Annotated in this window: 57 protein-coding genes and 1 pseudogene (1 of these 58 cut by a window edge); 37 read left to right on the forward strand and 21 right to left on the reverse strand. The window is 70.4% G+C overall.

Annotated features, from left to right (window positions below; translation table 11 throughout):
* Positions 1 to 168: 168 nt before the first annotated feature.
* Positions 169 to 744, reverse strand: coding sequence for a TetR/AcrR family transcriptional regulator (locus CLV30_RS15140; RefSeq protein ID WP_106538071.1), 576 nt, complete (start codon positions 742 to 744; stop codon positions 169 to 171).
* Between the two features lie 152 nt (positions 745 to 896).
* On the opposite strand from CLV30_RS15140, the gene CLV30_RS15145 reads away from it, so the two are divergent.
* Positions 897 to 2,090 carry an MFS transporter gene (locus CLV30_RS15145; RefSeq protein ID WP_106538072.1) on the forward strand — a complete coding sequence of 398 codons (1,194 nt, stop codon included), beginning with the start codon at positions 897 to 899 and terminating at the stop codon, positions 2,088 to 2,090.
* A 58-nt stretch (positions 2,091 to 2,148) separates the two neighbouring features.
* Here CLV30_RS15145 and CLV30_RS26520 read toward each other — a convergent pair whose 3' ends face one another.
* Positions 2,149 to 2,313 carry a hypothetical protein gene (locus tag CLV30_RS26520; protein WP_165358684.1) on the reverse strand — a complete coding sequence of 55 codons (165 nt, stop codon included), beginning with the start codon at positions 2,311 to 2,313 and terminating at the stop codon, positions 2,149 to 2,151.
* 298 nt (positions 2,314 to 2,611) lie between these two features.
* On the opposite strand from CLV30_RS26520, the gene CLV30_RS15155 reads away from it, so the two are divergent.
* The 4 genes from CLV30_RS15155 to CLV30_RS15165 all read left to right on the forward strand — a co-directional run bounded on the left by CLV30_RS15155 (position 2,612) and on the right by CLV30_RS15165 (position 5,850).
* Positions 2,612 to 3,433, forward strand: coding sequence for a ribosomal RNA small subunit methyltransferase A (locus CLV30_RS15155; RefSeq protein ID WP_106538074.1), 822 nt, complete (start codon positions 2,612 to 2,614; stop codon positions 3,431 to 3,433).
* Positions 3,434 to 3,489: 56 nt separating this feature from the next.
* The gene (locus CLV30_RS26025) at positions 3,490 to 3,693 is read left to right on the forward strand and encodes a hypothetical protein (protein WP_129711056.1); all 204 of its coding nucleotides are present in this window, start codon (positions 3,490 to 3,492) and stop codon (positions 3,691 to 3,693) included.
* Positions 3,694 to 3,796: 103 nt separating this feature from the next.
* A complete protein-coding gene (locus CLV30_RS15160) occupies positions 3,797 to 4,810 on the forward strand; it encodes an NAD-dependent epimerase/dehydratase family protein (protein WP_106538075.1) in 1,014 nt (337 codons plus the stop codon).
* Positions 4,810 to 5,850, forward strand: coding sequence for a dihydrodipicolinate synthase family protein (locus CLV30_RS15165; protein ID WP_106538076.1), 1,041 nt, complete (start codon positions 4,810 to 4,812; stop codon positions 5,848 to 5,850). Before CLV30_RS15160 ends, CLV30_RS15165 begins: the two co-directional genes overlap by 1 nt.
* Positions 5,851 to 5,874: 24 nt before the next feature.
* Here the strand turns inward: CLV30_RS15165 and CLV30_RS15170 are convergent, their stop codons facing one another.
* From CLV30_RS15170 to CLV30_RS15180, 3 genes are all read right to left on the reverse strand, one after another.
* Complete coding sequence (locus CLV30_RS15170; RefSeq protein WP_106538077.1) at positions 5,875 to 7,113, reverse strand: helix-turn-helix domain-containing protein; 1,239 nt, start codon at positions 7,111 to 7,113, stop codon at positions 5,875 to 5,877.
* Positions 7,114 to 7,214: 101 nt separating this feature from the next.
* Positions 7,215 to 8,000: an FAD-dependent thymidylate synthase gene (thyX, locus tag CLV30_RS15175; RefSeq protein ID WP_106538208.1), complete on the reverse strand. Its 786-nt coding sequence runs from the start codon at positions 7,998 to 8,000 to the stop codon at positions 7,215 to 7,217.
* 76 nt (positions 8,001 to 8,076) lie between these two features.
* Positions 8,077 to 8,823: an NAD-dependent epimerase/dehydratase family protein gene (locus CLV30_RS15180; RefSeq protein ID WP_106538078.1), complete on the reverse strand. Its 747-nt coding sequence runs from the start codon at positions 8,821 to 8,823 to the stop codon at positions 8,077 to 8,079.
* A gap of 148 nt (positions 8,824 to 8,971) precedes the next feature.
* Between CLV30_RS15180 and CLV30_RS15185 the strand changes: the two genes are divergently transcribed.
* The 10 genes from CLV30_RS15185 to CLV30_RS15230 all read left to right on the forward strand — a co-directional run bounded on the left by CLV30_RS15185 (position 8,972) and on the right by CLV30_RS15230 (position 19,255).
* Positions 8,972 to 9,931: a dihydrodipicolinate synthase family protein gene (locus tag CLV30_RS15185; protein ID WP_165358685.1), complete on the forward strand. Its 960-nt coding sequence runs from the start codon at positions 8,972 to 8,974 to the stop codon at positions 9,929 to 9,931.
* Between the two features lie 85 nt (positions 9,932 to 10,016).
* On the forward strand, positions 10,017 to 11,393 hold the full coding sequence (locus CLV30_RS15190; RefSeq protein WP_106538080.1) for a replication-associated recombination protein A: 1,377 nt from the start codon (positions 10,017 to 10,019) through the stop codon (positions 11,391 to 11,393).
* A 342-nt stretch (positions 11,394 to 11,735) separates the two neighbouring features.
* On the forward strand, positions 11,736 to 12,122 hold the full coding sequence (locus CLV30_RS15195) for a DUF948 domain-containing protein (RefSeq protein WP_106538081.1): 387 nt from the start codon (positions 11,736 to 11,738) through the stop codon (positions 12,120 to 12,122).
* Complete coding sequence (locus CLV30_RS15200; protein WP_106538082.1) at positions 12,119 to 12,427, forward strand: DUF6167 family protein; 309 nt, start codon at positions 12,119 to 12,121, stop codon at positions 12,425 to 12,427. The genes CLV30_RS15195 and CLV30_RS15200 overlap by 4 nt, the downstream gene beginning before the upstream one ends.
* Before the next feature lie 2 nt (positions 12,428 to 12,429).
* Complete coding sequence (alaS, locus tag CLV30_RS15205) at positions 12,430 to 15,111, forward strand: alanine--tRNA ligase (protein WP_106538083.1); 2,682 nt, start codon at positions 12,430 to 12,432, stop codon at positions 15,109 to 15,111.
* Between the two features lie 2 nt (positions 15,112 to 15,113).
* Entirely contained in the window at positions 15,114 to 15,575 is a 462-nt protein-coding gene (gene ruvX, locus CLV30_RS15210; protein ID WP_106538209.1) for a Holliday junction resolvase RuvX, read from the forward strand.
* Positions 15,576 to 15,646: 71 nt separating this feature from the next.
* Entirely contained in the window at positions 15,647 to 16,822 is a 1,176-nt protein-coding gene (mltG, locus tag CLV30_RS15215) for an endolytic transglycosylase MltG (protein WP_129711058.1), read from the forward strand.
* A gap of 6 nt (positions 16,823 to 16,828) precedes the next feature.
* Positions 16,829 to 17,668 carry a shikimate dehydrogenase gene (locus CLV30_RS15220; RefSeq protein WP_106538085.1) on the forward strand — a complete coding sequence of 280 codons (840 nt, stop codon included), beginning with the start codon at positions 16,829 to 16,831 and terminating at the stop codon, positions 17,666 to 17,668.
* A complete protein-coding gene (locus CLV30_RS26995) occupies positions 17,665 to 18,357 on the forward strand; it encodes a prepilin peptidase (RefSeq protein WP_205740962.1) in 693 nt (230 codons plus the stop codon). The genes CLV30_RS15220 and CLV30_RS26995 overlap by 4 nt, the downstream gene beginning before the upstream one ends.
* Before the next feature lie 58 nt (positions 18,358 to 18,415).
* Complete coding sequence (locus CLV30_RS15230; protein ID WP_106538086.1) at positions 18,416 to 19,255, forward strand: SDR family oxidoreductase; 840 nt, start codon at positions 18,416 to 18,418, stop codon at positions 19,253 to 19,255.
* A gap of 44 nt (positions 19,256 to 19,299) precedes the next feature.
* Here CLV30_RS15230 and CLV30_RS27575 read toward each other — a convergent pair whose 3' ends face one another.
* Entirely contained in the window at positions 19,300 to 20,925 is a 1,626-nt protein-coding gene (locus CLV30_RS27575) for a helix-turn-helix transcriptional regulator (RefSeq protein WP_106538087.1), read from the reverse strand.
* Between the two features lie 52 nt (positions 20,926 to 20,977).
* Entirely contained in the window at positions 20,978 to 22,087 is a 1,110-nt protein-coding gene (locus tag CLV30_RS15240; RefSeq protein ID WP_106538088.1) for a flavin-containing monooxygenase, read from the reverse strand.
* Positions 22,088 to 22,280: 193 nt separating this feature from the next.
* Between CLV30_RS15240 and CLV30_RS15245 the strand changes: the two genes are divergently transcribed.
* The 4 genes from CLV30_RS15245 (at position 22,281) to CLV30_RS15260 (ending at position 24,911) form a co-directional block, all read left to right on the forward strand.
* Positions 22,281 to 22,721, forward strand: coding sequence for a VOC family protein (locus tag CLV30_RS15245; protein WP_106538089.1), 441 nt, complete (start codon positions 22,281 to 22,283; stop codon positions 22,719 to 22,721).
* Between the two features lie 78 nt (positions 22,722 to 22,799).
* Positions 22,800 to 23,297, forward strand: coding sequence for a pyridoxamine 5'-phosphate oxidase family protein (locus tag CLV30_RS15250; RefSeq protein ID WP_106538090.1), 498 nt, complete (start codon positions 22,800 to 22,802; stop codon positions 23,295 to 23,297).
* A 40-nt stretch (positions 23,298 to 23,337) separates the two neighbouring features.
* Complete coding sequence (locus tag CLV30_RS15255) at positions 23,338 to 23,748, forward strand: YciI family protein (protein WP_106538212.1); 411 nt, start codon at positions 23,338 to 23,340, stop codon at positions 23,746 to 23,748.
* A gap of 5 nt (positions 23,749 to 23,753) precedes the next feature.
* Positions 23,754 to 24,911, forward strand: a complete 1,158-nt coding sequence (locus tag CLV30_RS15260; protein WP_106538211.1) for an RNA polymerase sigma factor — start codon at positions 23,754 to 23,756, stop codon at positions 24,909 to 24,911.
* A 35-nt stretch (positions 24,912 to 24,946) separates the two neighbouring features.
* On the opposite strand, the gene CLV30_RS15265 is transcribed toward CLV30_RS15260, so the two are convergent.
* Together CLV30_RS15265 and CLV30_RS15270 are read right to left on the reverse strand one after the other, a co-directional pair.
* Positions 24,947 to 25,426: a phosphatase domain-containing protein gene (locus CLV30_RS15265; RefSeq protein ID WP_106538091.1), complete on the reverse strand. Its 480-nt coding sequence runs from the start codon at positions 25,424 to 25,426 to the stop codon at positions 24,947 to 24,949.
* Positions 25,423 to 26,238: a polysaccharide deacetylase family protein gene (locus tag CLV30_RS15270; RefSeq protein ID WP_106538092.1), complete on the reverse strand. Its 816-nt coding sequence runs from the start codon at positions 26,236 to 26,238 to the stop codon at positions 25,423 to 25,425. Before CLV30_RS15270 ends, CLV30_RS15265 begins: the two co-directional genes overlap by 4 nt.
* Before the next feature lie 283 nt (positions 26,239 to 26,521).
* Between CLV30_RS15270 and CLV30_RS15275 the strand changes: the two genes are divergently transcribed.
* Both CLV30_RS15275 and CLV30_RS15280 read left to right on the forward strand, forming a co-directional pair.
* Positions 26,522 to 27,343, forward strand: a complete 822-nt coding sequence (locus CLV30_RS15275; RefSeq protein WP_106538213.1) for a helix-turn-helix domain-containing protein — start codon at positions 26,522 to 26,524, stop codon at positions 27,341 to 27,343.
* A gap of 72 nt (positions 27,344 to 27,415) precedes the next feature.
* Positions 27,416 to 27,997, forward strand: a complete 582-nt coding sequence (locus CLV30_RS15280; protein ID WP_106538093.1) for a dihydrofolate reductase family protein — start codon at positions 27,416 to 27,418, stop codon at positions 27,995 to 27,997.
* A 124-nt stretch (positions 27,998 to 28,121) separates the two neighbouring features.
* On the opposite strand, the gene CLV30_RS15285 is transcribed toward CLV30_RS15280, so the two are convergent.
* The 4 genes from CLV30_RS15285 to CLV30_RS15300 form a co-directional block, all read right to left on the reverse strand.
* Positions 28,122 to 29,798 (reverse strand): substrate-binding and VWA domain-containing protein, encoded by a 1,677-nt coding sequence (locus CLV30_RS15285; protein ID WP_106538094.1) that lies wholly within the window; start codon positions 29,796 to 29,798, stop codon positions 28,122 to 28,124.
* Between the two features lie 146 nt (positions 29,799 to 29,944).
* On the reverse strand, positions 29,945 to 30,145 hold the full coding sequence (locus tag CLV30_RS15290) for a DUF1918 domain-containing protein (protein ID WP_106538214.1): 201 nt from the start codon (positions 30,143 to 30,145) through the stop codon (positions 29,945 to 29,947).
* Between the two features lie 89 nt (positions 30,146 to 30,234).
* On the reverse strand, positions 30,235 to 31,101 hold the full coding sequence (locus tag CLV30_RS15295) for an ABC transporter permease (RefSeq protein WP_205740966.1): 867 nt from the start codon (positions 31,099 to 31,101) through the stop codon (positions 30,235 to 30,237).
* Positions 31,098 to 32,063, reverse strand: a complete 966-nt coding sequence (locus CLV30_RS15300; RefSeq protein WP_205740967.1) for an ATP-binding cassette domain-containing protein — start codon at positions 32,061 to 32,063, stop codon at positions 31,098 to 31,100. The genes CLV30_RS15295 and CLV30_RS15300 overlap by 4 nt, the downstream gene beginning before the upstream one ends.
* A 102-nt stretch (positions 32,064 to 32,165) precedes the next feature.
* Here CLV30_RS15300 and CLV30_RS15305 point away from each other — a divergent pair, with 102 nt between their 5' ends.
* Both CLV30_RS15305 and gndA read left to right on the forward strand, forming a co-directional pair.
* On the forward strand, positions 32,166 to 32,969 hold the full coding sequence (locus CLV30_RS15305; protein ID WP_165358686.1) for a TetR/AcrR family transcriptional regulator: 804 nt from the start codon (positions 32,166 to 32,168) through the stop codon (positions 32,967 to 32,969).
* Positions 32,970 to 33,118: 149 nt separating this feature from the next.
* The gene (gndA, locus tag CLV30_RS15310; protein ID WP_106538096.1) at positions 33,119 to 34,558 is read left to right on the forward strand and encodes an NADP-dependent phosphogluconate dehydrogenase; all 1,440 of its coding nucleotides are present in this window, start codon (positions 33,119 to 33,121) and stop codon (positions 34,556 to 34,558) included.
* Positions 34,559 to 34,677: 119 nt separating this feature from the next.
* Here gndA and CLV30_RS15315 read toward each other — a convergent pair whose 3' ends face one another.
* Positions 34,678 to 35,634: a helix-turn-helix transcriptional regulator gene (locus CLV30_RS15315; RefSeq protein ID WP_165358687.1), complete on the reverse strand. Its 957-nt coding sequence runs from the start codon at positions 35,632 to 35,634 to the stop codon at positions 34,678 to 34,680.
* A 106-nt stretch (positions 35,635 to 35,740) separates the two neighbouring features.
* Here CLV30_RS15315 and CLV30_RS15320 point away from each other — a divergent pair, with 106 nt between their 5' ends.
* From CLV30_RS15320 to CLV30_RS15340, 5 genes are all read left to right on the forward strand, one after another.
* The gene (locus CLV30_RS15320; protein ID WP_165358688.1) at positions 35,741 to 36,463 is read left to right on the forward strand and encodes an alpha/beta fold hydrolase; all 723 of its coding nucleotides are present in this window, start codon (positions 35,741 to 35,743) and stop codon (positions 36,461 to 36,463) included.
* A 119-nt stretch (positions 36,464 to 36,582) separates the two neighbouring features.
* Complete coding sequence (locus CLV30_RS15325) at positions 36,583 to 37,389, forward strand: TetR/AcrR family transcriptional regulator (RefSeq protein ID WP_106538099.1); 807 nt, start codon at positions 36,583 to 36,585, stop codon at positions 37,387 to 37,389.
* A 181-nt stretch (positions 37,390 to 37,570) separates the two neighbouring features.
* Positions 37,571 to 39,832 (forward strand): MMPL family transporter, encoded by a 2,262-nt coding sequence (locus CLV30_RS15330; RefSeq protein WP_106538100.1) that lies wholly within the window; start codon positions 37,571 to 37,573, stop codon positions 39,830 to 39,832.
* 7 nt (positions 39,833 to 39,839) lie between these two features.
* The gene (locus CLV30_RS15335) at positions 39,840 to 41,105 is read left to right on the forward strand and encodes a sensor histidine kinase (RefSeq protein ID WP_106538101.1); all 1,266 of its coding nucleotides are present in this window, start codon (positions 39,840 to 39,842) and stop codon (positions 41,103 to 41,105) included.
* Positions 41,102 to 41,836 (forward strand): response regulator transcription factor, encoded by a 735-nt coding sequence (locus CLV30_RS15340; protein ID WP_106538102.1) that lies wholly within the window; start codon positions 41,102 to 41,104, stop codon positions 41,834 to 41,836. Before CLV30_RS15335 ends, CLV30_RS15340 begins: the two co-directional genes overlap by 4 nt.
* On the opposite strand, the gene CLV30_RS15345 is transcribed toward CLV30_RS15340, so the two are convergent.
* Positions 41,806 to 42,399, reverse strand: coding sequence for a TetR/AcrR family transcriptional regulator (locus tag CLV30_RS15345; protein WP_106538103.1), 594 nt, complete (start codon positions 42,397 to 42,399; stop codon positions 41,806 to 41,808). The genes CLV30_RS15340 and CLV30_RS15345 overlap by 31 nt on opposite strands.
* A 114-nt stretch (positions 42,400 to 42,513) precedes the next feature.
* Here CLV30_RS15345 and CLV30_RS15350 point away from each other — a divergent pair, with 114 nt between their 5' ends.
* From CLV30_RS15350 to CLV30_RS15360, 3 genes are all read left to right on the forward strand, one after another.
* Positions 42,514 to 43,551: an aldo/keto reductase gene (locus CLV30_RS15350; protein WP_106538104.1), complete on the forward strand. Its 1,038-nt coding sequence runs from the start codon at positions 42,514 to 42,516 to the stop codon at positions 43,549 to 43,551.
* A gap of 153 nt (positions 43,552 to 43,704) precedes the next feature.
* Positions 43,705 to 44,313 (forward strand): TetR family transcriptional regulator, encoded by a 609-nt coding sequence (locus CLV30_RS15355; protein WP_165358689.1) that lies wholly within the window; start codon positions 43,705 to 43,707, stop codon positions 44,311 to 44,313.
* A gap of 91 nt (positions 44,314 to 44,404) precedes the next feature.
* Complete coding sequence (locus CLV30_RS15360) at positions 44,405 to 45,925, forward strand: DHA2 family efflux MFS transporter permease subunit (RefSeq protein WP_106538106.1); 1,521 nt, start codon at positions 44,405 to 44,407, stop codon at positions 45,923 to 45,925.
* Positions 45,926 to 45,964: 39 nt separating this feature from the next.
* On the opposite strand, the gene CLV30_RS15365 is transcribed toward CLV30_RS15360, so the two are convergent.
* Entirely contained in the window at positions 45,965 to 46,639 is a 675-nt protein-coding gene (locus CLV30_RS15365) for a TetR/AcrR family transcriptional regulator (protein ID WP_106538107.1), read from the reverse strand.
* A 90-nt stretch (positions 46,640 to 46,729) separates the two neighbouring features.
* On the opposite strand from CLV30_RS15365, the gene CLV30_RS15370 reads away from it, so the two are divergent.
* On the forward strand, positions 46,730 to 47,524 hold the full coding sequence (locus tag CLV30_RS15370) for an alpha/beta fold hydrolase (protein ID WP_106538108.1): 795 nt from the start codon (positions 46,730 to 46,732) through the stop codon (positions 47,522 to 47,524).
* 1 nt (position 47,525) lies between these two features.
* Here CLV30_RS15370 and CLV30_RS15375 read toward each other — a convergent pair whose 3' ends face one another.
* Entirely contained in the window at positions 47,526 to 48,434 is a 909-nt protein-coding gene (locus CLV30_RS15375; RefSeq protein WP_106538109.1) for an RNA polymerase sigma-70 factor, read from the reverse strand.
* Between the two features lie 161 nt (positions 48,435 to 48,595).
* Here CLV30_RS15375 and qcrB point away from each other — a divergent pair, with 161 nt between their 5' ends.
* Positions 48,596 to 50,284: a cytochrome bc1 complex cytochrome b subunit gene (gene qcrB / locus CLV30_RS15380; RefSeq protein WP_106538110.1), complete on the forward strand. Its 1,689-nt coding sequence runs from the start codon at positions 48,596 to 48,598 to the stop codon at positions 50,282 to 50,284.
* Here qcrB and CLV30_RS27345 read toward each other — a convergent pair.
* The 4 genes and pseudogenes from CLV30_RS27345 to CLV30_RS15390 form a co-directional block, all read right to left on the reverse strand.
* Complete coding sequence (locus CLV30_RS27345) at positions 50,201 to 50,806, reverse strand: J domain-containing protein (protein ID WP_240723338.1); 606 nt, start codon at positions 50,804 to 50,806, stop codon at positions 50,201 to 50,203. The genes qcrB and CLV30_RS27345 overlap by 84 nt on opposite strands.
* Before the next feature lie 104 nt (positions 50,807 to 50,910).
* Positions 50,911 to 51,288: a Rossmann-fold NAD(P)-binding domain-containing protein gene (locus tag CLV30_RS27350; protein WP_129711059.1), complete on the reverse strand. Its 378-nt coding sequence runs from the start codon at positions 51,286 to 51,288 to the stop codon at positions 50,911 to 50,913.
* Between the two features lie 16 nt (positions 51,289 to 51,304).
* Positions 51,305 to 51,520 (reverse strand): annotated as a pseudogene (locus CLV30_RS27890) (NAD(P)H-binding protein); the annotation flags it as partial.
* Between the two features lie 20 nt (positions 51,521 to 51,540).
* The gene (locus CLV30_RS15390; protein ID WP_106538217.1) at positions 51,541 to 51,912 is read right to left on the reverse strand and encodes a VOC family protein; all 372 of its coding nucleotides are present in this window, start codon (positions 51,910 to 51,912) and stop codon (positions 51,541 to 51,543) included.
* Positions 51,913 to 52,071: 159 nt separating this feature from the next.
* Between CLV30_RS15390 and CLV30_RS15395 the strand changes: the two genes are divergently transcribed.
* The 4 genes from CLV30_RS15395 to CLV30_RS15415 all read left to right on the forward strand — a co-directional run.
* Positions 52,072 to 52,899 carry a VOC family protein gene (locus CLV30_RS15395; protein ID WP_106538112.1) on the forward strand — a complete coding sequence of 276 codons (828 nt, stop codon included), beginning with the start codon at positions 52,072 to 52,074 and terminating at the stop codon, positions 52,897 to 52,899.
* Positions 52,900 to 52,931: 32 nt separating this feature from the next.
* The gene (locus tag CLV30_RS15400; RefSeq protein ID WP_106538113.1) at positions 52,932 to 54,275 is read left to right on the forward strand and encodes a S41 family peptidase; all 1,344 of its coding nucleotides are present in this window, start codon (positions 52,932 to 52,934) and stop codon (positions 54,273 to 54,275) included.
* A 126-nt stretch (positions 54,276 to 54,401) separates the two neighbouring features.
* Positions 54,402 to 55,097: a class I SAM-dependent methyltransferase gene (locus tag CLV30_RS15405; protein ID WP_106538114.1), complete on the forward strand. Its 696-nt coding sequence runs from the start codon at positions 54,402 to 54,404 to the stop codon at positions 55,095 to 55,097.
* A 504-nt stretch (positions 55,098 to 55,601) separates the two neighbouring features.
* On the forward strand, positions 55,602 to 55,723 hold the start of the coding sequence (locus CLV30_RS15415; RefSeq protein WP_106538218.1) for a phosphotransferase. It continues 871 nt past the right edge of the window; the window shows 122 of its 993 coding nt (coding positions 1-122); its start codon is at positions 55,602 to 55,604; the stop codon falls past the right edge of the window.

A 55,723-nucleotide genomic window follows, 5' to 3' on the forward strand; every position in this document is an offset into this window, starting at 1 on the left:
AGTTTCTGATCCCTGACAAGACAGAAACCTAGAGCGAGAGCGGCGTGCAGCTCTATCAGACGCGCTCACCCACCCACGGAAACGTCACAAGAGCCGGAATTCCATGCGTCACCACCCCTGCAGGCCTCGTGACGCGTGCACACGCCTGGTGGTGGCCACGCAGCCGCGCTAGGTCGACGGTGACGTCTCGAGGCGCGCTTCCCCGGCCGGGATGTCGTTCGCGGCGATGGCACGTGCCGTTCGGAACGGGGCGGTGTCGCCTTCGTAGCCGGCGGTGACGACGGCGCCGTCGAACAGCATCATCCACCGGGCGGCGACGTCGTCGGGCGCGTCGACGCCCCGGGAACGGAGGAGTTCCGCCAGATAGGACGTGACCGCCCTTTTGTGCCCGGCGACGAGATCACGGACGGGATCGTCTGGGTCGGGCATCTCGGCCAACGTGTTCAGGAACGCGCATCCCCGGAACCTGTTCTGCTCGGCGCGTTCGGCCCCTGCGTCGAACACGGCCAGCGGCTCGTTGCCGAGCTCGGCCACCCGGGTCCGTAGCCAGGAACGGTACTCGTGGTCGTACTCGGCGAGCATCGCCGCCACGAGTTCGTCCTTGCTGGAGAAATGGCGATAGAACGAGGCACGCCCCACGCCGGACTCGTCCAGCAAACGCTCCACGCCGACCCCTCGGATGCCCTCGGCGTAGAACAGTTCGCGCGCCGCGGCGAGTAGTCGTTCCCGGGCCCGTACCGCCATGCCGTCAAGCGTAGCGTGACTTGACGCCAGATGGAACCGGTCAGTACCGTTCCGGACTGATGGTACCGATCGGTTCCATTTTGGTTTGGGGACGAGGGGTGAGGGCGCTGAGTCAAGCGAGCCAGGAGACCGGACGTACACGATCGGAGCGGATGCCCGCCGGCGTCCTCGTGCTCGCGCTGGGGGTGTTCGCCGTCGGGACGGGCGAGTTCGTCCTCGCCGGGCTCATCCCGCTGCTGGCCGACGACTTCGGCCTCACCGAAGGGGTCGCGGGTCAGGTGGTCACGGCGTTCGCCGTGACGTGCGCGATCTCGGCACCGGTCGGTACGGCACTGACAGCACGATGGCCTCGCAGGCGGGTGCTCGTCGTGGCGGGTGCGATCTACCTGATGGGAGCGGCTGCCACCGCCCTCGCGCCGGGCTTCGGGCTGCTCCTGGTGGGTCAGGTGGTCGCGGCTCTCGGCGCCGGCGTGTTCGTCCCCAACGCCTCCGTCACCGCCGCCTCGCTGGTGTCGCCCGCCGCCAGCGGGCGGGCGATCGCCACCGTGGTGAGTGGATTCACGATCGCTGTGGCCTTCGGTGCTCCCGCCGGGACCGCCATCGGTGCGGCGTCCGGATGGCGGTCGACCATGTGGCTCGCCGCTGCCGTCGCCGCACTCGGGGTAGCCGGGATCGCGCGACTGGTCCCGCGCGAGACATCGATCGGCAACCCCGGCGGACTACAAGAGCGGCTCAGGCCCCTGGCCGAGCGGAGGGTCCTCGCTCTGCTGGCCACCACGCTGGTGGCCTTCACCGCGGTCTATATTCCCTACACCTACATCGGCGCCATCTTCGCCCCGGCCACCGGAGACGACGGCGTGCGTCTCGCCGTTCTCATGCTCACCCTCGGCATCACCGGCGCTGCTGGCAACCTCGTCGCCGGGCGGCTGGCCGACCGGCACGAGGGCTCAGCGGTCGTCACGGTCGCGTTGGTGTGGCTGATCTCCAGTTTCGCGGTGATCGCCGCAGCCCACAGCGCCTATGGGTCGGCGCTGGCCGCCATCGGGTTCTACGGTGTGGCCGCCTTCGCCATCACCACGCCGCAGCAGCACCGGCTGATCTCGCATGATCCGGAACGTGCTTCGGTGCTGGTCGCGCTGAACCAGGCCGTGCTGTACCTCGCCATCGGTGTCTCCGGGGTGGTCGGCGCCGTCGGTCTCGACATCGTCGGGCCGGGAGATCTGGTCTGGATCGCCGCCGCACTAGCAGCTGTCGCGATCGCGCTCTCGTCCCTGGGTCGCCCCAAGGCGCCTGCGCCAGACTCCGAAACACGCGCCGGCGAGCCACGAACCGAACGGATCCCATGAAGCTCGCAGGTCGTGCGGCGGGCTCGGCCGCCGCTGACGCAGCACGGCTCAGGCCCGGCTACCCGGCACGCCCGGGGAGCGGGAACGACGCCAGCTCCGTCCCGTACATGCCCCAGGTCGCCTTGCCGTTCGGGAGCACCTGTTCGCCGTCGACGTGCGCCGGCAGCGGCTGCTGTGGACGGTCCGGACTGACGTCCAGTCGTCGCAGCCGCCGAGCGGGCACAGCGGCCCGCGCGTTGCGGCGGGCGGCCGCAGGGGCGGTGTGGCCGGCGTGAAATCCGGTGGCGCCGCCGACGACAGCCCCGTTACGCTGCTCCGCATGGGTTCGATAGGCATTTTCGTGGCGTTCTGGCGGCCCCGCCAGTCCGCCACGGCGTAGCCCTGTCCGCGGCCGGATAGTCCGTCACCGGCCGCCGGGAGCGCCGTGAACCGCGCCTGTCCCTGGTGAGTTCACCCAGGTCGACGGCGCGGTTCGTCATGTCCGGATGACGCCTCCCGTGCCCTGATCGGTCGTGATTCCCATGTCCCGGCGACGCTCTCGCCCTGCCCACTCGTCCAACCACACCGACCCGTCCAACCGGAAGACCCCGGCCGACCGGTCCGGGATCCACCTGCTGAAGGACCCGTCGGTGGCGCGCCGGCTGGCCCGCTCGTCCGGGGTCGGCCCCGGTGATCTCGTCGTCGAGTTCGGCGCCGGAACCGGCGTCCTCACCACGGTCCTCGCGGCCTCCGGCGCCCGGGTCGTCGCGGTTGAGCGGCACCCGCGGTTCGTGGAACGGCTGGAACGGCGTTTCGGCGACGACACCGGAGTCCGGATCGTCTCCGCCGACGCCAGGTCGGTGCCGTTGCCGCGCCGGAGTTTCACCGTGGTCGCGAACATTCCGTACGCGATCTCGACGCCGTTGTTACGGCGGCTGCTCGGCCCGGACCGGACACCGGTCACCGGTGCCGATCTGGTCGTCGAATGGGGATTCGCAAAGCGAATGACGGCGGATGTTCCGCGTGATGCCGAAACCGCGTGGTGGCGGACGCGGTTCGACCTGCACATCGCCGACCGGATCCCGGCCGGCCGGTTCGACCCGGCGCCGTCGGTCGACTCCGCGCATCTGGTCGTCCGCCGGCGCAACGGCATGTCGCCGCGCGCCGCTCGCGCCGCCGGTGAGCTGTTACGTGCCCGCTCGCGTGCGCCGCACAGGCCGGCCAAGGAGGTTCTGGGCGCGCATGTACCCAAGAAGCGCGCACACCGGTTGCTCACGTCGACGGGGATCGATCCGCCGGCTCCGGCCGGATCGGTGCCGATCGCCCTCTGGCTACGGCTGGCTGAGAAAATCGAAAACGAGTAAACGCGACAGAAGCTGACTAATGTCCTTTCTTGTTGTCCTCAATATGAGACATTCGCTTGCGCGATCACTGGGTGTCGGCGACTTTGGTGATCAACGTTGGTCCCGGCGGCAGGGGCATGGCGATGAGCGAGAAACTTGCTAAACGGTCCGTGATCGCCGTAGGGCTCGGCCTGGTGCTGGCCCTCATTTTCGACCACTCTGCGCTCGGCTTCGCCGTGGCGTTCGGGGTCGTGTTCGGTGGTGGCCTGGCCGCGGAGTGACCGCCGCCGACGTCACACACATGAGTGCGCACCGCAACTTGACAGCCTCGTTCGCGCGAATTACGGTCTAGACCGTAAGTAGCGGCGGAGAGGGGCAACGCACGTGCGCACGGTCGAAGAACTCGACGACAGGCTGTCCACGCCACGGCCGGCACTGGTGGACGATCTGCGTGACATCGGCGACATCATGGTGCTGGGAGCCAGCGGCAAGCTCGGGCCCAGCCTGGTGCGCCTGGCCGTCCGCGCGATCGAGCAGGCGGGGACGGGCGCGCGGGTGACCGCCGTGTCCCGCTTCAGCACGCCCGGCTCGGCCGATGCCATGCGCGCCACCGGCGCCGACGTGATCGCCGCCGACATCACCGACGACGATCAGCTGGCGGCGCTCCCGGACGCCCCGAACATCGTCTTTCTCGTCGGCGCGAAGTTCGGTAGCGCCGGCAACGAGGCCGCGACCTGGCAGACCAACGCCTACCTTCCCGGACGGGTCGCACAACGCTTCGCGTCGTCCCGGATCAGCGCGTTGTCCACCGGCAACGTCTACCCCCTCGTCCCGGTGGGAGGCGGCGGCGCCACCGAGGCGACGGCACCCGAACCGGTCGGGGAGTACGCGATGTCGTGCCTCGGCCGCGAGCGCGTCCTCGAGGCGGCCGCACGGACACACGGCACCCCGACGGCGACGATCCGGCTCAACTACGCGGTGGAGATGCGCTACGGGGTGCTCATGGACATCGCACGGACGATCGCCGCGGGCGAGCCGGTGGACCTGACGACCGGATACGCCAACGTCGTGTGGCAGGGCTACGCCAACGAGGTGACGCTGCGTGCGCTCCGGCACGCGGCGGCGCCGCCGTTCGTGCTCAACCTGACCGGCCCGGAGACGGTGTCCGTCCGCCACGTCGCCGAGGAACTCGCCGCCGCCCTGGACAAGCCCGTCACGTTTTCCGGCACCGAGGCGCCGACGGCGCTGCTGTCGAACGCGTCCCGCTGCCACGGGCTGTTCGGCTACCCGGACGTCACGCTCTCCGAGCTGATCGAGGCGACGGCGGCGTGGGTGCGTGCGGGGCTACCCACACACGACAAGCCGACCAAGTTCCAGCAGCGCGACGGGAGGTTCTGATGCCGTCTCCGCAGCTGCAGAGCTTCCGGGCCGGCGGCGTCGTCCCCGCCCATCCGCTCGCACTCGACCGCGACCGCAAACTCGACGAGCGCCGACAACGCGCGCTGACGAGGTACTACGTCGACGCCGGTGCCTCGGGACTGGCCGTCGCGGTGCACACCACCCAGTTCGAGGTGCACGAACCGGCACGCGGCCTGCTCGCTCCGGTGCTCGAGCTCGCCGCGACGACGGCGGCCGAGTCGAGGGCCGAACGTCCAGTCCTGGTCGCAGGGGTCGTCGGACCCACCGAGCAGGCGGTCGCCGAGACCGAGCTGGCCGCCTCCCTCGGCTACGACCTGGTGCTGCTCACGCCGTACGGCACCGGTGACCTCGACGAGGACCAGCTGCTCGAGCGCGCCCGCGCGGTCGGCACCGTGCTGCCGGTCATCGGGTTCTACCTGCAGCCGGCCGTCGGCGGGCGCCCACTGAGCCGCGAGTTCTGGCGTCGCCTGGCCGAGCTGCCGAGCGTCATCGGCATCAAGGTCGCGCCGTTCGACCGTTACGCCACGCTGGACGTGGTGCACGGCGTCGGACGGTCGGGACGGGCCGACGAGATCGCCCTGTACACCGGGAACGACGACAACATCGCCGGTGACCTCGTGACGGCCTACCCGCTCGCCGACGGCGGCAGCGTGCGGATGGTCGGTGGCCTGCTCGGACAGTGGGCCGTCTGGGTCCGCCGCGCGGTTCAGCTCATGGAGCTCGCGGAGCAGGCTCGCGGCGGCGACGACGCCGCGCTGCGCCGGGTGGTCGAGCTCGACCCGGCCATCACCGACGCGAACGGCGCGCTGTTCGACGCCAGCAACGGCTTCCGTGGCAGCGTGCCCGGCATCCACGAGGTGCTGCGCCGGCAGGGCCTGCTGGAGGGCGTCTGGTGCCTCAACGAGAACGAGACGCTGTCGGCGGGCCAGCTCGAGGAGATCGACCGGGTCTGGGACGCGTATCCGCAGCTGCGCGACGACGACTTCGTGCGAGAGAACCTGGACCGCTGGCTGAGCTGACCGCTCAGGGCTCCACCGCAGCGGTCAAATGGTCAGCTGGTACAGCGTGAGGGGCCGCCCGATGGTGCCGGAGTCGGCGTTGCCGGACCGTTCGGCGTAGCCGGCCATCTCGAGGCGCTGCAGGATCCGGCGCGCCGTACGCAGCTGGATGCCGAGGCCGTCGGCGATGTCGCGGGTGGTGAGCGCGCGATCGCCGGCCGCGGTGGTCACCTCGCGCAGCCGGTCCAGCGTGTCGGCCGAGAGCCCGACCCTGCTGGCGACGACGGCACGGCTCTGCTCGGGCGCACCGTCCTGGGACGCGCTGTCGGCGTCCAGCGTGATGTCGACGTCGTTGCGCAGCGACACGACGGCCGCGACGGGTCCGTGGCTGCGTGCACGCGACAGCGCCCGGCGGGCGAGCCGTTCCGCCTCGGCGCCGCTGTGGCCCAGGCCGAAGCCGATCCGGACGGTCTCGTGCGCCCGGCCGAGGCGACGCAGCATCGGCAGCGCGGTGAAACCGTTCGTGGCGTCGTGCAGGGGCCCGCGAGTGGTGACGATCATCGAGGTCGTGGGGGAGTAGTGCGACAGCGACGCCCCCAGCGCTCCCAGTTCGCGCGTCAGGTCCGAGGCGACCGACTCGCTGCGGGCCGTGGGGTCGATCTCCACCAGGCCGAGAGCGACCTGGGCGTCCTCCTGGATCTGGTTCGTCGACGTCAGGAGCAACTGGCGCAGCGCCATGCGTACCGACTGCGGCAGCGGCGCGAGCCGCAGCACCGGGATCGTCCCGCTCAGCTCGTCGTGCACCGACGCCACGCAGGTGATGGCGACGGTGGCGGCGCGCCGGGCGGCGTAGCGGCGGTGGAACGCGGCGAACTCCTCGGACGTGGCTCCCGGGCGGTACGGCATGGCGCGGACGTCGTCGGTGGACACCCCCGCCTCGGCGAGGGTGTCGGTGACCTGGCGTGAGTCGAGCGTGTCGATGGACAGGTGGGCGACGTCACGGCCCTCGCGCAGCAGCCGGACCAGCGCCTGCAGCAGCGTCGCGCCGCTGTAGTCGACGAACGTCGCCGGCCGGGTCAGCGCGTCCTGGGCGATGGTGTAAGGCACGATGCCGGTGAACAGCCACCCGTCCACGCCGGTCGCGTGCGTGGTGACGAGGTCGGTGGCCTGCGACTCGTGGTCGTAGTCGAATCGGTGCACACGCACGCCCGGCTGCTCCTCGCAGACAGCGGCGACGCTGTCGACGAGGTCGTGGGGCCCGACGACCCCGATCGAGGTGTCCATGGTCCGCCCTCCGTACCGAACAAACCTGTGCCGACCACGACCAGTTTACGGCCAGGACCGATTCGCTGCGGGGATACGCGGTCGGCCGGCCGGGTTCACGTCTAGACCTTCCGCCAGCCCGGCACCCACGCGCCGTCCTCGACGGTGTAGTCGCCGAACAGCGCCGGCGCCTCCTTGACCATCAGCTCACCGACCTTGCCCAGTACGAGACGGATCTCCTCCTCGGCGCCGGGAGCGGTGCGGTGCTCGATGACGTGCCGCAGGGTCCGCACGTTCGCCGTCCACACCAGGCCGGTGGCCAGCCCTTCCGGCGCGAACCGGCGCATGAACGAGGTCTTGGCCTTCTTCTCGCCGAACTTCACACCTTCGTCGTCCAGCCCGAAGTGCTCGGCCATCCAGGTCTGGAACGACTCCATCTGTTCCAGCAGCTCCGTCGCCCGCTGCATGAGCTCGGGGTCCTCGCGTGCCCACTCGGGGAACCAGAACGGCAGGTCGTCGAGGCGGACGAAGCGCAGCGACTCCTGCGAGACCGCCACGCCCGCGCGATGGCGCACCAGCTCGTGCGTGGTGACCCGGCTGACGTTGTGCAGCACGAACGAGAAGCTCACGTGCTCGAGGACCGAGCCGTGCGCGCTGGACAGGATGTTCTGCAGGTACTGGCCCTGGTCGGTGCGCACCCTGCTGACGTTCGGGTTGAGGCCGGGCTCCCACGACCGGTAACAGATCCGCCCGGCGAACTCGGCGATGTTCTGGGCGTCGTCCAGGTCGCCGCGGTCGACGCGCTCGAGCCAGCTCTCGCCACCGACCTCGGCGAGATACCGGGCGACCTCGTCGTAGTCGAAGTCGGGACGGGCGACGAGGTGGACCTCGGGTTCGACGGTGCGCAACTTGACCTCCGGAGCAGACGTGTTCGCGGCCCAGTCTGCCACCGGTCACCGCCGCCGGCTCACCGCCGTCACCGGCTCACAGGGTCCGCGACGGCCGCCAGCCGAGCACCTCGGAGGTGTCGTCCGGCAGCACCGACACGCCGGCGACGTCGGCGGTCACGGTGAACGGCCGGTACGGCCCGCGATAGGTGGCCGCGGCCTCGAACGCGGCCGCCAGGTCGGCGGCGGCCAGGGCCGGGATCGCGCTGCCGCGTCCGTCGCGCATCGCCATCTCCGCCGGCGGGCGCCCGTCCGGCGGCCGCCACGCCGGCCAGTCCTCGTCCGGGGTCGGGAAGACCAGCCGCAGCGAGCACGCCGACAGGTCGAAACCGGGCGTCAGCGCCGCACACACCTGCTCGCCGAGCCGCTTGGTGAGCCCGTACCCGCTCGCCGAGTCCGGCGCCTCGGTGGTGTCCACCACCCGCGTGAAGTAGTCGGCGAACACCGACATGGTGCTGACGTGCACGAACGAGCTGACGCCCGCCGCGGCGGCGAGCGTCAGCGCGAGATGGACCGAGCCGACGTTGACGTCGAACGCGGCCCGGACGGTCTCGGGCTCGTGCACGTCTCCGCGCGGCACGACCGCGGCCATGTGCACCACCGTGTCCGCCCCCGCCACGGCCGCGGCCACGTCGTCGGCGGACCGGGCGTCGCCGACGACGGACTTCACCCCGGGAATCTCCGACGGCCGGGTGTCGAGCACGCGCACCCGATGCCGTCCGGTGAGGTGTGCGGTGCTGTGCGAGCCGACCAGCCCCGCGCCGCCGATGACCACGATGTCCATGCGATCTCCCGTCCCGTACGTGCGGCCCCGTGCGCGGTGCCCGGAACCGCGTGCCAGTATGACCGACCGACTGCCAGGGCCCGAATGCGCGGCACCCCGAACGGCCGCTTTGCGATGCCGTCGGCCCACGGCTCGATACGCTGCCCGTGTGGCGAACTCGCGGGACCTGACTCACGTGACCGAACGGCTCCGGTGGTCGCTCGTGGCCGCGCCCGCGACGCCGATGCACGCGGACGGCAGTGTCGACGTCGACGTCTACGGCGCCTACGTCGACCACCTCGTCCGCACCGGAGCGGGCGGGCTCGCCGTCGCGGCACACACGGGGCGCGGGGAACGGCTGCCGACCGAGCTGAAGGCCGGGCTCGTGCGCCGGGCCGCCGCGACCGGCGTCCCGGTGATCGCGGGCGTCGGTAGCACCGGCCCGGATGCCGACGCCGCCGAGCAGGCCGAATGGGCCGCCGCCGCTGCCGCCGCGGGCGCCGAGGCGCTGATGGTGTTCCCGCCGGCCGACGTCGCCGACGTCGCGTCGGTGCTGGCCCAGCACGACCGGCTCGCCGAAGCCGGCGGACTGCCATTGCTGTGCTTCGACCTCTACACCCGCCCGTACCCCTACGACGTCCTGACCCGGCTGCTGGACCACCCGGGCGTGGTGGCGTTCAAGCCGGCCCGGCTGTACGACGCGATCGCGTGCCAGGCCGGCATCGCCGCGGCGCGCGCCCGTGGGCGGCTGGTGCTGACCGGTGAGGACCGGATGCTGGGCCCGTCGCTCATGTGGGGCGCCGAGGGTGCGCTGCTCGGTATCGCCGCGGCCGCGGTCCCGGTGACCGCCGCCGCCGTCGAGACGTTCGCCGCCGCCGTGCACACGTCCGCCCGCGACGCCGCCGCACGCTTCCTCGAGGTCTCCGCCGTGGTCGACGAGCTCGCCCGGGTGTCCTTCCGGCCTCCGTACGACGGGTACGTGCAGCGGATGCTGTGGGTCGCCGCCGACGAGGGCGCCATCCCGGACGAGTTCGCTGTCGACGCGTACCGGCCGCCGGACGTCGACGACGGCGAGCGCGCGGAGGTGCTGCGCGTGGTGCGCCAGTGTCTCGAGCAGGTACGGCGGTGACGGCATGCGCCGGCAGGAGACGTAGGGTCGACGTCATGGCCCGTCACACCACCGAGTGCGCCCGAAAGCGAGCGTGACCGCGCCGATGGAGCAGGAGGGCCTGTTCGGCGACGCACCCAGCCCCGCGGCTCCCGCCGTTCCCGCGGGGGCGCTGGCCGGCGCCGGTGACGAGTACGCCGGGCAGCCGCTTGCGGTACGGATGCGCCCGCGCACCCTGGACGAGATCATCGGCCAGCAGCACCTGCTCGACGGCGGCGCGCCACTGCGCCGGCTGGTCGAGGAGGACCAGCCGATGGCCCTGGTGCTGTGGGGACCTCCCGGCACCGGCAAGACCACGCTGGCCTACGTCGTCAGCCGTGCCACGCAGCGCCGGTTCGTCGAGCTGTCCGCGGTGACCGCCGGGGTCAAGGACGTGCGCAACGTGGTCGACGGCGCCCGTCGCGAGCTCGTCCGCTCCGGGGTCGGGACGGTCCTGTTCGTCGACGAGGTGCACCGTTTCTCCAAGACCCAGCAGGACGCGCTGTTGCCCGGCGTCGAGAACCGGTGGGTCTCTCTCGTCGCGGCGACCACCGAGAACCCGTACTTCTCGCTGATCAGCCCGCTGCTGTCGCGGTCGCTGCTGCTCACGCTCGAGCCGTTGACCGAGGAGTCCGTCAGCGACGTCATCCACCGCGCCCTCACCGAGGAACGCGGCCTCGGCGGCGCCGTCACGATCACCGACGACGCGCACGAGCACCTCGTCCGGCTGGCCGGTGGCGACGCGCGGCGCGCGCTGACCTACCTGGAGGCCGCCGCCGGCGCCGTTGCGGGCCAGGACGACGCGGCCATCACCGTCGACGTCGCCGAGAAGGCCGTCGACCGGGCGGCGGTGCGCTACGACCGCGACGGTGACCAGCACTACGACGTCACCAGCGCCATGATCAAGTCGATCCGCGGCAGCGACGTCGACGCCGGCCTGCACTACCTCGCCCGGATGGCCGAGGCGGGGGAGGACCCGAAGTTCCTGGCCCGGCGGCTGGTCATCCTCGCCAGCGAGGACATCGGGATGGCCGACCCCACGGCATTGCAGACGGCGGTGGCCGCCGCCCAGGCGGTGCAGCTGATCGGATGGCCCGAGGCGCAGATCACGCTGGCGCAGGCCGTCATCGCGCTGGCTCTCGCGCCGAAGTCGAACAGCGTCGTCAAGGCCATCGGCGCCGCCGTCGGCGACGTCCGCGACGGCAGGGCCGGCGCCGTCCCGCCGCACCTGCGCGACTCGCACTACGCGGGCTCGAAGTCACTCGGGCACGGCACCACGTACGCCTACGCCCACGACGACCCCCGCGGCGTGGTGCGCCAGCAGTACGCGCCCGACACGGTCGCCGATGCGCGCTACTACGAGCCCGGCACCCGGGGCGCCGAACGCGACTATGCCGAACGCTACGAACGCCTCCGCGCCATCATCCGCGGCGACGCGGACTGACGACGCGAGGCGCTGGACAACCGCAGCCGAGCGCTGGGCAGTGCGATCCATAGACAACTGAGCGCTGGATAGACAACTCAGCGACGGATACGGACCCGAAACCGCTCACATTCGGCGCTCAATTGTCTATGCGGCGCTGAGATGTACCTCGAGCACGCTGACGACGGCCCCGGGCAGGTGGAGTGGATCGGTGCCGGCCTTCGCCCACGGCTCGTACCTCGCCGCCGCCGGACCGAACCCCTGGCCGGCACGATCCACTCCACCACACCACCGGGGACCGTCGCGGCGCGGTAGGGTCGGACGCTTGAGACGACCGTCCACCGTAGAGAGGCTTTCGCACCCATGTCCGTAGGCGAGATCGCCGGGCTGCTGGCCGCCGTAGCCCTCGTGGCGCTCGTCGGCATCATCGCTGTGCCGATCATCAAGCTGGGCCGGACCGTCGACGAGTTCACGCGCGTCGTCCGCGACCTGCGCAACGAACACGTCGCGAAGACGGCCACCACGGTCGACGAGACCAACGAGCTGCTCGCCTCCACCAACGCCCAGCTGCAGCGTGTCGACGCCATCACGTCGAACGCGCAGACCGTGACCACCAACGCGGCCGCACTGTCGTCGCTGTTCTCCGCGACGCTCGGCGGGCCGCTGGTGCGTACGGCGGCGTTCACCTACGGCGTGCGGCGGGCCATCACCGGCCGGCGCGACGGCGGCCGGCGGGGGAGCAGGCGATGAAGCGGGTATTCTGGATCGCACTGGGAGCGACGGCAGGCGTCCTGGTGGTCCGCCGGGTGACCCGTGCGGCCGAGAGCCTCACCCCGGAGGGCGCCGCGGACAGGGTCTCCGCCGGGCTGGGCCAGCTCGCCGAGTCCGTCCGCGAATTCACCGAAGAGGTCCGGGCCGGCATGACCGAACGGGACGCCGAGCTGCGCCAGGCTCTGGGCATCACCGGCGACGGCAGCGGCGCCGGCCCGCGCGGTGAGGCCGACCTGCAGGCCGTCGACGACATCGTCCGCACCACACCGAGAGGCACCCACTGATCATGGAGACCGCCGAGATCCGGCGCCGCTTCCTCGACCACTTCGAAGCCAACGGTCACACCGTCGTCCCCAGCGCACCGCTGATCTCGCCGGACCCGTCGTTGCTGTTCACGGTGGCCGGAATGGTCCCGTTCATCCCGTACCTGACCGGCCAGCAGCCCGCGCCGTGGCCACGGGCCACCAGCGTGCAGAAGTGCATCCGCACCCAGGACATCGAAGAGGTCGGCAAGACCACCCGGCACGGCACGTTCTTCCAGATGAACGGGAACTTCTCGTTCGGCGACTACTTCAAGGAAGGCGCCATCGCGCACGCCTGGGAGCTGGTCACCGGGTCGCAGGACGATGGCGGGTACGGCTTCGACCCGGGGGCGATCTGGGTCACGGTGTACCAGGAGGACGACGAGGCCGCCGACCTGTGGCGCAAGATCGCCGGGCTGCCCGACGAGCGCATCCAGCGGCGCGGGCGCAAGGACAACTACTGGCACACCGGCCAGGCCGGCCCCGGTGGCCCGTGCAGCGAGATCTACGTCGACAGAGGCCCGCAGTACGGACCCGACGGGGGCCCCGTCGTCGACGAGGACCGCTTCCTCGAGATCTGGAACCTCGTCTTCATGGAGTACGAGCTCACCGACGTGAAGAGCAAGGAGGACTTCACGATCGTCGGCGAGCTGCCGTCGAAGAACATCGACACCGGCATGGGCATGGAGCGGGTCTCGTACCTGCTGCAGGACGTCGACAACATGTACGAGATCGACCAGGTCTACCCGGTCATCGCGCACGCCTCGGAGCTGTCGGACAAGCGCTACGGCGCCGACCACGGCGACGACGTACGGATGCGTGTCGTCGCCGACCACGTGCGCAGCTCGCTCATGCTCATCGGCGACGGCGTCACGCCGTCCAACGAGGGCCGCGGTTACGTGCTGCGGCGGTTGCTGCGCCGCAGCGTGCGGGCGATGCGGCTGCTGGGCGTCCAGGACCGGGTCCTGCCGGAGCTGCTGCCGGTCAGCCGCGGCTGCATGCAGGCCGCCTACCCGGAGCTGGAGTCCGACTTCGACCGCATCTCGTCGGTGGCCTACGCCGAGGAGGACGCGTTCCGCAAGACGCTGCAGACCGGGACGCAGATCTTCGACCTGGCGGTCGGCGAGACCAGGGCGACCCAGCGCAGCGTGCTGCCCGGCGAGACGGCGTTCAAGCTGCACGACACCTACGGCTTCCCGATCGATCTCACCCTCGAGATGGCGTCGGAGCAGGGGCTCACGGTCGACGAGGGCGAGTTCCGGCGGCTGATGGAGGAGCAGCGCGAGCGCGCCAAGGCCGACGCCCGTGCGAAGAAGGCCGGCAGCTCGGCCACCGCCGCCTACCGCGAACTGCGCGAGACCGGGCCCACCCCGTTCACCGGCTACACCGAACTCGAGACCGAGAGCCGGGTGCGCGGGCTGATCCGGGACGGCGAGTCGGTGCCCGGCGCCGGTGAGGGCGAGATCGTCGAGGTCGTCCTGGACCGGACTCCCTTCTACGCCGAGTCCGGCGGGCAGGACAGCGACGCCGGCCGCATCCGCGGCGACGGGTTCGAGCTCGAGGTGCTCGACGTGCAGCGCCCGATGAAGGGCCTGATCGTGCACCGGGTCCGGGTCCGCGACGGCGAGGTGGCCTCCGGCCGCACCGTCCACGCCGCGGTCGACCAGGAATGGCGTATCGGCGCGTGCCAGGCGCACTCGGGCACGCACGTCGTGCACGCGGCGCTGCGTGAGGTCCTCGGCCCGCAGGCGCTGCAGAGCGGCTCCTACAACAAGCCCGGCTACCTGCGGCTGGACTTCTCCTGGGGGCAGGCGCTCGGTGCGGCCACCCGCAGCGAGGTCGAGGAGGTCGCGAACCTCGCCATCCGCCGCGACTACCCGGTGTCTGCGGCCTACATGCCGCTGGAGAAGGCCCGCGAGATCGGCGCGCTGGCGCTGTTCGGCGAGACCTACGACGAGGAGGTCCGTGTCGTCGAGATGAACGGCGAGTGGTCGCGCGAGCTGTGCGGCGGCACCCACGTGCAGCACTCGTCGCAGGTCGGGCTGGTCACGCTGACCGGCGAGAGCTCCGTCGGCGCGGGCTCGCGCCGGGTCGAGGCGTTCGTCGGCATCGAGGGTTTCCGGCATCTCGCCACCGAGCGTGCGCTGGTCACCCAGCTGGCCGACCTGCTCAAGGTTCAGCCCGAGCAGCTGCCGGACCGGGTCGAGCGGCTGGTGACGCAGGTCCGCGACGCCGAGCGAGAGCTGGCGAAGACGCGCGCGGCGGCCCTGGGCTCGCGAGCCGGCGAGCTGGCCGGCTCGGCGCGTGACGTCGCCGGTATCGGCTTCGTCGGCTTCGCCGCCCCGGTCGGGTCCGCGGCGGACGACCTGCGCACGCTGGCACTGGACGTGCGTGGGCGCTTCGGCGCCGACCGTCCTGCGGTCGTGGCCGTGGCCGGCACCTCCGACGCGGGCCGCCCGAGCGTCGTCGTCGCGGTGAACGAGGCCGGCCGCGACCGCGGGCTGAAGGCCGGTGACCTGGTGAAGGTCGCCGCTCAGACCCTCGGCGGCGGAGGCGGCGGCAAGGACGACGTCGCCCAGGGTGGCGGGTCCGACCCGGAGGCCGTCGACGCGGCGCTGGCGAAGGTGGAGCAGGCCGTCGGCGAGACCGCGACACGCGGTTCGTGACGGTGCGCAACGGCAGCCGGCTGGGCGTCGACATCGGAAGCGTCCGCATCGGCGTCGCATCGTGCGACCCCGGCGGCGTCATCGCGACACCGGTCGAGACCGTCAAGCGAGGGAAGGGTGACCTGCGACGGCTCGCGGATCTGGCCCGCGACCGTGAGGTCATCGAAATCGTGGTCGGATTGCCGCGTACGCTCGAAGGAGGGGAAGGGATCGCCGCCGGCGAGGCACGCGTGTTCGCTGCCGATTTGGCGCGACATGTGGCACCATGCCCGGTGCGTCTGGTTGACGAGAGGCTGACCACGGCGGTAGCAACCCGGAGCATGCGAGCCAGCGGAGTCTCGTCCCGGGCCGGCCGCCCCACGGTCGACCAGGCAGCGGCGATGGTGATCCTGCAGGACGCACTGGACACCGAACGAACGGCCGGGCAGCCGCCCGGAGAGGTGCTGGCGGTGACGCATGAGTGAGGCCGGCGGGCACGACGACGAGCCGACGGACGATCACGGTGGCCCGGCGTGGCCGGCGAGGTCTCCGCGGAGTGAGTGAGCGGACGAGCGTGACCAGGATCAGCGACACCGACACCGACGAGGTCGTGCGGCCGCGTCGGCATCGTCGTCGGCGGCGGCGCAAGAGCCGGTTCGGCTCGTTCGTCGCCGTGTTCGCTTCGCTCGCCGTCATCGGCGGGGTGCTCGGCGGGATCTACTACGGCGGCAACGCCGTCATCGACAGCATGTCCGGCCTGTTCGGCGAGGCCGAGGACTACCCGGGACCCGGAACCGGCGAGGTCGAAGTGACCATCGAGCCCGGTGCGTCGCTGCGATCCATGGGCGCGACGTTGCACGACGCCGGCGTGGTCGCCAGCCAGGATGCGTTCGTCACCGCGGCCGACGCCAACCCGGACGCCACCAGCATCCAGCCCGGGACGTACGTGCTGCGCAACGAGATGCGTGCAGCCGACGCCGTCGCCGCCCTGGTCGAGGGCGAGAACGTACAGAACCGCCTGACCATCCCGGAGGGATACCGCGTCCGCCAGGTGCTGGCCACCGCCGCCGAGGAGACCGGCATCCCGATCAAGCAGTTCCGCCGGGCCGCCGAGTCCGCGCAACTGCCCGAGTACGCCAACGGCGACCCGGAAGGCCTCCTGTTCCCGGCGACGTACGATCTCGCCACCGACGCGAGCGCCGAGTCGCTGGTGAACTCGATGATCACACGATTCCAGCAGGCGGCGGAGTCCGTCGGCCTCCTGAACGGCGCGCAGGCGCTGGGCCGCACCCCACGTGAGGTGTTGACCGTCGCGAGCATCGTGCAGCGTGAGGTCAGCGTCGCCGAGGACATGCCGCAGGTGGCCGAGGTGATCTACAACCGGCTGTCCGGCGCGTGTGCGTCCAACGGGGTTCCGGAACGCCGCCTGCAGATGGACTCCACCGTCCACTACGCCGTCGACGACTACTCCAGCGTCTACACGAGCTCGGAGATGCGCGAGAGCGACTCCCCGTACAACACCTACCGGGTCTCGGGCCTGCCGCCGGGTCCGATCGCCTCACCCGGCGAGGCCGCCATGACGGCCGCGCTGAACCCGACGTCGAACGGCAGCTGCTACTTCGTCACCGTCAACCTCGAGACGGGGGAGACCAGGTTCGCGACCACGGCGGCCGAGCACGCCCGGAACGAGGACCTCCTCGAGAAGTACTGCCAGCAGAGTGACCGATGCTGAGGACCCGTGAGCACGCCTGACCCCGAACGCCGGTGCGCCGTGCTCGGTTCACCGATCGCGCACTCGCTGTCGCCGGCCATCCACCGCGCCGCGTACCGGCACCTCTGTCTCGCCTGGCGCTACACCGCGCACGAGGTCGACGAGACCGCTCTCGCGGGTTTCCTGGCCGGCCTCGGCCCGGACTGGCTCGGGCTCTCGCTGACGATGCCGCTCAAACGGGTCGCACTGGAGCTGTCCGACGACGCCTCCGACGTCGCGCGCGCGGTGGGTGCGGCGAACACGCTGATCCGCGACGACGACGGCCGGTGGACGGCGGCCAACACCGACGTGCCCGGGATCGTCGACACCGTGACCGAGGCGGGCGGCGACGTCGCCGCTCCGGTGTGCGTGTGGGGCGGTGGAGCCACCGCCGCCAGCGTGCTGGCCGCGCTCGCGCTCATGGACGCCGGACCGGCTCACGTGCACGCCCGTTCGGCCGAACGGGCCGGCCCGGCATTGGCGGTGGCCGCGGCGCTGGGGCACCCGGCCGAGCCGGTCTCGTGGACCGTCGGACCGTCCTGCCGCGACGCCGCCGTGACGATCAGCACCGCGCCGGCCGGGGCCGTCGACGATCTCGCGGACACGCTCGCCGAAGGCGCGTCCGGCAGGCTGCTGTTCGACGTCGTCTACGACCCGTGGCCGACGACCGCGGCGGCGGCCTGGATGGCGGCCGGGGGAACGGTGGCCAGTGGTCTCGATCTGCTCGTCCACCAGGCCGTCGGTCAGCTACGCCTGATGACCGGCGCCGACGTGCCGGTCGCCGTACTGCGCTCCGCTGCGCACGCGGCGATCGGCGCCCGGACGTGACCGCGGCCCTGGCCGCGGCCGGGCTGCTGGCCGGCGCCCTGCTGCCATGGGTGATCGCCCGCATCCCGGACCGTGCCCCCGCCGACGGCGACCCCGCGCCGACCCCTTACGCCGAGCTCGCCACCGCACCGCGTCTGGCGCTGCTGCTCGGAGTCGCGGGCGCGGTCGTGTGGGGCCTGATCGGTCTCACCGGCCTGGACCCGGTCGAACTGCCGGCGTACCTGCTGGTCGCGACCCTGGGCGTGGCCATGGCCTACATCGACCTGCGCGAGCACCGGCTGCCCGACTGGCTGACGCTGCCGTCGCTGGCCGGCGCCGCGGTGCTGCTGGCGATGGCCGCCGCGACCGGGCCGGAGTGGACCGGGTACGGACGCGCCTGGGCCGCGGCGGGCGTGTGCTTCGCCTTCTTCCTCGTGCTGGCCATTCTCCGGCCTGCTGATCTCGGCCTCGGCGACGTCAAGCTCGCGGCGGTACTGGGCCTGCTGCTCGGCTGGGTGAACTGGTCGACGGTGCTGCTCGGCATGTTCTGCGGATTCCTGGTCGGCGGCATCGGCGGTGTCGCGCTGCTGGTCACCGGCCGTGCGACCCGGCGCAGCAGCATCCCGTTCGGGCCGGCCATGCTGGTCGGAGCCCTGGTCGCGCTGCTCTGGGTCGAGGTGACGACGGCCGGGGCCGCGCCGCTCGGCTGAGGCCGAAGGTCATAGCTCCACACCGCTGTGCCGCCGGCCGGCTGTAGCGTGGTCGCCCATGACGGTCCTGATCGTGGGCGGTAGCGGGTTTCTCGGCGGCGAAATCGTGCGGCAGTCGCTGACCTCGGGCCGTCGGGTGGCGGCCACGTACCTGACCCGCCCCGGCGACGCGGACGCGGTGTCGTGGTCGGCTGTGGATGTCCGGAACCGCGAGCAGATCGACGACCTGGTGGGCACGGTGCGGCCCGACGTCGTCATCAACGCCGCATACCGGCAGGACGACTGGGCCAGCACCGCCGACGGTGCCGCGCACGTGGCCGTCGCAGCCGCGGCGGCCGGCGCGCGGCTCGTTCATGTTTCCAGCGACGTGGTGTTCTCCGGATCGGCGGTCCGTTACGACGAGACGTCGATCCCGGACCCGATCACGCCCTACGGCGCCGCGAAAGCCGCGGCCGAGACCGTGATCAAGTCTGTCAGTCCGACCGCGGTGATCGCCCGCACCTCGTTGATCATCGGCGACGGCGGCTCTCCGCAAGAACGCCGCGTGCATGCCCTGGTGACAGGCGAGACCACCGGAGTGCTGTTCACCGACGACGTGCGCTGCCCCGTCCACGTCGCCGACCTTGCGGCCGCGCTGCTGGAGCTCGCCGCGTCCGGCCGTGCCGGCGTTCACCACGTCGCCGGAGCCGACGCGGTCAGCCGCTACGAACTGGGGACGCTGATCGCCGGACGGGACGGCCTCGACGTAGCCGCGTTGCCCTCGGGCCGCCGAGTCGACACCGACCTGTCCGGGCCGCTCGACGTACGCATGGACTGCACCATCACCCAGCAGCGGCTAGGCACCAGACTGCGCGGCGCCCGCGAGTTTCTGAAGGCCCCAGAACCAGAGGTCAGGTAAGCGCGCGCTGCCGGAAGGACGGCGTTCACTACAGTGCTCGGCCGTCAGACCAGGCGGTGCTGGTAGGCGAAGGCCGCCGCGGCTGTCCTGGAGCCGACGTCGAGTTTGGCGAAGATGTTGGACACGTGCCGGGCCACGGTCTTCTCGGACAGAATCAGCTCGGCTGCGATCTCGGGGTTGCTTCGGCCCGCTGCCACCAGTCGCAGTACCTCCACCTCGCGAGGACTGAGTCCGCCTGGCGCCGCCTGGCCGAGGAGCTCGGCCACCTCCCGCTCGGCCGGCGCGGCGCCGAGGTCTACGAACGTTCGTCGCGCCGCGGCGAGATCGCCCACCGCGGACGCCTCGTCACCCATAAGTCGCAGAGCCGTCCCGAGCAGCGCCCGGCAGCGGGCCGCCTCGTACGGCGCCTCCAGCCGGGTCCACCCGTCGAGCCCGGCCCGCGCCGGGGCAAGCGCTGCGGCGCCGTCACCCTGGGCGAGCGCTACCCGGGCCGAAGCGCCGCCAGCGGCGGCGAGCAACGCTGAGCACCCGAACGAACGCGCCAGCTCGGCCAGCTCCTGCACGGCCGCCGCGCCCGCCTCGACGTCACCGGCCGCCACAAACACCTCGACCACCGCAGGCTGCAGACCGGACCGGTGGACCGGGTCCGCGACCTCCGCGAGCAGCCTGTGGGAGGTCACCGCCGCCTGCTCGACCCGGCCCTGACCCAGCCAGAGCAGGGCCCGGCCGGGCTGCGCCGGGTGGCCATGCGCGGCTGCCTTTTCGTACGCCGCGTCGGCCGCGTCGTACTCGCCGCGGAGCCGGTGGGTCTCCCCGCGCTCGTAGCAGGCCAGCGCAACCGCCGGGTGGCCGCCGGCGGCGGCGTATCTGGCGGCCGCCCGGTCGAGCTCGGCCAGTGCCTCGGTGTACGCGCCGTGCAGCCGCATCAGCTGACCGCGGTGCACGGCGCACTGACCGGTAAATGCCACCAAGCCGGGCTGGGACTCACACCAGGTGCTGAGAGCGTGCGTCCACTCACCGGCCCGACCGAGATCCGAGACCTCCTGGCAGGCCTCGATTGCCGAGCAGTACACCAGGCCGGAATACACGGGCGAGACCTCGCCGCCGAGCACTCCCACCATTGCCTCATCGAGCAACCGCAGCCCGTAGGCCACCCGCCCGGAGTAGATCGCGAGCCGTCCCTCGAAGGCCAACCCCACGGCAAGCAGGTCCGGGTCGTGGAACCGTCGCCCGTAGTCGGTGACCTGCGGTGCGCGGTCCACGGCCTTCGTGAGCTCGCCCTTGACGATCAGTTCGAGCTGCTGCAATTGGAGCAGGTAGCCGCGCTCGACCACATCACCCTCGACCGCATCCAGCAGCCGTTGCGCCCGAGCCACCCATCCGCCCCCGATGGCAACCTCGCCGCCCTCGAAGAGCACCGTGGCGAGCCAGAGCGCGGAGCGAACCGCAGCGAACACCTTTCCCTGGTCAACGTTGGCCTGGTAGGCCCTCTCCGTCGCCTGGATGCAGTCGTTGCGCCGCCCGAGAAGGTACGCCGTGGTGGCCAGCGCGGTGAAGTCGCCAGCGGCAAGCCCGGACTCGTCCAGGTCCGACAGCGTCCGGTACGCCGAGACCCACTCGCGCCGCTCATAGGCATCCCGGGCCCGGCGCAGCTCGTCGACCATGCCCATCGCGCATCATCCCCACTGCTGACGATAGTGGCTGCGGATCGCGGGGATGGGTTCAGGCCGCGGCCCGGTACCGGTTGCGGTTGCGGTCCGCGATCCTGCCGGCAACGTAAGCCGCGTCCCGGCCGATCCCGGGCAGCACCATCGAGCTGAACGAGTATTGGAATACCAGCCCGCAGAAGAAGAGCCCGGGTGCCTCCTGGACGGCTCCGCGGTACTCGTGTGGCCAGCCCTGCTCGTCGAAGACCGGCAAGTCGATCCACTCGAAGTGATGCTCGAAGCCCGTGCACCAGATGACTGTCGTGACGTCCGCGACGGTGCCGTCGGCCAGCACGGGCTTCCCGTCCTCCGACACCCCGGTCACGCGCTGCTCCAGCCACCGCACGCCGCGCTCGGCCAGGTGAGGTCGCTTGATCCGCGCCATCGGGGCTCCATGGTGCGGACCGCGCACATAACGCATCACCTTGCGTCCCAGCGGGGTGCGGCGCGTCAGCGCATGCCTCGCGGCCAGCACCAGCAGCGGCATGAAGATCCGATCCGCCCCCGATCCGGGCGTGAACGGCTCCTTCCCGGTGTAGCGGCCGCACAGCGTCACCGGCCGATCCTCGGCAAGCTCGTAGGCGATCTCACAGCCACTGTGCGACGCTCCGACCACGAGCGTTGGTCCATTGTTGAGCTGGGACGGGCGCCGGTACTCGGTGGAGTGCAGCTGCCGGATGGACGGTGCCAGGTCCCGCGCGAATCCGGGCACGTGCGGCGTGCGGCCCCGGGTGCCGGTGGCCACCACCACGTTGTCGCTCGTCATCGACCCGGCACCCAGCTGCGCCGTGAAGCCGCCTTCCCGCCGCGCCTCGATCCGGTCGACCCGGGTCTGCAGTCGCACCGGCAGGTCCATCTCGAGGGCATAGGCCTCTAGATAGTCGGCCACGTCATCCTTGCCGGGCAACGACCACCGATCACCAGGGAACGGCATGCCCGGCAGCCCGTCGTACTTGGCCGGCGTGAACAACTGGAGCGAGTCCCAATGGCAGCGCCAGTTGTCGCCGACCCGCCGGTTGCCGTCCAGGATGAGGAACGGCCGGTCGAGCCGCGCGAGGTGGTGGCCGGTGGCGAGGCCGGCCTGTCCGGCCCCGATGATGAGGGTTTCGATGTGCTGGATGGTCATGGCACACCTCCTTCAGGTAATCAAGACGCTAGGAACGCGCCGCCCAGGGCGCATCGGGCTGGATACCCACTGCGTGCCAACCCGGATGGGTAGACCGAACCACCGAGCTCCGGATGTCGAGAATGTGGTGCCGGCGCCGTCCCAGGGACACCAGCGGCCACGACGGGCCGCGCGACGAAGGAGGAGAGCCCTCGTGACGATTCAACGGATGGACAACGTCGGCATTGTCGTCGACGACCTCGAGGCTGCTGCTGCGTTCTTCGTAGAACTCGGCATGGAGCTGGAGGGCAAGGCGCAGATCGAAGGCCCTTGGGCGGACCGGACCGTCGGACTCGATGGCGTCCGCTGCGACATCACGATGATGCGGACCCCGGACGGCCACGGCCGGCTCGAGCTGGCGAAATACCTCACGCCAGCGGCGATCGGCGCCGGAGAGCGCAACCCGCCGCACAACACGCTGGGCATGCATCGCGTCATGTTCGCCGTCGACGACATTGAGGACGTCGTTGCCCGCCTGCGCACTCACGGCGCGCAACTCGTCGGTGAGGTGGCGCAGTACGAGGACAGCTACCGGCTCTGCTACGTCCGCGGCCCCGAGGGAATCATCGTCGCCCTGGCCGAGCAGCTGAGCTGACGGCCCGTCGCGGCCGACCTGCGACCAACCAGAACGATCCGCTTGGATGGACCGTTGACGACAACGGAAGGAACTGCCGTGCAACCGAACGAGATCACCGAGGTTCTGAACCGACCGATCAGCCGAGAACTGTTGGCGCGGGACCTGACCCGCTTGGCCTACGTCGCCGGGGACGGCACACCGCGCAATGTCCCGATCGGGTTCGTCTGGAACGGATCGCAGATCGTCATGTGCACCACGACGAACGCGCCCAAGCTCCCGGCCCTGCGCCAGAACCCGGCGGTTGCCCTGACAATCGACACCGAGGTGCACCCACCCCAGATCCTGCTCATCCGTGGACGCGCCGAGCTGGACGTGGTCGACGGCATCCCGGACGAGTACTTCGAGGCCAGCGGCACCTACCGGATGACACCTGAGCAGCGGGTCGCGTGGGAGGCCGAGGTGCGTTCGCTATACGACGGCATGGTCCGGATCGTCGTGACCCCGACCTGGGCGAAACTGATCGACTTCGAGACGACTCTGCCGAGCGCGGTCGAGGAACTGGTCCGGCAGCGGGACGAGCGTCAGCGCGCCTGAAACCACGGCCACGATGGGCCGTACCGCAACGAAGGAGAACATGATGGCCAAGTATCTGCTGCTCAAGCACTACCGGGGCGCGCCCGCACCGGTCAACGACGTGCCGATGGACCAGTGGACGCCGGAGGAGATCTCGGCCCACGTGCAGTACATGCAGGACTTCGCCGCCCGGCTCGAAGGCACTGGCGAGTTCGTCGACAGTCAGGCACTCTCTCCGGAAGGCACGTTCGTCCGCTACGACGGCGAGGGGAAGCCGCCGGTCACGGACGGCCCGTTCGCGGAGACCAAGGATCTGATCGCCGGCTGGATGGTGATCGACGTCGAGACCTACGAGCGGGCGCTCGAGCTCGCCGGTGAGCTGTCCGCGGCGCCGGGCGCGGGCGGGAAGGCGATCCACGAGTGGCTCGAGGTGCGCCCGTTCATGGGCGAACCCGAGACCATCACCGAGTGACGCACGTGGACGAGGCACTGCTGCGGTCCCTCACGCCCGCTGTGATCGGCACCCTCGTCCGTCGCGGAGCCGACTTCGCGGCGGCCGAGGACGCCGTTCAGGAGGCCCTGGTCGAGGCGGTGCGGGTGTGGCCGGACGAGCCACCGCGCGACACCAAGGGGTGGCTGACCACGGTGGCCTGGCGCAAGTTCCTCGACGCCGTCCGTGCCGACACGTCCCGGCGGCAGCGCGAGGAACGCGTCGATGCCGAGCCCGCGCCCGGCCAGGGCGAGGCGGTGGACGACACGCTCCAGATGTACTTCCTGTGCGCGCACCCGTCGCTGACACCGGCCTCGGCCGTCGCGCTCACGCTGCGGGCGGTCGGCGGCCTGACGACGCGCCAGATCGCGCAGGCCCACCTCGTGCCGGAGGCGACCATGGCCCAGCGCATCAGCAGGGCCAAGCGGACCGTCTCGTCGGTTCGATTCGACCAGCCCGGTGACGTCGCCACCGTGTTGCGGGTGCTCTACCTGATCTTCAACGAGGGGTACTCCGGCGACGTCGACCTCGCCGCCGAGGCGGTCCGGCTCACCCGTCAGCTGGCAGGCAGGATCGACCACGAGGAGGTCGCGGGCCTGCTCGCGTTGATGCTGCTGCACCACGCGCGGCGCCCGGCACGCACCGCACCCGACGGCCGGCTCGTCCCTCTCGCCGAGCAGGACCGCAGCCTGTGGAACACCCGCCTGATCGCCGAGGGTGTCGACGTGCTCCAGGCCGCCCTCGGCCGCGACCGGCTGGGCGAGTTCCAGGCCCAGGCCGCCGTCGCCGCGCTGCACGCCGACGCCCCGACAGCCGACGAGACCGACTGGGTGCAGATCGTCGGGTGGTACGACGAGCTGGTGCGCCTCACCGACAGCCCGGTGGTGCGCCTGAACCGCGCCGTCGCGGTCGGTGAGGCCGACGGCCCACGGGCCGGCCTGACCGCCCTGGGGGAGCTCGACCCCGCCCTGCCGCGTCATGCCGCCGTCGCGGCGTACCTGCACGAGCGTGACGGCGACGCGGTCACCGCGGCGCGTCTGTACGCCGAAGCCGCCCGGTCGGCGCCGAACCTGCCCGAACGCGACCACCTGACGCGGCGGGCGGCACGGCTCAACGCGCAGCTACGCGAGACCGACGATTCGTAGTCCGGATTCCTTCGTCGCCCGGATTCGGGTGTGCGTCAGGTGCGGCCGTGGCGTTCCTGCGCGGCGTACAGGACCGGCGTCCGGCTTCCCCAGTCCACCTGCCGGACCTCGAAACCGGCTTCCCGCGCCGCCGTGCACACAGCGGGGTCGTCGTCGACGAGCAGCGCCACGGAGCGCTGCGCGGCGAGGCGCTTCAACACACCGATCTTGAACAGCCGTGCCGGCCGGCGGTCGTCGTCGGGACGCAGCATCACTCGGCCGGTCGGCGCCTTGTGCGTGGCCAGCCAGGACTGCGTCACCGCGCGGGTGCGCTCCGGGCGGCCGCTCAGGTAGACGATGGTGTGATCCGCGGCGAGCTGCGCGGCCATGTCCAGGCCCTCGGTGTACGGCGGGTCCGAACCCATGCTGGCGAAGAACCCGGCCCAGTTCTTCGGCCGCCCACGCAGGTGGTGGATGCGGTGCTCGACGTCGGCCAACACGCCGTCGATGTCGATGACGGCCAGCGGTGGCGTCATGCGCCCTCACCCGGGAGCTCGTAGCGGTAACCGGCCGTGTCGAGACCGTCGAGAATCCGCTCGAGCGCCGCCACCGTCTGGGAACGATCACCGCCTCCGTCATGCAACAAGACGATCGCTCCCGGCCGAACCTCACTCAGCACGTCCTGAACAATAGACGCCGTACCCGGTTGCGACCAGTCCCGGGGGTCGACGGTCCAGTCGAGCGGCCGGTGTCCGGTGCTGTCGAGCACGGAAACGATCCGCGGTTGCACGTACGTGTTGGGCTGGCGGAAGTACGGGACCTCGACGTCACGGCCGACGGCCGCCGTGATCGCGGCGTTGGTCTCGCTGATCTCGGACTCGACCGCAGCCTGATCGCGCCGGCCGAGTTCGTCGTCGTGGCTGAACGTGTGGTTGCACAGCGCGTGTCCCTCGGCGACCGTGCGCCGGACCAGCTCGGGGTGCGCCCGCACCCGTTCGCCCACGACGCAGAACACCGCAGTCGCGTCGTGCTCGGCCAGTATGTCCAGGATCTGCGGGGTGTAGGTCGGATGCGGGCCGTCGTCGAACGTGAGGGTCAACGCGTAGTCGCTGTTCGGGTTGCCCGTCGTGCCCGAGCCGCCGTCCTCCGGCGCGCCGTCGCCGGAACCACCGGCATCACCCGCACCGGCGCCGTCGGCGCGCGCCGGGGGAGTCGCCTCGCCGGCCCCGGCTTCCGGCCCGGCGGCGGTGCCCTGCTCGCGCTGGTCGACGGTGCGGTCGGCCGCGGCGAAGCCCATGCCGAGCAGGACACCGATGAGAATGCATGCAGGCCAGGACAGGTTGTTCATCGCCGCGTCCCGGCCGTCTCGTCGCGCGCACTCACCGAATCATGATCATATGGTCAGTTGACAGGCCGTGGAAGGCGCGCCGCGACACGAGAACCGAAGAAGCTGACGTTCCGGAACCCGCCGGATGTCGCCCACCGGCCCGTCTCCCACGCACATGTCCGCGGCCGGGCGCTCGTCCGGGATCGCCGCCGGCACGATGCCGGCGGCAGCGTTGCTGGACCATCCCGGCGCGCGGTGCCGGCGGGGCGTCGGTGATGCTGTGGGCATGGAGTACGTGTCCAGAGTGCCGCGACCGCCGCTGGACGGGCTGATCGACGACCTTTACTACTTGGAGGGTGCGGCGCCGTACGCCCGGCTGATGCTGCCGCCGATGCCGGCGGCGTTGCTCATCGTCAACCTCGGGGCGCCGTTCCGCATCCGCGCCGGCACCGACATCGAGACGGCCGAGTACGCCGACGGCTGCGTCGTCACCATGCCCACCCGCGCGTTGGAGTTCGGCTACCCACTCCGGACCCGGTCCGTCGGCGTGCACTTCAAGCCGTGGGGCCTGGCGCCGTTCCTGCCGATGCCCGCGGCCGAGCTGCGTGATCGGCCGGTGACGGTAGAGCAGGTTTGGGGCCGGCCCGCCATTGCTGAACTGCGAGACCGGCTGACCACGGCGGACGGACCGCACGAGATGCTGACGCTGCTCGAGGAGGAGCTGATGCGACGGCTGTGCGAGACCGCCGGCCTGGGGCTGGTCCGCCATACGAGCAGCGTCGTCGCGGCGAGCAGAGGGGCGGTGGCGATCGGCGACCTGAGGGTGGCAGCCGGTGTCAGCAGCACTCATCTGGCGCAGCGGTTCAAGGAGCTCATCGGCGTCACGCCGAAGCGGCTGGCTCGCACCCACCGCTTCTTCGCCACCGTGTTCGCGATCAACTTCGCCGGACCGATCGACTGGGGCGACCTCGCCGGTGGCGGAGGCTACTTCGACCAGGCCCACTTCGGCCACGAGTTCCGGGAGTTCACCGGGCTCACGCCGACCCGGTACGTCGAAGTCCGGCGGCGGTTCCTGCGCGAACATCCCGGCCACGCCCTGGACAGCTGGCCGCTGCCGGCCGATTGATTTCTTACAAGAGCAACAGCTCACGACACGCTAATTTGAGGGCACCCCAAAGCAAAGGAAGAGGAGAGCCCCGTGGGCAAGGTGGTCATGTACAACGTGGTGTCGGTGGACGGCTTCGTCGCGGACGAGCACGACCGGCCCGGACCGCTGTTCGACTGGTACCTCAACGGTGAGGTCCCGTTGGACGAGAGTGGCGAGCTGAAGGTGTCGCAGACGTCCTACGACTACATCCGGCCGTACTGGGACCAGATCGGGGCGTCACTCTTCGGCCGCCACGTGTTCGACATGACGGGCGGCTGGGGCGGGAAGCCTCCGGGCGAGGTCGATCACGCGGTCATCGTGACGCACCGGCCGGCACCCGAGGGCTGGGACCCCGAGGCGCCGTTTCACTTCGTCGACGGCGTCGAGGCAGCCATGGCCAAGGCGCAGGAGCTTGCGGGTGACCGAGTGGTCAACGTCGCCGCCGGCGACGTCGGTGGTCAGGTGCTTGCCGCGGGCCTGGTCGACGAGGTGCGCATGGACGTCGTACCCGTGGTGTTCGGGTCCGGCAAACGCTACTTCGGGTCGGTCCACGCGCAGCACCTGTTGGACGATCCTGACGTGGTGATTCAGGGCAACCGGGTGCTTCACCTGCGCTATCAGGTGCGCCGTTGACCGATCTGAGCGACGGGTGAGCGGAATGCGCTGGTGGTAGTCGATGATCGCCGGGTTCGCCTTCAGTGCGGTCGCCTCTGCCGGGACGTCCTCCAGCTCGCCGAGCGGGCGCGCTGACGGCCGGTCAGCAGTTCGGACGGCACTGCCGCTCGATCATCGCCTGCGCGAACACCTGCTGGATCTCCCGCGGATCCCTGGCCTGGTAAGCGGTGGTCCCGGTGGCCTCAGAGATCTGGCGCAGCGCGTCCATGTCGGCCTCCGGCCCCATGCCGATGGTGATGACCGGCACCGGCTCCGCCGGGTCGAACTGTGCCGTCAGCGTCGTCAGCAGGGTCGCGAGGTCGATGCCGTCGGGGTCGTCCTCGTTCCGGCCGTCGGTGAGCAGCACCACCGAGTTCACCTTGCCCGGCTGGTAGCTCGACCGGACCTCCTGGAACGCGGCGAGCACGGTGTCGTACAGGCCGGTGCCGCCCTCGGCCCGGTCGGGCAGCGACTCCAGCGCGCCCACGAGGGTGTCGTAGCGGGTGGTCCCGTCGCCGACCTGCTCGTCGAGAGGGCCGACGTCGACGAGCTCGACATGGTCGCGCGGCGGGTCCTGCAGGATCGAGAACGCCCACAGGCCGACCGACGACGACTTGGGGAACAGCCGCACGGCTTCGAGAGCGGCGTCGCGCGTCAGTTCGATGCGGGTGCTGCCGTCGCCGACCTGTTCGAGCATGGACCCGGAGACGTCGATCACCGCCAGCATCCGCATGTCGAGTGTCAGCGCCGCCCACTGCCGGTCGAGCTCGGCGACGGCCGCCGGTTCCGGGTCCGGCAGCAACGTCGGCATGCCGGCCTGGATGCCCTCGACGATGCCCGACACCTCGGCGGCAGCGCCGTCCGGAGCGCGAAACCCGGCGTCCTTGATCGTCTCGAGGGCCCGGGAGCCTCCGAGGAACACCACGAAGTCCGACACGGCCGAACGCACGGTCTCGTCGGTCCCGCTCGCCTGCCCGCCCGGCGCCAGCGCGGGATAGTCGAAGGCGAGGGTGCCCTCGCTCGGGTAGAGCGCCACCACCGGACTCTGTGGCGCGTCCCGGTTGTGTGCGACGACGTCACGTTCGAGGGCCGTGAACGCGCCGATCGGGCCGCCGTCGGCCACCGTTTCGAAGGCGGTGTCGACGCTGGGAAGCACCGACTGCGAAGCCGCACTCATCATCTGCACCATCTCGGCGCGTTCCACCTGGTCACCGAGCGCGGTTCGGATCGCGACGAGGCTCGCCAGCCCTTCGGGCGTCGCCGCCGGATCGGCCAGCGCGCCTGATCCGCCGTCGAGCACGTCGCGCCACGACAGCTGCACTTCAGGCCATCCGAGCTCGGACGCCGCGGCTCGCGGCATCGCGACCACCAGCGGGGACAGCGCGACACTCGCGAGGCGTTCGACGTTGGCGGCGCCGCTGGAACGCGCGATCAACTCGCTGCCGGGCACCCACAGGTCGGGCGCATCGTCGGTGCCGAGCGTCGGCAGCACATCCGACGGTGCGGCGGCCGTCACGTCGATCTCGACACAGCGGTCGCCCGCCGCCGGCTGCGCCTCGGTGTAACCGTCGGCGAGCTCGGACAGGACGGGCTCGATACCCGGGTCGGCCGCCACCGTCACCGGCAGGGTCGAGTCACAGCCTCCGCTACCGGGCTCGACCACCGACACCACGCCCAACCCGGCCGCGCCGAGGGTCGCCACGGCGACCACCGCCAGGCCGAGGCGCTTCGGCCACGGCGAGGACGGCGACGCCCTGGCCGAGGCGTGTCGTCCTGGCATCGTCGGCGGCTCCGGGTATGTCGGGAATGTGCAGAATAACCGGGCCCGAACCGTTTCCGGTACCCCGGAAGCCGCTGATCATCCACGAAAAGGCGTTCTTCACCCGCGGCACGGCCCCGTTCCGGCCGTGCCGCCCCGCCCGGCAGTCACCGTCCGGAGGACGCTCCTGCCGGCTCGACGTGGGCGTCGGGGCCCGGGTACACGAGGCATTCGGCTCCGTCGGACCAGCGGACGAGGAACGGCGGCTCGCCGTGCGAACCGTGCGTCTCGATGACCTCGCCCTCGCGCCGGGGAGAGCCGACCTTCGCCCCTTCGACCACCAGATGGTCTCCGTCGTGTGCGCGCACGTCAGCCTCCTTCGTCACAGCGGTCGTCGTGGCGGACAAGTCGCACTCCCAGCGTCTCTCGATGCGGGCCCGACGGCAACAGCCTCTGCTCATCGGCTCAGCCGCTGATACCTCCGGACGGCCAGCGGCACGAAGACGGACAGCAGGAGCAGCGGCCACGCCACCGCCAGCAGGATCGCGTTGTCGGCCGCCCAGGAGTCGCCACCGAGGCCCGGGTTGCCGAACAGCTCGCGCGCGGCCGCCACCGTGGACGACAGCGGGTTCCACTGCGCGACCGCGCTCAGCCACCCGGGCATCAGTTCCGGCGCGACGAACACGTTGGAGAGCGCCGTGAGCGGGAACGCCGCCGGGAAGACGATGACGCTGACCGTGTCCGGGTTGGGCACGAGCATGCCGAGGAAGATTCCCGCCCAGGTGATCGCGGCCCGCAGCAGCAGGATCAGCGCGACCGCCAGGATCGCGTTGCCCACGCCGTCGTGCCACTGCCAGCCCACCAGCAGCCCGCAGACCAGCAGCGTCGCCATCTCGAGCAGCGCGCGGAACAGGTCGGCGAGGCTCCGGCCGGTCACCAGAGCCGACCGTGCCACCGGCATGGACCGGAACCGGTCGACCACGCCGCGCCCCACGTCCATGGCGATGCCGGTGGCCGTGGCGCCCAGGCCGTAGAGCATGGTCATGACGAACACGCCCGGCAGCAGGAACTCGCGGTAGGCGTCGCCCCCGTCTCCGCCGGGCACGGACATGCCGCTGCCGAACACGTAGCCGAACACCAGCACGAACATGATCGGCAGCGTGAAGTAGATGATCACTTCCTCGGGCGCGCGGACGACGTGCGCCATGTTCCGCTTGGTCATCACCCAGCCGTCCGCGACGGCCCAGCGCAGCCGAGCCGACGGGGTAGCGGCCGGTGCGGGGTGAGCGCGATGCCCGGGACGTACGGGCGCTTCGGTGGTCATGCGGGTACCTCCTGGTCGGTTCGGTGCCCGGTCAGGTACAGGAACGCCTCGTCCAGCGTGGGCCGGCGCACCCCGATGTCCTCGACGACGACACCGGCTTCGCGCAGCCGCTGGACCACCTCGCCGAGTGCGGTGACGCGCTCGCGCACGGACGCGCTGACGCGTCGCGTGTCCGGGTCGACATCGGCGGCGCTGGCGGCGACCGAGCCGACGACCTCCGCGGCCGCGGCAAGGTCGGCACCGTCGCGCACGACGACTTCGACCCGGTCGCCGCCGATCCTGGACTTCAGCTCGTCCGACGTGCCCTCGGCAACCACGCGCCCGGTGTCGATGACGGAGATCCGTTCGGCGAGATGGTCGGCCTCTTCGAGGTACTGGGTGGTGAGCAGCACGGTCGTCCCGTCGGCGACCAGCGCGCGCACGGCGTCCCACACACCGTTGCGGCTGCGCGGATCCAGGCCGGTCGTCGGCTCGTCGAGGAACAGCACGTCCGGCTGGAGAATCAGGCTGGCCGCGAGATCGAGCCGGCGGCGCATCCCGCCGGAGTACTGCGCGGCGGACTTTCCCGCGGCGTCGGTGAGATCGAACTGTTCCAGCAGCTCGTCCGCCCGCCGGCGCGCGTCGCGGATGCCGAGGTGGAACAGCTGCCCGAACATGACGAGGTTCTGCCGCCCGGACAGCACTTCGTCGACGGCCGCGTACTGGCCGGTCAGGCCGATGCGCGCGCGCACCTCGTCCGGCTGTTCCACCACGTCGAACCCGGCGACGTGTGCGCGGCCGGCGTCGAAGCGCAGCAGCGTCGCGAGCGCGCGCACCGTTGTGGTTTTACCTGCTCCATTGGGCCCGAGCAGCCCGTGCACCGTTCCCGCCGGCACGGACAGGTCGACTCCGGCCAACGCCTCGGCCGCGCCGTAGCGCTTGCGCAGGCCCTCGGCCAGCACGGCGATTCCGTCCGGTATCACTCAACACCTCCAAAACTGTGTACGCTATATACTCTGTATATGTTGTACACAGTTCTACGATGGGTGTCAACGAGCCAGACCACACCGTCAACAGGGGAGTGCATGGCAGCACGCGACGAGCGCCGCGATCCGCACCGCACGGTCGACCTGCTCTGGGGCGACGCGTCGGCGCCCGCCCGGGGGCCGAGACCGGCGCTGAGCCTGGACCAGATCATCTGGGCGGGGGTCGAGGTCGCCGACGCCGAAGGGCTGACCGCGGTCTCGATGCGGCGGGTGGCCGAGAAGCTCGGCTTCACCACGATGTCGCTCTACCGGTACGTCCCGAGCAAGGGCGACCTGCTGGACCTGATGGCCGACGCCGTGGTCGGCCCACCTCCGGCCGACGTCGTGGCTTGCGACGACTGGCGCCACGCGCTGGTGCACTGGGCGCGCAACACCATGCTGATGTACCGCGAACGGCCATGGGTGCTGGAGGTCCCGCTCAACGGGCCACCCATGGGACCCAACCACCTGCGGTGGATGGAGGCCGGCCTGTCGGCCATGACGGACAGCGGCATGGACCCCGGCGACATGATCGGCGCGCTCATGTTGCTCAGCGGCTACGTCCGCGGGCACGCGCAGCTGACGTCCTCGCTGTCGCAGGTCGAGTCGCGTACCGGCGTGTCCGTGGGCCAGTGGGACGCCGCCTACGCGCGGACCCTGGAACGCGCGGTCACCGACGGTCAGCACCCTGCCCTGGCGAAGGTCGTGCAGGCTGGGGTGTTCGACGAGCCCGACGCGCCGGAGTGGCTGGGTTACGACTTCGAGTTCGGACTCGCCCGCATCATCGACGGCATCGAGGTGCACGTCCGCGGGCGCGCGCCGGTCGCCGGGCAGTCGGACGAGTTGAGCGCAACGCTCGAGTGACGCCCGCGTGACACCCGGCAGGTGTGCACGGCCGCACCCCGACCGGGGATACTGGTGCTCGGCCGACCGGCGCCTCGACGCGGGCGCCCGTCGGCCGGTGACCGTGCCCCGACAAGTCCCGACCACCGCACACAGGAGATGAGCAGCAGATGGCTGGAACGGCACAGATCGGCGTCAGCGGACTGGCGGTCATGGGCCGCAACCTCGCCCGGAACTTCGCCCGGCACGGCTACACGGTCGCGCTGCACAACCGCTCCGCCGAGCGCACGCACGAACTGGTCGACCAGTTCGGCGACGAGGGGACGTTCGTGCCGGCGGAGTCCGCCGAGCAGTTCGTCGCCGCCCTCGAACGTCCGCGCCGCCTGGTCGTCATGGTCAAGGCCGGCGGGCCGACCGATGCCGTCATCGACCAGTTCGCCCCGCTGCTCGAGTCCGGCGACATGATCATCGATGGCGGCAACGCGCACTTCGCCGACACCCGCAGGCGTGAGGCCGCGCTGCGCGAGAAGGGCATCCATTTCGTCGGCACCGGCATCTCCGGGGGAGAGGAGGGCGCGCTCAACGGCCCCAGCATCATGCCCGGCGGCTCGCCCGAGTCCTACCAGGCGCTCGGTCCGCTGCTCGAGGACATCTCGGCCAAGGCCGCCGACGGATCTCCGTGCTGTGCCCACGTGGGCGCGGACGGCGCCGGGCACTTCGTGAAGATGGTGCACAACGGCATCGAGTACGCCGACATGCAGCTCATCGCCGAGGCCTACGACCTGCTGCGCCATGCCGCCGGGCTCGAGCCCGCCGCCATCGCCGACACGTTCCGCCGCTGGAACACCGGCCGCCTGGACTCCTACCTGGTCGAGATCACCGCCGAGGTGCTGGCGCACACCGACGCCGCCACCGGACGGCCGTTCGTCGACGTCGTCGCCGACGAAGCGGAGCAGAAGGGGACCGGGCGCTGGACGGTGCAGATCGCGCTGGAGCTGGGTGTGCCGGTCAGCGGGATCGCCGAGGCGGTGTTCGCCCGCTCCGTCTCCGGGCACACCGACCTGCGTGCCGTCGGAGGCCGGCTGTCGGGCCCGGGACGAGCAGCGCTCGGCGCCGACGAGGCCGCGGCCTTCGTCGACAAGATCGAACACGCACTCTACGCCTCCAAGGTCGTCTCGTACACGCAGGGTTTCCACCAGGTCCAGGCCGCCGGGGCCGAGTACGGCTGGACCCTCGACCTCGGCGCCGTCGCCGGCATCTGGCGCGGCGGCTGCATCATCCGTGCCGCGTTCCTCGACCGCATCACCGCCGCGTACGCCAAGGACCCGCAACTGCCGAGCCTGCTGGCCGACGACGGGTTCGCTGCCGAGATCGCCGAGGCCCAGGACGCGTGGCGCGACGTCGTCGCCACCGCCGTGCGGCTCGGCGTCCCGGTGCCGGGCTTCTCGACGGCGCTGGCCTACTACGACGCGCTGCGCGCCGAGCGCCTGCCCGCCGCACTGACCCAGGGGCAGCGCGACTTCTTCGGCGCGCACACCTACCGGCGCGTCGACCGCGACGGCGTCTTCCACACCCTCTGGTCCGAGGACCGCACCGAAGAACAGCAGTAAATGACCACGTTCACCATGGAATTCCCTGCGTCACCACCCCTGCAAGCCTGGTGACGCGTGCACACGCCTGGTGGTGGACGGGCTACCCCGCGCCGAGCCGAGAGCTGACGCGACGGGGTTCACCCGTCCACCGAGGCGCGCAAGGACGCCACGTGCGCCCGTACGGCCTCGACCAGAGCCTCCGGCCCCCGCACCGCGAAGCGCCACGGCAGTGACGCCAGCGCTCGGGCCATCCCGGACAGGTCCTCGACGCCGCTGACCACCACCACGCCGCCGTCCGGGCAGGCATGCAGCTCACCGAAGGTCGACGGCAGTTGATGCCGCGCCTCGTCGACCGTGGTGTCCAGCCAGACCTCGGTGCGGTGTGTCCACGCACCGAGGGTGAGCCCCTGCCGCACGTGCTCCACCGGATCGAAGCCGGCCGGAACGACGAAGCGATGCGGCAGCTCGGCGGCGCGACCGATCCGGTCGGCACGGAACATCCGCACGTCGGTTCGCAGATGGTCGTGCCCGACCAGGTACCAGCGCCGAGCGTGCACGACCAGGCCGTACGGGTCGACGTCGCGTGTCGTGGCGCTACCGTCCGCCCGGACATGCTCGATACGCACGCGCCGCCGCTGCCTGACGGCCGTGCCGAGTGTCAGCGTCACCTCCGGGTCCGGTGTCACCGAAGCGCGCCCGTCCGGCAGCACGTCGGTGACCTCGAGCATCGCGTTCACTCGCTGCCGCAACCGCATCGGCAGCACGCGGTTCAGCTTGACCAGCGCCTGATCGGTCGGTGACGGCACATCCGCAGCGGCCGCGCGGCTGGCGGCCGCCAGCGCCACGGCAGCCGACACCGCCTCGTCGTCGCTGAGCATCAACGGTGGCAGCCGGTAGCCGTGGGCGAGCCGGTACCCGCCGTAGCGGCCACGGGTGGAAGTCACGGGGATGCCGAGCTCACGCAACGCGGCAACGTACCGGCGCACCGACCGTGGATCGACGTCGAGCCGTTCGGCGAGCTCGTCGGCGGGCACCTGGCCGCGATCCTGCAGCAGTTCGAGCAAGGTCAGAACGCGAGTCGCGGGCCGGGACATGATTCGTACTTTAAACCGGACGGAAACCGTCCACATAGGACTCTACGGTGACGGCGTCGGCCGCCCGGACGAGACCGGCGGCACCCGTCGAAAGGAGCAACTCGGCATGTCCACGATCGTTCTGGTCGGTGGCTCGTTCCTCGGGGCGTGGGCGTGGGAGCGTGTCACGCCCGCCCTCGTCGAGGCGGGCCACGACGTCGTCCCGCTCACCCTCACCGGGTTCGGCGACCGCGCGCACCTGGCCACTCCCGAGACGGCGCTGTCGACGCACGTGACCGACATCACCGCCGCCATCGAGACGGCCGACCTGCGCGACGTCGTGCTGGTGCTGCACTCGTACGCGGGCGTGCCCGGAACCGTCGCCGCCACCCGTGTCGACGCCCGCATCGCCCGGATCGTCTATGTCGCAGCCGCCCTGCCGACGCCGGGGAAGTCCGTGTTCGACACCTCACCGCCACAGATGGAACAGATGATGCGGCAGCTCGCCGACGCCCAAGGTGACGGCTGGCGGGTCCCGGTGATGAGTGACGAGATCCTCGACACGTTCTACGGCGAACACGGCCTCGGAGCCGAGGATCGCGCGTGGCTACGGGCACGCGCCGTCGGGCACCCGATCGCCACGCTCCGCGAGCCGGTGCCGTCGGACCTGAGCCTGCTCGAGCGGATCGACCGCACGTACGTCGTGTGCACGGGCGACCCGGGGGAGCCGCCGGTGGCCGACGACACCCCCGGGTTCGACGTCGTCGCCCTGGAGAGCGGGCACTGGCCGATGATCACGGCGCCGGTGTCGCTGGCCGGCCTGATCGACCGGATGGCCAGCCGCCGATGACGCCGTCACCAGCGGAATCAGCATTCTCGTATCCGATACGGAAATGTTCTCGTACGGCATACGAGAATGTACGATCATGGTGCGGCCGGAGCAGTACGGCCGCGACGGGAGACTCGACGATGACCACCGACGGCCACGCGGCCGGCACCGACCGGCTCATGGCCGTGCTCTGGGGTCGCGAGCGTCCGCCGCGCGCGACCACCGGACCGCGGCTGGGCCGCCGGCCGGCACTGACGATCGACGACGTCGTCGTGGCCGGTGTCGACCTGGCCGACGCGGAGGGCCTCGACTCGCTGTCGATGAGCCGGCTCGCACGCAGGCTCCGCGTCGGCACCATGACGCTGTACACGTACGTCGGGTCGAAGGCGGAGCTGGTCGCACTGATGGTCGACGAGGTCCTCGCCGAGCGCGCCCTGCCCGGCGCCGACGAGCCGCGTCCCGCGGGCTGGCGCACCCGGCTCGAGCTCTACGCCGAGCGCACCCGGGGGATGTTCGGCGCGCACCGGTGGCTGCACTCCGGCGCGTCCGTGCAGCCACCGCTCGGCCCGGGCCTGACCGACGGCAAGGAGTACCTGCTGTCCGCCCTGGACGGCACCGGGCTCACCGCGCGCCGGCGCAACGCCGTCGCCGGAGCCGTCGCGTTCTTCGTCGACGCCGCGGCGGCGTCGGAGTCATCGTCGCCGGATGCCACCGCGTCGCCGAGCGACGACGGGGGAGACGGGGACGGATGGTGGCAGGACGCGTTCGACCCGGCCCGGTACCCGGCGACGGTCGACGTGTGGCGCCACGGCGGGTTCGACGTGCCCGCCGACAACCTGGCGGAGTTCTCGTTCGCGTTCGGCTTCGCCCGGCTCCTCGACGGCATCGAGGCGACCATGATGACCCGGCGGCCCGGAACCGCCGAGCCGGCGCCGGTCGCGGGCTGAGACACGGGGTAGCGCTCCTCCCTGAAGAGGAGGCGCGGCCACGGCTGTGAGCCCGGCTACTGCGGACGCATCAGGCACAACTTGATGCACCGCGGCGACGCGCAGAAGGGCCGTCACCAGGGATTCTTCATTGAGCGGGCGCGGCCCGCCCGTTCTTGCAGATTTCCCGATCGGAGTAGTGATGGCCACCCTTCTTTATCGAATCGGACGATGGACCTTCCGGCGACGCCGGCTGGTCGGCTCGCTGTGGCTGGCCGCCCTGATACTCGTCGGCGCGGCCGCCATGACGGCGGAGTCGGGTCCTGAAGCCGAGCTGTCCATGCCGGGCACCGAGTCGCAGGAGGCGTTCGACCTGCTCAACGAGCGCTTCCCGGAGGCGGACGCGGAAGGAGCCGAGGCCCGCATCGTCTTCCGCGCCCCCGAAGGGCAGCAGGTCACGGCACCGGAGCACCAGGAGACGATCCAGGACACGATCACCGAGCTGGCCGAGAACGACCAGGTCGCGTCGAGCACCGACCCGTTCGCCACGGACGCGGTCAGCCAGGACGGCACCACGGCCTACGCCACCGTCACCTACACCGAGCAGACCGCGGGCCTGGACGAGGCGACGATCGCCGCGTTGGAGGAAGTGGCGGCAGTGAACGCGGACTCCGAACTGACCGTCGAGGTCGGCGGCTCGGCGCTGGAGGCCGAGGAGAGCATGGGCGGCACCTCGGAGCTGATCGGCCTGGCCGTGGCGGCCGTGGTGCTGATCATCACCTTCGGGTCGCTGATCGCGGCGGGCCTGCCGCTGCTGACCGCACTGATCGGGGTCGGCGCAGGGCTGCTGTCGATCTCGGCGCTCGCCGCCCCGCTCGGCCTGTCCTCGACCTCCTTCATCCTCGCGATGATGCTGGGCCTTGCCGTCGGCATCGACTACGCGCTGTTCATCGCCACCCGCTATCGATCCGAACGCGCCGAAGGACGGGCGCCGGAAGAGGCCGCCGGACGCGCGGTCGGCACGGCGGGTTCGGCCGTCGTCTTCGCCGGCCTGACCGTGATCATCGCGCTGGCCGGGCTCGCGGTCATCGGCATCCCCATCCTGACCAAGATGGGTATGGCCGCGGCGGGCACCGTCGCCCTGGCCGTGCTCGTCGCCCTGACCCTGGTTCCCCCGTTCCTCGGCTTCTTCGGGCGCCGGATGCTGCCCCGCTCCATGCGCAAGTCCGGCGCCACCACCGCCACGACCGCCACCGCTGACGCCGCGACCGGCACGACCGGTGCCCCGAGCGGCCGCGGCCGGCAGGGTCTTGGTGTGCGTTGGGCACGCCTCGTGCTCCGCCGTCCCGTGGCCGTGCTGGTGACGGCCGTGTTCGGCCTTGGGGCCGTGGCACTGCCCGCGACGAGCCTCGAACTCGGGCTTTCCGGCGACGAGTCGCTGTCCACCGAGACCACCCAGCGCCGCGCCTACGACCTGCTCTCCGAGGGATTCGGTCCTGGCTTCAACGGCCCGCTGACCGTGGTGGTCGACACGCAGGACGCCGCCGACCCGCAACTCGCCGGCGACCGGACGGCCGAGACGATCTCCGGCATGGACGGCGTCGTCTCGGTGACCGAACCGGCCTTCGACGAGGCCGGGGACACCGCCACCCTGACGGTCGTTCCCGAGACCGCGCCCAGCGACTCCGAGACGAGCGACCTGGTCCACACGATCCGCGACGAGGTCGACCGCATCGAGGCGGACACGGGCGCCGAGGTCCTGGTGACCGGCACCACCGCGATGAGCATCGACGTCTCCCAGGCACTGAGCGACGCGCTGATCCCCTACCTGGCGGTCGTGGTCGGCCTGGCGTTCCTCCTGCTGACGGTCGTGTTCCGCTCGCTCCTGGTCCCGCTCAAGGCCACCCTGGGCTTCCTGCTGTCGGTCGGCGCCGCGCTGGGCGTGGTGGTCGCGGTCTTCCAGTGGGGCTGGGCGGCGGACCTGTTCGGCGTCGGTCAGACGGGCCCGGTCGTGTCGCTGATGCCGATCTTCATGATCGGCGTGGTCTTCGGCCTGGCCATGGACTACGAGGTCTTCATGGTCAGCCGGATGCGTGAGGCGTACGTCCACGGCGAGAGCCCGAACCAGTCGATCGTCAGTGGTTTCCGCCACAGCGGGCGAGTGGTGGCCGCGGCGGCGATCATCATGATCAGCATCTTCGCCGGCTTCATCGGCTTGTCCGATCCGATCATCAAGACCCTGGGCGTGGGCCTGGCCGCCGCGGTCGCCTTCGACGCGTTCGTCGTCCGCATGGCCATCGCGCCCGCCGTCCTGCGACTCCTCGGCCATCGCGCCTGGTGGCTACCGCGTAGTCTGGATCGCATGCTGCCGAACGTCGACGTCGAGGGCGAGGCCCTGGACCGCGCACAGCACGCGGCGACGCCGGCCGACGAGACACAGCAGCCCGCGCCCACCGGGAGCTGAACCCGGCATGTGGACAGTGCAGGACATCCGCGGCGCGTGGGCACACCACCCGAGGTGGCGAGAGGCGACGATCACGGCGGTGGCAGCCGCGCTGTACCTACTCGGCGCCAGCCTCGACCCCGATGCCGAGACACTCGTGGCCCCTCCGGCCTCGGCCTACCTCGTCGCCGCGCTGTCCTGCGCTGTCCTGCCCATCCGACACCGGAGCCCCCGAACGACCATCGCCGTGGCCACCGGCGGCGCTTGCCTGGGCCCGGCGCTGGACTTCCAGGTCAGTCCGCTACTGCTGGCGCCGGTCATGATCGCCGTCTTCTCGCTCGCAACGCGCTCGGAACGACGCGAAACGGTCATCCCCGTCGCCCTGGCCATGGGCCTCCCGGCCGCCTCCGCCATGCTGTTCGCGGCGCAGCCCTGGCAGGAAGCGGGCACCGCCGTCACCCTCGCCTTCTTCCCGGTGTTGGCCGCCGTGCTCGGCACCTCCGTGCGCAACCGGCGCGCCGTCATCGAGGAACGGGCTCGGCGGGCCGAGATGACCCGGGAGAACGAGGCACACCGGCGCGTGGTCGAAGAGCGGATGCGCATCGCGCGCGACCTGCACGACGTGGTCGCCCACCACATCACTCTGGTGCACGCGCAGGCCTCGGTCGCGTCCCTGTTCTTCGACTCCAGCCCCGACAAGGCCCGCGAGTCGCTCGACCAGCTCACCGAGAACACCAGCGACGCGCTCAACGAACTACGCGCCACTGTCGGCCTGCTGCGCCGCTCCGAAGACCCCGACACACCCCTCGATCCGGCTCCGGGTCTGGCGGACCTGCCCGCGCTCGTCGAGTCGTTCCAGCGGGCGGGCCTGACGGTGTCGGTACACCGCAACGGCCCGACGAAGCCGCTGTCACCCGGCGTCGACCTCACCGCCTACCGCATCGTGCAGGAGGCACTGACCAATGTCACCAAGCACGCCGGCACCGCCACGGCACGGGTGGACCTCACCTACGCACACGACGGCCTGACCCTCACGGTCACCGACGACGGAGGGCACACGACCCCGGCCGGCTCCGACGATTCCACCGGACACGGCCTGACCGGCATGCGCGAGCGGGCCACGGCCGTCGGCGGCCGACTGTCCGCGGGGCGCCGCCCGGAAGGCGGCTACCGCGTCACCGCGGAGCTGCCGATGCCGGCGTCCCGGAACGCCGCCACGACCGGCAGCGCGAGCGAAGACCACAGACCGGAACCGGACGGCGAGGACGTCGCCGGAGGGAGGACGCCCTCGTGACGATCACGGTGCTGCTCGCCGAGGACCAAGCCCTCCTGCGCGAGTCCTTCCGAATGATCATCGACTCCGCCGACGACATGACCGTCGTCGGCGAGGCGGGCGACGGCCGGGAAGCGCTGCGGTTGACCCGCGCGCTGCGGCCGGACGTCGTCATCATGGACATCCGCATGCCGGAGATGGACGGCCTTGCCGCCACGAACGAGATCTCCGCCGACCCGGACCTGAGCGGCAGCCACATCCTCATCCTGACGACGTTCGAGATCGACGAGTACGTGGCCCGAGCGCTGCGCGCCGGAGCCGGTGGCTTCATCGGAAAGGGCATCGCCGTCGGCGACCTGCTGTCCGCCATCCGCACCGTCGCCAGCGGCGACGCCCTGTTGTCTCCCACCGCCACCCGTGCTCTGGTGAGCCGCTTTCTGGCCGCGCCGGACGGCACCCAGGCGAGCGATGCCGTGAACGAGCCTCCGGAGCTGGACGTGCTCACCGGACGCGAACGCGAGATGGTGGCGCTGGTCGCCACCGGTCTGTCCAACGACGACATCGCCGCCCGGTTGGTCCTCAGCCCGTACACGGTCCGCACCCACGTGCACCGCGCCATGATGAAGCTGGACGCCCGCGACCGGGCGCAGCTCGTCGTCATCGCCTACCAGTCGGGCCTGGTCCGTTCGCGGGCCGAGGGAGACAGGGGAGCGCCGAGCCGTCAGTCGGACGCAGCCGAGGGCCCGCCGTAGCGCAGTCCGTCGACGAGCAGGCTGATCGTGCGGCGGGTATAGGCGTCGTCGTCCGCAGCGGCGATGCCGCTGACGGCCCGCAGCAGGTCGTACGGGACGACGTCGGCACGGATGTCGCCGGTCGCGGCGGCGGATTCCAGAAGGTGCGTCACGGCGGGGACGAACCGCTCCATGAAGTACGCGGGCAGGCTTTCGAAGGCGGGATCGCCGGAATGCATGGCGGTCTTGAGTCCGCGCTTGTCGGCGACGAACCGCGCCAGCCGCTGCAACCACCGCTCCAGGGCCTCGACCGGCTCGTGCTGCTCCGCCAGGGCGGAAGCGGCCTCGGCGCACGCGTCGACCTCGTGCCGGAACACCGCGGTGATGAGGTCCGAGCGCTGCGGGAAGTGACGGTAGAGCGTGCCCGCCCCCACACCGGCCTTGGCGGTGATCCGTCGCACCGGCGCGTCCACCCCGTCCGTGGCGAAGACCTCGGATGCGGCGGCCAGCAGGGCATCCAGACTGCGCTGGACGTCGGGCCGCACGCGGCGGGCAGTGGACGCTTCGGTGGTGCTGTCGGACATCCGGCGTGTGCTCCCTTGACGCGACGGAACAGTGTTCCATATTCTCGGTGCTGAACGGTGTTCCGCTTTTAGTCTAGCGGGCACGCGACCACCAGTCCACGCATGAGGAGAACCATGCAGTACCGCACTCTCGGCCGCACCGGCATCAAGGTCAGCCCGTACGGGCTCGGCGCCCTGATGCTCGGCGCGTCCATCGGCAACCCCGACCACGACGACTCGATCAAGATCATCCACAAAGCGCTGGACGCGGGGATCAACCTCATCGACACCGCCGACGCGTACTCCCAGGGCGCGTCCGAAGAGGTCGTGGGCAAGGCGCTCAAGGGGCGCCGGGACGACGTCGTCCTGGCGACCAAGTTCGGCCTCCCGGCGGGGGACGATCCCAACCGGCGGGGCACCTCACGGCGCTGGATCATGACCGCGGTCGAGAACTCACTGCGCCGCCTGCAGACCGACCACATCGACCTGTACCAGATCCAGCGCCCGGACCCCGACACCGACATCGATGAAACGCTGTCGGCGCTGTCCGACCTGATCCGCAGCGGGAAGGTCCGTGCCATCGGGTCGTCCACGATGCCGGCCTCGGACCTCGTCCAGGCACAGTGGGTGGCCGAGCGGCGCGGCCTGGAACGGTTCCACACCGAGCAGCCTCCCTACTCGATGCTCAACCGCGGCATCGAGAGCGAGGTGCTGCCGGTCGCGCAGCGCTACGGGATCGGCACGCTGGTGTGGGGGCCGCTCGGACAGGGAATGCTCACCGGCCGCGCCCGCAAGGGTCAGCACAGCGACCTCGTCCGCGCCCAGATCCCGTTCATGACGGCCATCCGGAACGAGAGCCGGCTCGACGTGGTCGAGCAGCTCATCCGGCTCGCCGACGAGGCGGGCCTGCGGATGACCCACCTCGCGATGGCGTTCGCCATCTCTCACCCCGGCGTGTCCAGCGCGCTCCTCGGCGCGCGCACGATGGAGCACCTCGACGACCTCCTGGCCGGGCTCGACGTCACCGTGACCGACGAGATCCTGGACCGGATCGACGAGATCGTCCCGCCCGGCACCGACGTCGGCGGCAGGCTCGACCAGGCGTACGTACCACCGGCCCTGCAGCGCTCGGACCTGCGTCGCCGCCCCGACGGCGAGCGCCTCGCCGCCTGAGCACTCCGCGGGGGAGCGGAGCACGTACACCGCGCTGGAGACCTGCCGTCGTGCGTGCGGGCAGGTCTCCAGCGGCGTGCACCGAAGATCCGGCACACCCGCGACCCGGGAACTGAGTTGCAGTGCGTGCAAACAATGCGTAATCTGCACGGCATGGTTCCCGACACCGGCCGTACGCCGCACGCGGGTACCGACCTGCGCGAGCGACGCCGGTTGTCCACCCGCCGCGAGATCACCCGCCAGGCCGTGGACCTCGTCCTGGAGCACGGGCTCGCCGAAGTGACCGTCGAGGACATCGCCGGCGCCGCCGGCATCTCGCCGCGGACGTTCTTCAACTATTTCCCGTCCAAGAAGGCGGCTCTGGTGTGCGGCCCGGAGCCGTTGTCCGACGACATCGTCGAGCAGTTCGTCGCCGACCGCGAGACGCCGCTGCTCGACGCGTTGCAGGCACTCTTCGTCGAGAACGGCGCATTGAGCCCGGACATCCGCGACGGGGTCCGGTCTGTGCAGCGGCTGCTCGCCCGGTATCCGGAGCTGATGCCGGCGCTGCACGAGAGCATCGCCGAGTTCGAGTCCACGGTCGCCGGCGCCGTCGCGCGCCGCCTCGGCGTGGACGAACACGACGACCGTCCCGTCGTCGCGGCGGCCGTCTCGTCCGCGCTGCTGCGCGTGGCGGTGACCAAGCACAGCGGCGAGACGGAGTCGCCGCTCGAACAGGACATCGCCGACTCCTTCACCGCGTTGCGTGCCGTGATGGCCTGAACCGCCACCGGCCCGCAGCCGTCCCGACGATCCACTCGACGTCCACGACCCGGCGCACCCCTGCGCCTCGACCCCAACCTGGAGTGCCTGGATGACCACTGTGCCCGATCCGCCGGAGGCCCAACGCGGTCTCGACGCCGGCGTCATCAAGATCGCCGGCGTCGTCGTGCTCGGCGCGATCATGTCGATCCTCGACATCACCGTCGTCAGCGTCGCGCTGCCGACGTTCCAGACCGAGTTCGGCGCCAACTACGCCACCGTCGCGTGGACGATGACCGGCTACACCCTCGCTCTGGCCACTGTGATCCCGCTGACCGGGTGGGCCGCTGATCGGTTCGGCACGAAGCGGCTGTACATACTGGCACTCGTCCTGTTCGTCGCCGGATCGGTGCTGTGCAGCTCGGCCTGGGACATCTCGTCCCTGATCGCCTTCCGTGTCCTGCAGGGACTCGGCGGCGGCATGCTGATGCCGCTGGGCATGACCATCCTCACCCGTGCCGCCGGACCGGACCGCATCGGTCGCATCATGGCCCTGCTGGGCATCCCGATGCTGCTCGGCCCGATCGGCGGACCGATCCTGGGCGGATGGATGATCGAGAGCCTCAGCTGGCACTGGATCTTTCTGATCAACCTGCCCATCGGTCTCATCGGGATGGCGGCCGCGGCGAAGATCCTGCCCAAGGACGCGCCGACACCCAGTGAGTCGTTCGACTGGACCGGCATGCTGCTGATGTCGCCCGGGCTCGCTCTGTTCCTGTTCGGCGTCTCGTCGATCCCGGAGGAGGGGACCGCCGCGTCCACCCGTGTGCTGGTGCCGATGGCCATCGGCGCCGTGCTGATCGCCGCGTTCGTCCGGCACGCGTTCCGCCCCGAACACCCGTTGATCGACCTCCGGTTGTTCAAGAACCGCCAGTTGACCACCGCCGTCATCACGCTCACCCTGTTCGCCATCGCGGTCATGGGCGCGATGCTGCTGATCCCCAGCTACTTCCTGCAGGTCCGTGGCGAGTCGACGTTGCAGGCCGGCATCCTCGTCGCGCCTCAGGGCCTGGGAGCGATGCTGACGATGCCACTGGCCGGCCGGCTGGTCGACCGGACCGGGCCCGGCCGCATCGTGCTCAGCGGCCTCGTCTTCGTGGCCGTTGGTCTCGGAGTGCTGACCCAGGTGGGCGCCGACACGTCCTACGTCGTCGTGCTGGGTGCGCTGTTCCTCATGGGTATGGGCATGGGCGCCACGATGATGCCGACCATGACCGCGGCGCTGCAGACACTGACCGATCACATGATCGCCCGCGGCTCGACCATGATGAACATCGTCCAGCAGGTCGCGACGTCCATCGGCACCGCGGTCATGTCCGTCGTGCTGAGCAGCCGGCTCAACGACTCGGAACTGGCCCGGCCGGCCATCGCGTCGCAGTCGAATCCCGCGATCGCCGAGCAGATGCCGCCCGGGGCGATCGACCAGGGTCTCTCCGACGCCGCGTCCGGCTTCGGCACCACGTTCACGGTCGCCGTCGTCCTGGTGGTGCTCACGTTGGTGCCGGCGGCGTTCTTCCCGCGCCGCAAGACCGCCGCGCAGGGGGAGGGGACCAGCGCGATGCCGGTGCACTGACCGGCCGACCCACGTGCCGTGCGGGTGCGGTCAGCGCGCTCAGGTGCGGCCGTAAGCAGCCAGGAAGACCCGCACGCCCTCGTCGGCGTAGTGCCGCATTTCCGCGGCGGTGAACCCGGTGTCACCGCCGCGGAACATCGCCGCATTCAACGGGATCGAGAGGATCAGCCAGTTGAAGTGCTGAGCGGCGAGCGTCGAGTCGTCGACACGCAGCAGTCCGCGGTCCGTCAGCGCGCGGAACTGTTCGGCGAGGACGGCATGAGCACGTTCGGGCCCGCTGGCGTACCACGTCCGGGCCAGCTCCGGGAAGCGCTCGGCCTCGGCGATGATGATGCGCCGCATCCGGATCAGGTGTGGCTGCGTGACTTCGACGATGTGCCGACGCGCGAACTGCCGTAGATCGGTCTCGACGTCGCCGCTGCAGCCGAGGGCGGCCACCTGTTCGTGGGTGAGCCGCTCGGCAGCGCTGATGTCGGCGGTGACGATCGCCGTGAACAGCCGCTGCTTGTCGTCGAAGTGCTTGTACACGGTCTGTTTGGACACCGCTGCGAGCGCCGCCACGTCGTCCATGCTGGCGCCGGCGTAGCCGTCCCGGAGGAACACCGTCCGAGCCGCCTGCATGATGGCCTGACGTTTCAGTGCCGACCGCCCTTCCGGCGGGGTGCCGGTTCCGGCCTCGGGATCCGCGTCCGTCACGCGGTTCTCTGCGCTCATGACACCTCCTCCGTCTCGCCTTGAGCGTACTAGACGGTTCAGTACTAATCGAGTACTGTACCGTCTAGTACCAACCGGAGGGAGAGCATCATGCCGAGCACGGAGTACGTGACGTCGGCCGACGGGACGCCGATCGCCTTCGACCGCCACGGCGCGGGGGAGCCGGTCATTCTGATCGGCGGCATCCTCTGTGACCGTCAGACGACCTTGCCGTTGGCGCAGCAGCTCGCAACGCGCGTCGGAGTGGTCAACTACGACCGCCGGGGCAGGGGAGACAGCAAAGACACCGCTCCGTACACGGTCGAGCGAGAGATCGACGACCTCGCCGCGCTGATCGACGCGGCCGGAGGCGTGGCCGCGGTGTACGGGCATTCCTCCGGCGCCGGCCTCGCGCTGCGCGCCGCCGCTGCCGGACTCGCGATCTCGAGACTCGTGCTGCACGAACCGCCGTACGGCGCCGCCGACGAGCAGAGCAAGCGCGACGCCCGTGAGCTCGCCGGGAACGTCCGCGACGCCGTCGAGGAGGGGCGCCACGGTGACGCCATCGCGCGGTTCCTCACCGAAGCGGGAATGCCGCCGGAGATGGTCGAGCAGGCGAGTACCAACCCCTCGATGCAGGCCATCGCGGTGACGATGCCGTACGACTTCGACGTCATGGGGGACTTCGACCGCGGTGGCGCGGTCCCGGAGGAGCTCGTGCGCGCCGTGCGTATCCCGACCCTCGTGATCTCGGGCGGGGCGAGCCCGGACTTCTTCCGCGACGCGGCCGCGCACATCACCGAACTACTCCCGAACGGGATTTCCGCCGTCCTCGAGGGGCACGATCACGGCGCCCCTGCGGACGTCGTCGCGCCGGTGGTGGCGGACTTCCTCGACGCCCCGTGACTCAGCGGCTCAGCGTGGTCTCGTGCCGCATTCGTGACAGCTTTTCGGGGTTGCGGACGGCGTAGAGCCCGGTGACGAGGCCGTCGTCGATCCGCACCGCCACGACGCTGTCGAGTTCGCCGTCGAGTCGCATGATCAGCGCCGGGTAGCCATTCACCTGCACCGGTTCGAACGACATCTGAGATCCCAACCTGTCCAAGCCGGCGGCCAGCAGCCGGCCCACCTTGTCGGCCCCCACGACGGGCCGCGGTACGGCCTGCTTGACGCCACCGCCGTCGCCCACGAGGACGACGTCCGGCGCGAGAATGTCGAGCAATGGCTGCAGGTCGCCGGTTTCGGCGGCCCGTTTGAAGGCGTCGAGCGCGGCTCGGGACTCGGCCGGGGAGACGACGTCGCGCGGTCGACGCGCGGCCACGTGTTCCCGCGCCCGGTGGGCGGTCTGGCGCACGGCGGCGGGGGTCTTGCCGACGGCGTCGGCGATCTCGTCGTAGCCGAGGTCGAACACCTCACGCAGCACGAACACCGCCCGTTCCATCGGCTTGAGCGTCTCCAGCACGAGCAGCATCGCCATCGAGACGCTCTCGGCCAGCTCGACATCCTCGGCAACGTCGGGCGCGGTCAGTAACGGCTCGGGCAACCAGGAACCGACGTAGGACTCCTTGCGGCGTCCAAGGGTGCGTAGCCGGGTCAGCGCCTGACGGGTGGCGATCCGGACCAGGTACGCACGCGGGTCACGCACCGTGTCCAGATCGACGCCGGCCCAGCGCAGCCACGTCTCCTGCAGCACGTCCTCGGCATCGGCAGCCGACGCCAGCATCTCGTAGACCACCGTGAACAACAGCTTGCGGTGCGCCACGAACACCTCGGTTGCCGGGTCGACGCGGGCGTCCTCGTTCGTGCCGCTGACCATGGGCGGCTCCTGTCTCTTCGCTCTCGACCGTGTCACCCATAGGACGCCTGGCAACACCGTTTTGTGACATCCCCGTGGCGTCCGTCATCCGGCAGCACTGTCACAAGGATCGTTTCGCCGGTGTCTCATGTACGACCGGCCGACTGCGGGGAGCGCAGAGCATGAGTATCACGACCAAGAAACCGGATCTCCAGAACGGACGCGTGCGCAGCCTGGCCACCCGCCTGGTGCGTCTGGTGGACGGGGACTCCCCGTCGTCCACCGGGTCGGCGCACGGTCTTCGACGCACGTTCCCAAATCGCTGGTCACTGCTGTTCGGCCATATCGCGTCGTTCAGCTTCCTGCTGATCATCGTGTCCGGCGTCTTCCTGACGTTGTGGTTCGAGCCCTCGATGGCCACGGTCACCTACAGGGGCGACTATCTTCCGCTGCGCGGTGTCGAGATGTCCGAGGCGTACGCCTCCACCTTGGAACTGTCCTTCGAGGTCCGCGGGGGCCTGCTGATGCGCCAGATCCACAACTGGGCGACGCTCGTGTTCGTCGCCGCGCTGTCCGCCCACATGCTGCGCATCTTCTTCACCGGCGCGTTCCGCCGGCCGTGGCGGCTCGCCTGGCTGATCGTGCTGGGCCTGCTGGTGCTGGGCATGGTGGCGGCGTACACCGGCAACGCGTTGCCCGACGATCAGTTGACCGGGACCGGCTTGCGCGTGACCGAGGGCGTCATCCTCGCGGTCCCGGTCATCGGCACGTATCTGTCCTCGTTCCTGTTCGGTGGCGAGTTCCCAGGCGACGACATCATCGCCCGGTTGACCTTCGTCCATGCCCTGGTGCTGCCCGTACTGATGGTCGCACTGTTCGCCGTGGGGGTGGCACACGCCCGGCGTCGGCAGCCGGCACTGCGGACCGCAGGAGGAGACATCGGCAAGGCCGCCCACGAGCCGAACGTCGCGGTCGCGTCCGGTCTGGACCGAACGGTCAGAGCTGGCGGCCTCATGCTCATCGTTTTCGGTGTCATCGTCCTGATGGCCGCCACCATCCAGATCAATCCGGTCTGGCTCTGGGGACCGTTCGACGCGGCGCAGGCCACTGCCGGCAGCCAGCCGCCCTGGTACTTCGGTTTTCTCGACGGGGGACTGCGGCTGATGCCTCCGTGGGACGTCGACCTGTTCGGACACGAACTGACGTTGAGCGTGCTCGTCCCAGCCATGGTGATGCCGGGTCTGATGCTGACCGCGCTGGCCGTGTACCCGTGGATCGAACAGCGGGCAACCGGCGTCCGGCCCGACGACCACACGCTGGATCGGCCGCGGAACATGCCGGTACGCACCGGCCTCGGGGTCGCGTTCATCGTCTTCTACCTCGTGCTGTGGATCGCCGGCGGCAACGACATACTCGCCACGGTCCTCCAGGTTCCGCTGAACTGGATCACCCGATTCCTGCAGGTCAGCCTCATCGTCATGCCTCCGTTGGCGTTCTGGATCACGAAACGGATCTGTTTGGGGCTGCAACTGCGTGACCGCGACATGGTGCTGCACGGACGGGAGTCCGGCGTCATCGTGGCGAGTTCGAACGGTGCGTTCTCCGAGTTGCGCACACAGCTCTCAGCACTCGATGCCGAGCTTCTGACGTCGCATCCGCAACGGATGCCGTTCGACCCGGGACCACCCGCCGACGCCAACGGGGTACCGAATCCGAACTATCGGGCGGATCGACGTCGCGCGCGGATCTCGCGGTTCTACTTCGCCGACGTCGTACAGACGTACGCCTCAGGCCAGGATCACCACCGTGAGGGTCACCACGCTCGGCAGCACGAAGACCGACAGCGCGAAGAAGAGCGTCAGCGCGGCTGACACGCGGGTGCCACCACCACGATCATCGCCGCCGGTCCTTTTCGTCCGCCAGAGCGCGAGTAGCCCGGTCACCATCGCCGCCGGCCAGAGCAGGGGTCCGAGCAGCGCGAGCACCACGGTCACGACCGCCCATGGATTCGATCCGGCTGGGGCAGGGGAGACGGACGCCGGACGCGGGTCGGTTCGAGGGCCGCCGCCGGCCGAATCGCGCGGCTGACCAGACATCCCGCGACCGAACGACGACGGTGGTGCACCACGGCGTGTGGTGCCGCGGAACTCACGATCCATCCGCCCGGGCCGGCGCGCCGCGTCGTAGGCGATGCGGCGCCGGGGATCGAGCAGGATGTCTCGGGCACGTGTCAACTGGCGGAACGTGCTGTCGTCGCCGCCGGCATCGGGGTGTCCGCCTCGAGCGGCACGCCGCCGGTACGCCCGAACCACCTCGTCGTCACTCACGTCCCGCTCGACGCCGAGGACGGCGCGCGGATCGCGCCCGTCCAGTTCCGTGAAGTCACTGTTCACCGGCACACCACACCCTCCCGCGCCACGGACACGTCGTTGCTGCACATACGACGCCGCGCGGGACAGGAATGTGACACGCCGCGGTCGCTCCCGAAGACGCCGGCTCAGACGCGTGCGGAGCTGTCCAGCACGTCGGCGAGGGACAGGGGAGCGGTTCCCGTGATACGGCGGACCTCGTCCGAGACGGTGTCCCAGCGCTGCTCTCGGACAGACGCGAACATCGTCGAGAAGGCTTGGGTCCACCACGCGTCCGCACCCGAGTTCGCGAGTTCGGCGACGTGCGTGCGAGGTTCGACGTCGACGTACCGCACCGGTTCGGGTGACGTGCGCGTGACCACGTCGGCCACCGCGTCCATGCTCAACGCCGCCGGCCCGGTGATGTCGTGGTGCAGACCGGTGGGGGCCGACGTAGCGAGGATCGCCAGGCAACGCCCCGCATCCTCGCGTGAGACGAGCGAGATGCGTCCGTCCCCGGCGGGCACGCGCAACGTCACCGTCGCTGGACACGAAGACCAGGACGTCGACGTCTCGCAGCGCCGAGCGCAGCGACGCAAGGTCGTCGTAGTCGGCACGCACGGGGAGGACGGCCTCGTGTGGCCGGACGGCTGCCGGCCGGCGCGCCAGTGCGACGATTTCATGGGCGGACGTGGCCGCCAGCACGTCCACGACCTGCCCGCCCACCGAACCCGTGGCCCCGGTCACCGCGATTCTCACCGACGCCCTCCACCTTCGCTTCAGCAGACATCGAACTCGTTACCCTCAGGGTCGGCCATGGTGACGTGGTCGTGGTCGAATTCAGCGAGCACGCTGGCGCCGAACGCGCTCAGTCTGTCCACCTCGTCGCGGATCCGCTGCCACTGCTCGTCCGGTGAGCCGTCGCCGGCGACGTTCAGGTCGAGGTGCATGCGGTTCTTCGCCGTCTTGGGCTCAGGCACCTCGATCAGAGCCAGGTGCGGGCCCACACCATTCGGATCCATCAGCCAGGCGAACCCGCGGCCGGGACCCTGGGTAGGAGAGTGGTCGACGTATCCCAATGCCTGCGTCCAGAACGCCGCGAGGCTTGGCGCATCGGCGCAAGCCATCGCGATTTCAACCACTGGGGGCATCACCGTCACGTCAGACGTTCCTGGGCCAGCAGACTGAACACGAAGCTAGAGCCCGGGTGGTCATCTATCAATGGTCATGGCCGGGACCTTCACGCCGGAGTTCCATGATCGTCGGATTGCGGCCAGACGCTGACCTAAACGCCTCGTAGCGTGGCCTCCATGGAGATGTTCAGGACCTACCCCGAAGGCGTCACCTCGTGGGTCGACGTCGAACACGCAGACCTGGAGGCCGCGCGCGAGTTCTACTCGCGTCTCTTCGGGTGGAACTACATCGAGGCCGTGGGAGCGGACGGCGCTGTGCCTTATGTCATCGCGCAACTGGGCGGTCAGGCCGTTGCCGGCCTGGGCCGGTCCGACGAACGCTCAACCGGCTGGAGCACGTACGTCGCAGCCGATGACGTAGACCGGGTAGCGGCCCGCGTCGAGGCGGCGGGCGGACGCGTCGTGCTGCTATCGGAGGTCGGCGACGCCGCCCGCATCGCCTGGTGCGAGGATCCGTCGGGCGTGCCGTTCCGTCTCTGGGAGGCCACGCGGCAGCCTGGCGCCCAGCTGGCCAACTCACCGGGTGCGTGGAACTTCAGCGACCTCCATGCCGCCGACACCGCGGCCGCGGCGGCGTTCTACGGCGAGGTGTTCGGCTGGGAGTTCGACGACGTCGGGTTCGGCGCCATGATCCGCCGACCCGGGTACGGCAACCACCTCGCCGCTACCGTCGATCCCGGTATCCGCGAGCGCCAGGCCGAGGTTCAGGCGCCTCCCGGCTTCGCCGATGCGATCGGCTGGCTCGCGCCGGCCGCGCCGGACGAGCGGACGCACTGGCACGTCACCTTCACGGTCGCGGACCGGGATGCCAGCGTCGCCACGGTCGAGCGCATCGGCGGCACTGTGCTGGATACCGAGGACACCGAGTGGACCCGCCATGCCCGCGTGCGCGACCCGCAAGGTGCGACGTTCACGGTCAGCCAGTTCACACCGCAGGCCGGCTAGCCGACCTTTGACGGTCTGTTTAGCATCGCCGGATGCTGCCTTCGTTCCACCGGCCGGTGTTGTGGCGTCTCGATCACCTCCCTGATCGGGACGACGTCCTGCCGCTCCTGGAACTCGAGGCCGCCGAGTTCACCGCAGTGCTCGGCCAGCCGGTGCGTTTTCACCGTGCTGACGACGGCGACCGCGAAACCGATGTCTGGGACGTGGCCGTCGCCCCGGACGTGGGTTCGCCGCGTCTGGAGTGCGATCCGGAATCGCGCCGGCTCGCTCTGACCGTGCCTGATCCCTCGGCATTCGGCGACGGCGTGAACCTGCTGCACAGCCTGGCTCACTCGGCGTCGACCATGGTGTCCGACACGGAGACGAAGACGTGTGCCGACGCCTTCGACCGGATCCACGCCGAGGTGGCGAACATCTATCCGTCCTTCGGGTTGCGCGACCTCGATTGGGGAGTCATCACTGAGCGGTACGAATACGTCCGTGACCTCGACGGGGACGAATTCTGGGCGCACGCGGCACGGTGGGTGGCCGAGCTCGGTGACGCGCATACTCAGCTGATCTTTCCGGGGCCACGGTTCCACCCGCCGTACGTCGCCGAGATGATTCACCCGGACGGCGCCGTGCTGCGGAAGGTGCCGGAGGACAGCGCGGCATGGGCTGTCGGCGTGCGGCCGGGGCACACGATGGTGGTGGACGATCCGGCCGCCTGGCTCCGAACAGTCGGTGCATCACCACAGCAGCACGCGCTGATCGCGGCCAGGCGCTTCATGGCGATGTCGGCCAAGACCCGCGACTTCACCGCCACGGCGTCCGACGGCACCGAGCGTTCCTGGACCGAAACACGGCGAGCCCGTCCCAGCGTGGCGGCCGACGGCAACTGGATCCGGATCGCGGCGTTCACGCCGGACGTGCCGGAACAGCTCCACGAGGCATTGGCGGGCGCGCACCCGGACGGGGAGCTCACCCTCGATCTCCGGGGGAACACCGGTGGCAGTCTGGTGGCCGCTGCACAGGCCCGCAGACTGTTCGTCCGGGACGAGACGCCCTTCGGCTCGGTCGCCTTCACCACCGGCCGTGGTGATCTCGCGGCGGCGGTAGATCTGCGGACGTCACCTGACCCCGACGCCTGGCCCGGCACCGTGCGAGTCCTCGTGGACGCGATGACGTACTCCGCAGCCGAGGACTTCCTGCATCCGCTCGTCGGGGCGCCGCATGTCTCGATAGCCGGCGGACCGACCGGCGGCGGTTCCGGCCGCCCGCACACCAGGCTGCTCAAGGACGGAGCGCGACTCGCCGTCAGCACCGCGATCACCTACACCCGCGACGGCCGGCCGATCGAGTACCGGGGAATCCAGCCGACGCGCTCGTTGCCGTAGGGATGCCGTATCGTGCCGCCAAAGCAAGTCAGAGACCGGCGCGACAAAGTAGACGGCCGCCGAACGGGCCGTCGGGCCAAGGTTCAACCTCTATTTTGGGGCTCAAGGCCAAGCATCGGCGGAGGTATGACAGCAACCGACTACGACGACTTCGCGGACGCCTACTCGGCAGAGAACGAGTCCAACCTTTTCAACGCCTACTACGAGCGCCCCGAGATACTGCGCCTCGCAGGTGACGTCTCGGGCCGCCGAATCCTGGATGCGGGCTGCGGATCCGGGCCGCTGTCGGCAGCGCTGCGCAGCAAGGGTGCCGCCGTCACCAGCTTCGACGTGAGTGCAGCTATGGTCGACTTGGCTCGCCAGAGGCTGGGTGAGGACGCCGACCTGCACGTGGCCGACCTCGGTGGGCCGCTGCCGTTCGCCGACGCCGAATTCGACGACATCGTCGCATCCCTGGTCCTGCACTACCTGGAGGACTGGGCCAGCCCGCTGGCCGAGCTGCGACGTGTGCTGAAGCCCGGCGGTCGCCTGATCCTCTCGGTGAACCATCCCAGCGCCTACGCGATCGTGTATCCCGACGCCGACTACTTCGCGGTCACTCGGTACTCGGAGGACTACGTCATGGACGGGCAAACTGTCATCCTGACCTTCTGGCATCGACCGTTGCACGCCATGGCGGACGCCTTCGCCGCAGCGGGATTCCGCATCGCGGCTGTCAGCGAACCGCCGCCAGCCGCGAACACTCCTCAGGAGCTGCTCCCTCCTGACTTGTATGGCCGGTCCTTCATGTGCTTCCTCTTCTTCGTCCTCGAGCTCGCCTGAGACCGAACGCTCCCATCGGATCAAGGGTGTTGTCAGCAGGGATGACACAAGGGGCAACAATTGCCGCTCATGTCACCGCCTTCCTACACAACGGCAAGCACATCCGCCTGGCCGGAGAACGGGCGCCGACAGACGACCGTCAGACCCGGCCCGAGGTTCACCGGAGGAGGGGCCCCGAAACGCTTACTTAACATAATGTACATTATCGGCGTTATCGAGCTCAGCGAGCTGCAGCAGGACCATCTCGATGCGTGGCTTGCCAGCGGACCGAGCACACGCCGACTGGTCGACCGACACGCCTGGGCACGCTGCATGAGTTCACCAAACTCGGTCCAGTGCCGATCATCGCCGATACGCTCGGCTATCACTCGCGATCCACGATCGAGTGTCACGCAATCGGCTCAGCGAGCGCCTATGCCGAGTACATCGCGGCCAAGCGCGAATTGAGTTGACTCGGCGAGGGCTCAGACCGAGTGTGCCACCCCGCGTGCTGGGATGTTGCGCATGGAGGAGACACACGTGCCCAAGTTGGAGATGTTGTGGGAAGCGCACGACCCACAGACCGCGCTCGCGGAACGGTTCGGCTTCCGGGACGCCGTATCGGCCGGTCGCTGGGTCACAATTAC

Source organism: Haloactinopolyspora alba, from assembly GCF_003014555.1.
Classification (GTDB): domain Bacteria; phylum Actinomycetota; class Actinomycetes; order Jiangellales; family Jiangellaceae; genus Haloactinopolyspora; species Haloactinopolyspora alba.

Bases quoted from the DNA above. Each gene is read 5' to 3' on its own strand.
- CLV30_RS15295 (WP_205740966.1), bottom strand. From the start codon at position 31,101: ATGACCACCGAAGCGCCCGTACGTCCCGGGCATCGCGCTCACCCCGCA.
- CLV30_RS15360 (WP_106538106.1), top strand. From the start codon at position 44,405: ATGACCACTGTGCCCGATCCGCCGGAGGCCCAACGCGGTCTCGACGCC.
- CLV30_RS15315 (WP_165358687.1), bottom strand. From the start codon at position 35,634: ATGTCCCGGCCCGCGACTCGCGTTCTGACCTTGCTCGAACTGCTGCAG.
- CLV30_RS15145 (WP_106538072.1), top strand. From the start codon at position 897: ATGCCCGCCGGCGTCCTCGTGCTCGCGCTGGGGGTGTTCGCCGTCGGG.
- CLV30_RS15180 (WP_106538078.1), bottom strand. From the start codon at position 8,823: ATGGACATCGTGGTCATCGGCGGCGCGGGGCTGGTCGGCTCGCACAGC.
- CLV30_RS15165 (WP_106538076.1), top strand. From the start codon at position 4,810: ATGCCGTCTCCGCAGCTGCAGAGCTTCCGGGCCGGCGGCGTCGTCCCC.
- CLV30_RS15355 (WP_165358689.1), top strand. From the start codon at position 43,705: ATGGTTCCCGACACCGGCCGTACGCCGCACGCGGGTACCGACCTGCGC.
- CLV30_RS15370 (WP_106538108.1), top strand. From the start codon at position 46,730: ATGCCGAGCACGGAGTACGTGACGTCGGCCGACGGGACGCCGATCGCC.
- CLV30_RS15285 (WP_106538094.1), bottom strand. From the start codon at position 29,798: ATGCCAGGACGACACGCCTCGGCCAGGGCGTCGCCGTCCTCGCCGTGG.
- CLV30_RS15390 (WP_106538217.1), bottom strand. From the start codon at position 51,912: ATGCCCCCAGTGGTTGAAATCGCGATGGCTTGCGCCGATGCGCCAAGC.
- CLV30_RS15335 (WP_106538101.1), top strand. From the start codon at position 39,840: ATGTGGACAGTGCAGGACATCCGCGGCGCGTGGGCACACCACCCGAGG.
- CLV30_RS15330 (WP_106538100.1), top strand. From the start codon at position 37,571: ATGGCCACCCTTCTTTATCGAATCGGACGATGGACCTTCCGGCGACGC.
- CLV30_RS15200 (WP_106538082.1), top strand. From the start codon at position 12,119: ATGAAGCGGGTATTCTGGATCGCACTGGGAGCGACGGCAGGCGTCCTG.
- CLV30_RS15395 (WP_106538112.1), top strand. From the start codon at position 52,072: ATGGAGATGTTCAGGACCTACCCCGAAGGCGTCACCTCGTGGGTCGAC.
- CLV30_RS27575 (WP_106538087.1), bottom strand. From the start codon at position 20,925: ATGGGCATGGTCGACGAGCTGCGCCGGGCCCGGGATGCCTATGAGCGG.
- CLV30_RS15375 (WP_106538109.1), bottom strand. From the start codon at position 48,434: ATGGTCAGCGGCACGAACGAGGACGCCCGCGTCGACCCGGCAACCGAG.
- CLV30_RS15305 (WP_165358686.1), top strand. From the start codon at position 32,166: ATGGCAGCACGCGACGAGCGCCGCGATCCGCACCGCACGGTCGACCTG.
- CLV30_RS15345 (WP_106538103.1), bottom strand. From the start codon at position 42,399: ATGTCCGACAGCACCACCGAAGCGTCCACTGCCCGCCGCGTGCGGCCC.
- CLV30_RS15365 (WP_106538107.1), bottom strand. From the start codon at position 46,639: ATGAGCGCAGAGAACCGCGTGACGGACGCGGATCCCGAGGCCGGAACC.
- CLV30_RS15155 (WP_106538074.1), top strand. From the start codon at position 2,612: ATGTCCCGGCGACGCTCTCGCCCTGCCCACTCGTCCAACCACACCGAC.
- CLV30_RS15240 (WP_106538088.1), bottom strand. From the start codon at position 22,087: ATGACCATCCAGCACATCGAAACCCTCATCATCGGGGCCGGACAGGCC.
- CLV30_RS15230 (WP_106538086.1), top strand. From the start codon at position 18,416: ATGACGGTCCTGATCGTGGGCGGTAGCGGGTTTCTCGGCGGCGAAATC.
- CLV30_RS15270 (WP_106538092.1), bottom strand. From the start codon at position 26,238: ATGAACAACCTGTCCTGGCCTGCATGCATTCTCATCGGTGTCCTGCTC.
- CLV30_RS15190 (WP_106538080.1), top strand. From the start codon at position 10,017: ATGGAGCAGGAGGGCCTGTTCGGCGACGCACCCAGCCCCGCGGCTCCC.
- CLV30_RS15400 (WP_106538113.1), top strand. From the start codon at position 52,932: ATGCTGCCTTCGTTCCACCGGCCGGTGTTGTGGCGTCTCGATCACCTC.
- CLV30_RS15405 (WP_106538114.1), top strand. From the start codon at position 54,402: ATGACAGCAACCGACTACGACGACTTCGCGGACGCCTACTCGGCAGAG.
- CLV30_RS15255 (WP_106538212.1), top strand. From the start codon at position 23,338: ATGATGGCCAAGTATCTGCTGCTCAAGCACTACCGGGGCGCGCCCGCA.
- qcrB (WP_106538110.1), top strand. From the start codon at position 48,596: ATGAGTATCACGACCAAGAAACCGGATCTCCAGAACGGACGCGTGCGC.
- CLV30_RS15195 (WP_106538081.1), top strand. From the start codon at position 11,736: ATGTCCGTAGGCGAGATCGCCGGGCTGCTGGCCGCCGTAGCCCTCGTG.
- gndA (WP_106538096.1), top strand. From the start codon at position 33,119: ATGGCTGGAACGGCACAGATCGGCGTCAGCGGACTGGCGGTCATGGGC.
- CLV30_RS15170 (WP_106538077.1), bottom strand. From the start codon at position 7,113: ATGGACACCTCGATCGGGGTCGTCGGGCCCCACGACCTCGTCGACAGC.
- CLV30_RS15325 (WP_106538099.1), top strand. From the start codon at position 36,583: ATGACCACCGACGGCCACGCGGCCGGCACCGACCGGCTCATGGCCGTG.
- CLV30_RS15140 (WP_106538071.1), bottom strand. From the start codon at position 744: ATGGCGGTACGGGCCCGGGAACGACTACTCGCCGCGGCGCGCGAACTG.
- CLV30_RS15265 (WP_106538091.1), bottom strand. From the start codon at position 25,426: ATGACGCCACCGCTGGCCGTCATCGACATCGACGGCGTGTTGGCCGAC.
- CLV30_RS15350 (WP_106538104.1), top strand. From the start codon at position 42,514: ATGCAGTACCGCACTCTCGGCCGCACCGGCATCAAGGTCAGCCCGTAC.
- alaS (WP_106538083.1), top strand. From the start codon at position 12,430: ATGGAGACCGCCGAGATCCGGCGCCGCTTCCTCGACCACTTCGAAGCC.
- CLV30_RS15320 (WP_165358688.1), top strand. From the start codon at position 35,741: ATGTCCACGATCGTTCTGGTCGGTGGCTCGTTCCTCGGGGCGTGGGCG.